Origin of the sequence: Streptomyces varsoviensis, assembly GCF_000718635.1 — a bacterium.
Taxonomy (GTDB): Bacteria; Actinomycetota; Actinomycetes; order Streptomycetales; family Streptomycetaceae; genus Streptomyces; species Streptomyces varsoviensis.
This window is the reverse complement of sequence record NZ_JOBF01000017.1, coordinates 56,915-111,739: the sequence shown is the minus strand read 5'-3', so window position 1 is coordinate 111,739 and position 54,825 is coordinate 56,915. Positions and strand designations below refer to the sequence as shown.

Here is a 54,825-nt window from a genome sequence, read left to right as displayed (position 1 = left end):
AAGCGGCGTTCCGGCGTCGTGCTCGCATCCTGGCGATCCGTTTGCAGACGAAGGGGATCTGGATCGGGCACTTGGACTTGTTCCCCTTCTTTTTCTTGGGGACGAAGTACGCCTGGAGAAGGGCCAGGGGGAACTCGTCCACTCTGGTGGGCGGCTGGCCCTCGGGGGTCTTCTCGTCCCGGTAGGCGTGGACGAGCCAGCAGATCTCGGGGCCGTAGCGCAGGCCGCCCTTGAAGATGCTCCGGACGTCGTCGGCCGGATTGACGTCCTTCGGCCACACGTTGTAGTGGACGCCTTGGGCGATGGTTTCCTTGTCCTTCTCGGAGGTGGCCGTCAGCCCCTTGTCCTTGGCGAAGAGGATGTCCGTCACCATCCTGCCGAAGATTTCGGTGAGCGCCTCGTCGGCCCCTTCGCCGTACGTTTCGTACGCCTCTTGCAGACCTTTGGTGTTCGCTGAATGGGCGTGCATGAACTCGTGCGCGAGGAGATGCCGGTAGGCCGGTTTGTCGTTCTTCTTGTCGATGACGAGGGAGAGGTCGTCATCGACGGGGACGCTGTTCACCTCTTTGCGGACACAGACCACACCATTGCGGCTGACGGCGGGGTACTTGTCGTAGGTCTTCCGCGCGGTCCCGGGGTCTTTCACGCAGTCGTCGAAGTGTTTCTTCAACGTGTCCTGTGCCGCCGCCTTCTCGTCCGCCAGGTCCTTCACGAACTTCTCCGCGGTGATCTTCTGGTAGATCGTCTCGAATTGGTTCGCATGGCTCGCGTGGTAGTTCCTCTTGTCCGTGAGGGCGCACATGTGGACGACGTTGTCCTTGGACAGTCTGTGCAGCTTGTTCTGCCAGTCGGGCAGCAGTTTCACGTCCAGCGAGACGTGCTTCTGCTTAAGGGCGGCGAACAGCGCGGTGTAGGCGGCCCGCAGGCGGTCCAGATCGGCCGGCCCCGCGTCCTTGATCTTGGCCACGGCGCCGGCCACCAGGTCCCAGTACCAACTGGGGCGGGCTTCCGGGTGCCAGATCTCCAGCGTCTTGTCCGCGGGCCTGAGCGCGAGATTTGGCGCGGTGTACTCCCGAAGGTCGGCCCAGCCGACCTTCATCTTATAGACCGGCTGGCCGTCCTTGTCCTCGACCAGTTTCTCGATCTGTTTGCCGGTCTTTCCCTGACGCAGTTCCTCACCCACTCTGCGCCCGGACCCCGGAATGATCGTCTTCTCGATCTTGTGCTTCATCGCCACTCTCCTTGCGCGTTTTTCGGAGGCGGGTGGGCGCTGTCCGGCGCCATGGAGACCTCGGCGGCGGTTTCCGGGGCCGGGACGAAGATGTGGAGGGGGCCGCTGCCGCGGGAGCGGCGCCAGGCGGAGGTCACGGAGGCCGTCGGGCCGAGGTGGAGCGTCGCGCGGTAGCGGAAGCAGGCGGGGAAGGGGCGGGAGCGGGGGAAGACCATCCAGCGGCGGGGCTCCGCGGTGTCCGTGGCGCGCCAGGTGAAGGTGGCAGCCGGGAGGCCGTCCGGGCGGCCGGCGGCGTCCGTGGTCTCCAGTTCGGTGGTCACCCATTGGTCGGCGCGCGGGTTCCACAGCAGCCTGAGAGGGAAAAGGTCCAGGTGGGGCAGCATGCCGGCGGAGATGTCGACGGCGATGTCGTTGGCGAGCCGGCCGTCCGCCTCCGGGTCGATGGCGATGTCGTCCGTCGGGGTGTCGTTGCGGACGACGCGGTACGCGGTGTCGGTCTCGGCGCGCGGGCGGAGCCGGACCTGGCGTTTGACGAAGGTCTTGTCCGGTTCCCAGCCCGGCGGCGGGTTGGTGACCTCGTGGGCGGCCAGCCGGCGTGTGGTGTAGGTCCAGGCCGGGAGCGGTTCGGCCGGGTCGGTGGGCTGGGGGAATTCGCGTCCCTGCCATTGGAGGGCGCCGGATCGGTCCGGGTAGCCGCAGCGGACGGAGACCGCGGCGATGGCGGGGTTGTCGCGCGGGAGGACGGGGCGGAAGACCCGTTGCAGGGTCTTTTCGCCGTCTTCCGGATAGTTGACGAAGAAGTACGTGGCGGGCGCGGCTCGCAGGGCGTCGGTCTCGGCCGTGAACCGGGTGGCGACTGTCAGGGGGCGTAGGTAGGTGAAGGCGCTTCCGATCCGGTCCGCCATGCTCCCCGACGGGTTCTCCGGGACGAGCCGCCAGGGGCTGCCCCACGGGTTGGGCGGGCCGTCGCAGTCGTTGGCCAGGGCCGTGGGCCGGTTCTCCGGGGCGTTCAGTACGGCCGTCCGGGCCGCGTCGAGGAATCGGGCCGCCACGCATCCGCTGTGGTTGAGCAGGCGGTCGAGGAAGGCCGGGTCGCTCGGGGTGGTGGCGTCCAGGGTGCAGTCCACGGCGAGTTCGCCGGCCGCGCGCAGTTGGGCCACGGCCTCCCTGATGCCCGCGAGCGTGAGGTGCCCCGCGGCGTCGCGGGTGTGGCGGCCCAGCGCCGCGCGGATGGCGGACCAGGAGCCGTCCAGGGTGAAGGTCTGGACGGGCGCGGCGAACTGGATGCCGATGGTCCGGTTCACCGTCACCGGCTCGTGTCTGTCCCAGATCGCGGCGCGGAAGTGCACCGTGTGCCCCTGGCCCATGAGCGTGGTGTAGGAACGCCGGTCCAGCACCGAGAGGGGGCCGGTGGTCGCGCCCTGTTTCTCGCAGTACCAGACGTCCGAGCCGGCCAGGCGACGGTGGACGGGCTCCGCTCGCGCCACGATGTTGGAGAGCGTGGTGTGGGTGTACTGGAAGGTCAGGGGGCGGTAGTCCTCGCGCGACCAGTAGAGCTGCTGCCAGTACGGGTTGGAGCTGTCCGACCCGGAGTTCTCGTAGAGCTGGCTGATGGCCTTGTCCACGGCGTCCGGGGGCAGTCCGTTCATCAGGGAGAAGCGCACTTCTCCCGCCACGTCGCTGCCGTCCGCGGCGGCTTTCCGCGCCCAGCGGGTGAAGGAGAAGTCGTACGTTCCTTGGTCCCGGCCCAGGTAGAGGCGTTCCGGCAGCCAGTAGAAGGTGGGCGGCTGGTGGCCGGCCCGGGCCGCGTTCGTGACGTCGGGGTAGAAGACGATGCGGTGGCCGTCGACATCGCATGTCCGGGTGCCGGCGAGTTCCGTGGGCCCGAGGGGCTCGGTCACTTCTGCCGTTCCCGGAACCGAAAGGTCACGTTCTGGCTGCTCTTGGGCAGGATCGGGGCGCGCAGGGGGCCGCTGCTGATCGTGGGCCGCTTGGAGACCCACTCGGAGCCGTCCGACCAGTCGTACACGGTCACCTTGTACTGGTAGCGGTGGCTCGGCGACGGTGCCGGGCAGAGAGTCCAGGACCGGGGCTGCCTGAGGTTGGCGGCGTCGGCGTAGAAGCGGGCCTCTTCGCCGATGGGCTGGTTCTTCTCGTCGACCGCCTGGACGGTGAGTTCCGCTTCCTGGTTCTCCTTGAGCACTCCCCGGAAGTGGACGGAGACCGCCATGATGGTGTTGGACTGGGCCCTGACCTCCACGATGCTGTCGTTCAGCGGAGTGCCGTTTTCGCCCTTGTCGAGTTGCAGCATTCCCTCGGGCACCGTGATGCGCCGGATGTGGAACTCGTCGTACGGATCGGGTTCGTTGAAGTGGATCGCGCGCTTGACGAACGTACGGTCCGGTTTCCAGCCCGCCGGCGGATTCTCCACCTCGTGTTCGGCTTTCTGGAAGACCGTGTACGTCCAGTTCTCCAGCTCGGTCGAGGAGTTCGGGGCGGTGAAGACGTGGTTCTTCCAGAGGAGGGCCCCGCTCTTGTCGGGGTAGCCGATCTGCACGGACAGGGAGTGGAACAGTTTTGTCTGCCAACTGGCGATCGGGGCCGTGGTGCGGGCCAGCTCCTTGGGCCAGTCGTCCAGGTTGACGGACGGAAAGTACTTCCCCTCCGCGTTCTCCTCCGTGGCCATCGCGTGCAGCAGCCCCTGCAAGGAACTGGAGACGACGGTCTGCTGCACGTGGGAGAACTGCATCGTCTCCTCGTACGCCAGGTCCAGCTCGGTCTCGTCGATCCGCTTCTTCAGCGCGAAGGCCACGCCCCACGGGCTGGCTCCGGCGCCGGAGGAGGACGCCTCGGCCGCGGTCTCGTCCACCGGGGCCGGGTCGAAGATGATCCGCTGCGCTTCCTGTGTGAAGCGGTCGAGGACCAGATCGGACTTGTCCCGCAGATACTTGGCGATATCCGCCGAGCCGGGGAAACTGCCGATCGGCGAGATCTCCACCGAGATTTTGCCCTTGAGGTCCGTGTTGTTGAGCTGGTACCTGATATCGGCGCTCGTCCACAGGTAGTGGGCGTTGGCATGGGCGCTGAAGTGATCGTAGATCTTCTTCCATTCCCCCTTGACGGACAGCTTGATCTTCGGCGTCCACATCTGGAGGTCCATGACGAGACTGGCGTAGATGACGGTGCTCGCGCCCTTGAACGTGTCGTACAGGATCGCCGCGGGCCCCCTGCCCAGCAGGGCGGTGAAGGCGTGCTCCGATGTCGGGTCCATGGACGCGGCGCCCGCGCCCTGGAGGACCCAGTACCAGTCGCCGATGCCCTCGTCCTTCTTGGTCGGCCCCTTCACGATTTTCTCGCGGTTGCCCTTGCCCAGCATTCCGGAGGTGCGGAACTCGAATTTCTTCGTCTTCTTGTCCTGGACGAAGTGGCGCAGCCCGGTCTGGGTGAACTTCAGATCGGAGATGTTCGCCGTGCTGGCGAGCAGCGTCACGGGGCGGAACATCGGCTCCCGCCCCTGAGGGTTCCACAGTCCGTTGTTGCTGCTGGTCGAGGTGATCTTCTCGATGAGTTTCTTCTGCAGCCGCTCCATGGCCGCCGCGGGGATGCTGCCCGTCGTGGTCAGGCCGAGGACTCCGCCGACGGTGGGCTTGGCCGTGCCCGCCCCGCCGGCGAACCGGAGCAGGCTGAACTTGTAGTCGCCCTTCTCGCCGCCGTGCCGGGCGATCCGCAACTGGTCGGGAACCCAGTAATAGACGGGGTTCTTGCCCTCTCGCATCAGCTCGTAGTTGTTGGCGTCCGGGTAGAACAGCGCCCGGTACCCGTCCTCGCTGTCGATCGGCTGATGGCCGCCGGCCATGGTGGGGCCAATGGGGTCCGTCATCGTTTCGCTCCCGATGCCTAGGTCGGCCTAGGTGTGCGGTCCCCCACAGAGTTCGCGGTGGAGAGGGCCTGGATCGGCCGCTCATCACCCGCTGAACGCGCTCATTGAGCGTGGCATCCGCCAGAAACGCCCGCAACCGGATCATTCACGATCGGAGCACTCGCCACCGGGTCATTCACCACCAGATCGTTCACTTGTAGCGTCGCTTCGCTGTCGCAGCCGACGCGGATGTCTCGGTCGACGCGGATGTCTCGGTCGACGCGGATGTCTCGGTCGACGCGGCCGACGGCACCGCTTCCGCTTCCGCTCCCGCGGGCTGGCGGCCGTAGCCGGATGTCATGCGCCATAGGCCCGCGGCGCGGTAGTAGACACCGTTCACGAGTTGCAGCAGGACCATCGTGACGGGCCAGAGCAGGCCGCCGAGGCCGGGGACGACGTCGACCGGCAGTGTGTACGAGATGACGATGCGGGCTATGGCGTCGGCGAGGAGGGCGATGCCCCAGATGGCCGTGGAGATCCGCCATATGCGCCGGAAGGCCGGCTCGTCGGCCCATAGGGTCTCCCAAGGGGTGCCGTCGGAACGGAAGCGGCCTTCCAGCAAGGGGCGGGCGCCCAGGTAGGCCAGGGGGCGCCGGGCCCGTATCGAGCCGAGGAAGCACAGGCCGGCGGCGGCCGTCACCCAGCCGTCCCTGGCCAGCATGAACCGTGTGCCGCCGCTGATCAGCGAGACCGCGAGCCCCAGCAGCATCACCACCGCCATGAAGGCCGCCACCCCCTCCAGCCGGCGATCCCGCAGCCAGTACACCCCCGCGGTCGCCACGGGCAGCACCGCGCCGGCCAGGAGCGCGGCGAACGTACTCGCGCCGAGCCCGCGCAGCACGTAGAAGAGGGCGATGGGCGCGCCCACGTCGACGATCAGTTGGGGCAGCAGGCGACGGCGGGCGCCGGGGCGTCCGGCGCGGGCGGCGGTCACGGCTCCCGCCTTGTGGCGAGCCGGGCCAGGGTGGTCAGTTCCCGGACGCACTGGGGGAGGGAGAGGCGGGGCGGGCGGGCCATGCGGACGATCGCGGCGTCGATCGCGGACTTCAGGGTGAGGGCCATCAGGCCCGTGTCGAACTGCCGGAATTCCCCGCTTTCCTGGCCTGCGCGCAAGATCGGCTCCAGCGCGTCGACGTTGGCGCGCGCCGTGACCTCCGTGCCGTGGCGCAGCACGCCTTCCGCGTCCCGCTCGTTCCGACAGATCTCGGCCATCGCCCGCACCGAGGACGGGTTGCGGGCGGCCCACTCCACCTGGGCTTCGATGCGGGCCGTGAGCGCCCCGAGCGCCGACGTCTCGCCCGCGACGCGTTGCGAGATCGCCTGCTGGGCGCGTAACCCCACCTCTTCCAGTACGGCGTCCATCAGCTCCCCCTTGGTACCGAAGTGGTAGGAGATCAGCCGAGTGCTGGAGATCCCCGCCCGTTCCTTGATCCGCGCGAACGTCGTCTGCCCGTGGCCGCTCTCGGCCAGCGTCTCGATGGCCGCCGCCACGATCTGCGCCCGCCGGGCGCTCGCGGCGAGCGACCGCTCGGACGCCCCGGCCGACGGTCCTCCTGCCTCGTTCCTTCCATCTGTTTCTGTTACTCGCATGAGTAATTCATTCCTCAGCCGAGTAACGTTCAAACCCACGGAAGCCGGTACGGGCACGGGCCCCGCTCCTCCGTACGGAGCGCGGCGGACGGAGAGCGGAGGGCGAGGGGGGTGGAGGGCGGAGGGCGGAGCGCGCGGGGGGGCGAGCCGTCAGCCGAGCTGGTAGTCGAACCAGATGCGGTGCGTGCCGTCGGCGTCAATGGCTATGCCGCCGGTGCCGGCGATTCCCGCCAGTTCACCCGTGCCGCTCGTAGGGACGATAGTGAAGAACTCGGCGTTGCGGTCGCTGCCCGATGTCGTCGACGAGTGCGCGAAGTTGAAGGCGCCGCGCCGACCGTGCAGCGAGCCCTCGAACGACTCCATGGCGACGTAGGTGCCCACGCCGGCCTCCTGGTCGAACGCGGCCGTGAACAAGGTCACCGAGCGCCCGACGACCTCTCCCTCGAAGCTCTTCTCTATCGTCGCCACGCCGACCGGCGTGCCGGTGGGCGCCGTCGGCTCAGGCTCGGACTCCGGCTTCAGTTTCAGCTCGGCCGGGACGAACGATTTGACGGTGAAGGTTCCTCTAGCTTTCATACGCCGACCGTACCGAGGGGGTCTGACAACGGGAGGTTCGACGAGGAGGGGGGACGACGCTCCCCCGCTCCCCCGCTTCCCCGCGCCGGTGAGGTCACCTGGCTGCGTCTCCCCGGTGGCGACGGGTTCGCGCGGCTTTTATATCTGGCGTTATGAGCGATGCAGACGATGGGCGGATCTATCACCCGGGCGAGATCGTGCCTCGGTCGGGGATCTACGAGTGCGACTGCGGACAGGGGCACGAGTACAGCACTGATGTGAAAGGGCACCGGTTTCCGCCGCCACATCAAACGTGCGGCGGAAGCGGATGGCAGCTCAAGAGGCCCGCACACCCGGACGCCTGACCTCGACGGCGGCGGCCGGGAAATTCGGCGCGCCCAGGGTCTTCGGCGCGCCCAGGATTTTCGGCGCGCCCAGGATTTTCAGCGCGGCCGGGGTATTCGGCATGGGCGGGATATCCGGCACGGGCGGGGCGCGATGGATCGCAGCAGCAGCAGTAGCAGCAGCAGTACTTCCGGAAGGACCCAGAATCGATGGTGAACGCTTCTTCCGCCGCCCGGCCCGTAGCCCCGGCGCCTTTGGGTGGCGGCTGGTCGAGGGACCGGCTCGCGCGCTACTTCGTGGACACGTGGGATACGTACGAAACCCTCTTTCGCGGAGTCGCCGACTCGAAGGAGGCGTTCGGCGTCCGCGTGCATCCGTTCAGGCTGCCTCTCGTCTTCTATCTCGGGCACACCGCGTCGTTCTACATCCAGAAGCTCAAACTGGTCGGGATGGTGGACGGGGGCGGGGTCTGCGAACTCGACGAGCGGATGGAGCAGGGGGTCTCCCCCGAGGACCCCGACGAATTGGCCCGGCTCACCGAGTGGCCCGACCCGAATGATGTGTGGTCCTACCGGAAGACGGTCCGCGACATCGTGTTGCGGACGATCGAGACCGTACCGCTGCCGGCGGTTCTCGCCCCGACCTCGCCGCTGCGGGCCCTGCTCATGGGCATCGAGCACGAGAACATTCACCTGCACACGTCCCTCCCCCTCATTCGTCTGTTGCCGCCCAGGCTGAAAGGCACGCCCCAGGGCTGGCCCGCCATGGGAACGCAACGGGACGGAGGCGCGGTGGTGGCGGAGCCCGGCAGGGATTACGTGCTCTGCCGGGGCGGTTCGGTCGTGTTCGGGGACGATCAGCCGGAAACCGGCCGGTTCCGGTGGGACAACGAATACGGCCGCCGCGCGGCGACGGTCGACCCCTTCGAGGTCGCGCCGCACCCGGTGACCAACGGCCAGTTCCTGGAATTCGTCAGAGCCGGCGGCTATGAAGAGCCCGGCCTGTGGACGACGCACGGTGCGCGGCTGTATCTGGAGCGGGTGAGCGGAGGCCACCCCCATTCCTGGCTGCCGGGGGCCGGTCCCGGCGGCTACCGGTATCGCGGCATCTTCGAGGACACGGAAATGCCGTGGGACTGGCCGGTGGAGGTCAGCAGGCACGAGGCCGTGGCCTACGCGAACTGGGCCGGCGCCTCACTCATCTCCGAGGAACAGTTCCACGCCCTCCTGGACCAGGAATTCGGCGGAGTGAGCCGGGTGGCGGCCATGCTCGACAAATTCGACGTGGGCCTTCGCCGTGGCAGCCCGCGCCCGGTGCGCGGTCAGGGCGCGTTCCTCGGCCGTAGCGGAATCGACTTCGTCGGGAACGTCGCGCTGTGGCTGGAGGACGATTTCACAGCGTTGGAGCGGGGCTCCGATGACGCCGAGAGCTCCTTCCGCGTCGACCCGCTGTATCCGGATTTCTCGGAACCGTGGTTCGGCCCAGAGACCGGCATGCTCACCGGCGCCAGTTACGCGGCGCGCGGCCACATGGCCGATGTCGGCGTCATGCGGGATTTCATGCAGAACCACATGGACCAGCTCGCCGGCATTCTCCTCACCAGGCCCGCCCGATGACCGCGCAAGGGCCCATACGCCGGACCCGTACGTACGAGCCGTACGGACCGGCGCCCCGCCCTCACCTGATCCAGCCCCGTAGGCACATGCGGCAAGTCCACCTCATGCGCGCGGCCCAGGAGTTGGGCATCGAGGTGCACGACCGCATGGCCGAACTCGGTATCGACCTGGTGGTCTACCGGCATGGCACGAAGTCCATACCCGTGCTGGAGGGGCGCTATGACGATCAGCTCCGCGCCCGGGATTTCTTCCTCACCGAGGACAAACACGCCACCAAACAACTGCTGCGCCGGGCCGGGTTCACCACGCCGAAGGGTTGCGCCTTCGCCTTCGACTGCGGCCCGGAGGACACGGCCGAGGGCATGGACGAGGGCATATACGGAGAAGAAGCCGAGAAATTGGCGGAGGAAGCCGAGGAAGCCGAGGAAGCCAAGGGCCCCGAGAACCCCGAAGACCCCGAGGACGGTAAGGACGGTGAGGACGGTGAGAGCTCGTACGGCCGCGCGCTCGCCTTCGCCGCCGGAGCCCTCGCCGAACTCGACGGGGACCCGGTGGTCGTCAAACCACGGGCCGGAATGCACGGCGACGCCGTCCGTATGGGGCTCGACAGCGCCGAGGCCGTCGCCGCCCACATGAACACGTGGCGGCACCGTTTCCGTGACTGGATCGTCGAAGAGCGGGTAGACGGGCGCGATCTGCGTATCCAGCTCATCGGCGGCGAACTCGTCGCCGCCTGCGTGCGCGAGCCCGCCTCCGTAATCGGTGATGGGCAGACCCCGCTCGCCGAACTCATCAAAAAGCACGACGCCGAAATACGTGCCCTCAATCCGAGCAACCGCCTCACCGTCGACTCCGAGACAGAAGCCCTCCTCCACCGCCAAGGGCTCGAACCGGGGGACGCACCGGCGGCGGGCCGCGTGGTCCGGCTCAAGAACACCGCGAACCTGGCGAAGGGCGGTCGCGCCGTCGACGTTTCGGACTCCCTGCACCCGGGATTCCACGCGTGGGCGTCCGCCATTTCCCAGCTCTTCGCTACGGACATCCTCGCCATCGACGCGATATGCGCCGCCCCGCACAGGCCGCCCGAGGGCAACGCCGCCATTCTGGAGATCAACACCGCGCCCGAATGGGTCCACCACACGTTCTCCGAACACCGTACGCACGACATCGCGGCGCGCGTCCTGCGCCACTGGTTCGGTCTGTGAAGGACACATCGCGAGCCACCGACCGGCCCGTCGTCCCCGTCCCCTCCCCGTCACCTATCCGTTCATGGTGTCGAGGGCCGGCCAAGGAGGGCCCTGGCGCAGCGAGCGCAGAAGTTCCGCGCCGAATCGCCTCCCGTTCGGGAACTGGTCGCCCAGTTCCCACCGCCACGCGGCGACCATCGCGATGACGAGTTGTCGGCATTCGGCCAGCAGCTCTTGGTCGACGCTGGGGTAGTGCGCGCAGACCGCCTCGGGAACATGGGCGAGATCGAACTCGACGGGTCCACGGCAGCACGTCTCAAGGTCGATGAACAACGGTCCGTTCCTCGTGCTGAGGACATTGCCGGGATGCGGCTCGCCATGGAGCAACTGCTCCACGGCGCCGCGCTCCTCGATCGCCCGGCGCAGGCCCGCCAGCCTGCCGCCGAGGAACACGCGGTCCGCCTCGGCCAGTTCCGGCGAGCGCCCCGGGTCGGCGACCACTTCTTGCGCCTCCGCGATCCGGTCCGTGAACCTCGGGCCCGGCACATCGACCTCGCGCATGCCGGCGTGCAACTGCTCCAGCGCCTTGGCGTAGTCGACCGGCGAGACGCGAGGGCTCACGGGCTCGTAGTAGGTCCACAGCGTCACGGCGAAGCCATCACGCGCGTACGTACGCGGGTCCGCCCGAACCTCCAAGGGACACACCGGGCACCCGGCCCCGGCTAGCCGCCGCGCCAACTCGACTTCGAACCGTGCGGCGCTCTCCTCTCCCCCAGGGGCCACCCGGGCGAAGACATCGCACGGCGTCAGCCGCAGGGCCAGCTTGTTCGAGTTGTGGAGAACGACAGCGTCGTCGGCCGGCAGGTCGAGCGACACGGCGATCGAAGTCGCGGCCGCGATCGCACGCGTAACGTCGGTGATCTCCATCCTCGGATCTTGTCAGAGGGTGCCGCTACGGTGCGTTCATGGCGAATTTCGTGCTGGTCGCGGGTGCACGGCTCGGGAAGTGGGCGTGGGACGAGGTGGTGCCGCCCCTGCGCGCGGCCGGCCACGGCGTTCATCCGGTGACGCTGTCCGGCCTCGCGGAGAAACGGGGCATACGGGCGGGTCAGCGGCCGGCCGCGTGAGCTGGCGCGCGTCCTTCTCGCCGAGGCCGGAGGGTGACCGCTGGACCCGCGCGCCCGCCGCCTGCCCCCGCCGGGGGCCTGCGGGGGGCCTGCGGGGGGCGGGCAGAGGGCGGGGCGCCGCCGCGGAAATTCGTTTCGGGCATGACGGGAGGTGCCTCTACCGTGGCGCGGTGATGACTGACGTGATCGTTCTCAATGGTGGTTCCAGCTCGGGGAAGTCCGGGATCGCCCGGTGTCTGCAAGCGGTCCTGCCGGATGCGTGGCTGGCGCTCGGGACCGACACGCTGATCGCCGCGTTGCCGGGGCCCCTGCTGGAGGCGGACGCCGGGATCGCGTTCGCTCCGGACGGAGGGGTGGTCGTCGGTCCGGAGTTCCGGAGGCTGGAGGAGGCGTGGATCGAGGGGGTCGCCGCGATGGCCCGTACGGGAGCCCGGGTCATCGTCGACGAGGTATTCCTCGGCGGAGCCGAGTCGCAGCAGCGGTGGCAGAAGGCCCTGCGTGAGCTGCGGGTCCTGTGGGTCGGCGTCCGGTGCGAGAGCGCGGTGGCCGCGGGGCGCGAGGTCGCGCGAGGCGATCGGATGGCGGGGATGGCCGCACAGCAGGCGGAAATGGTCCACCAAGGCGTCGTCTACGACCTGGAGGTGGACACCACACGTACCGAGTCGATGGAGTGCGCCCGGGCCATCGCCGCGCGGGTCGCGTAGCGGGGCGCGCAACCGACGGCCTGATCGGCCGCCTTCCCCCCGTGGCCGGCCGGCTTCCCCTCCCGTGACCGGCCGCCTTCCCCCCCCCGTGCCCGGCCGCGGCCGGGCCGCCGCGCCCCCCGCGCACGGGTCGCCAAGGCCCCCACAGGTCGCCACGGCCACCCGCGCGCCGATGGCTACGATGGGGCTACGCGACCGTCACGCTCGTGTCCTCCGGGGGCCACCCGACGGCCGTGATCGCCGTCAGCAATACCACCGCGTCCTCCAGCGCCACCAGCCCGTGCCGCTCCTGCCGGATGCCGTGCAGCGCGCCCGCCGCCAGTTCCCGGTCCCCGGAATCCGCCGTCAGCCGCACCCGGCCCCGTAGCACCTGGAGGCTCGCGGAGGGCGGCGCGTTGTGGTCGTCCAGTACGGCACCCGAAGCCAGCGCGATGACGCTCTGCCGCAATGGGCCGTCGTGCACGACCAAACGGGCACTGCGCCCGTGCTCGGCGGACCGCGCCGCGGCCAAGTGTTCATCGGCCAGGGAATTCAGATCCTCCACCGGATTTCTCCCATTACCAGATGGCGAGTAGCACTGCCCCACCACCGTAACTCCCGCTCCCCCGCCACGACCGTCCCATTGCGCCGAACGGCGCCGGTCGGCTGCGGCCGACCGGCGCCGTTCACCACCGCGCGGTGCCGGCCCTCCCGGCCAGGCCGTTTCGGCCCGTCAGATGACCTTCTTCTCCTCGGTGACCATCACGGCCACCGAGTCCCTGTCGATGAAGCGTGTTTCGTCGGGGTTGACCAGCGTCCGGTAGTTCTCGGAGGCGAAGAAGGCATCGTGGTCCTCCCAGTTCTCGAACCAGATTTCCGTCAGGCCGTCGTAGGCCCGGCGCGGGTAGTTCACGGCGGGGACGGGGTGGGACACGGTGTATTTGCGCACGTAGCGTTCCGCCTCCGGGATGGAGGTGAACAGCGGCGCGTGCCGGTCCCGGTGGTACTCGACGAAACGCTCGTACGACATTCCCTCGACACGGTTGATCATGAAGATGAGCTTCAGCATGGAGTTAACCTAAAAGCTCACATCAATGTCAGGGGCAAGTGGCCCAGGATCATGAGGGGGGTTCGGCATGCGGATCGGTGACTTGTCCGCCCGCACGGGAGCCAGCCGTCGGTCGCTGCGCTACTACGAAGAGCAGGGCCTGCTCGTCAGCTCCCGCTCGCCCAGCGGACAGCGCCACTACGAAGACGAGCACGTCCAGCGGGTGCGCCTCGTACAGGCGTTTCTGGCGGCGGGCATGTCCAGCGGCACCATCGCCGAGATGGCCCCCTGCATGGCCGAGCCGAACGTGGACCGGGCGCGGCAGGCTCTGGAGATCATGGGCCGCGAGCGGGCCCGGCTGTCCGAGGCCATCGACGGCCTCGCCGCCGCCAGGGACGCGCTGGACGGCCTCATCGAGGACAACCACGCGTACCTGGCACGGTCGGGCGAGGACGGTTCGTGACCAGTCGGGGCCCCTTTTTACGTTTTACGGGGGCCCCGGCCAGGCGGCCCCGGCCCCCTAACCGGCCCCCTGCCCTGCCAGCGCGTCCAGGGCGTCGGCGACCGGAGTGGGGTCCAGAGGCCCGACGTGTGACGCCTCCGGGAAATCGCGTACGCGGAACCTGTTGCCGGGTGTGGCCGCGTCGGCCTCCGCGATCATCCTGTCCTGGAGCGCGGTGGCGATCGTACGGTCCCTGCCGAAACGCAGATACGTGCGCGGAACGCGGCCCCAGGTGTCGGCCCGGCCGACCGCCCGGCCCGCATAAGCGGCGACGGGCTCGTCGGTCTGCATACCGGCCAATGTCCGGCGGAAGTCGGCATCGGGATAGTCCGCGCAGATCATCTCCTTCAGGAGGGCCAACTCACCGCTGACGCCCGTACGGAAGTTCAGCCGCAGCACCCCGAGCCGGTCCGGGTCGCCCACCGTCAGCTCCACCGGGCTGACGGCGTTCGCGTTCTCGGGCGCCGCCGTGCAGGCGTCCGCCGTGGGCAGGACGCGGCTGGGACAGAACGCCGCCATGTAGCAGATGTGTTGAAGCAGGTGCGGCACGGCGTCGGCGACCCGGCTGACCGATACGCCACCCAGGCTGTGCCCCACCAGCACCACCGGGCCGTTCCGTGCGGCCTGCCGCACGATGCCCGTCACGCGCGCCTCGTAGTCGTCCAGCCCGAGGCCCTTCAGCGGGGAGGGCTCGACCGCCATTGCCGCGAGGTCCTGCCGCTGGTACGACCCCGCCACGAAAGCCTCCGCGCCGTGCCACGGTTGGTCCACCATGATGACGCGGTGGCCGCGCAGCCCCAGTTCCCGCGCGACCGGCATCCAGAACGCGCCGGCGCTGTGAGTACCGTGCACCAGCACGTAAGTGACGGCCCCGCGCCGCGGGGCCGCCGCGGCCTGCGAGGCCCCGATTCCGGTGGCCAGCGCCATGCCGCCCGCCGCGAGCCCCAGGCCACGCAGCGCCGACCGCCGGGTGGCGCCTTTTGGTTCTTCGTTCGTGTCATCCATCATGAACACAACACTATGGACGGCCCGTTCGCCCCACCAGCCTTCCAGCGTCCCCTGACACGCGACCGGGCCGCGCGCTTCCGGGCTGTCGCCTCCCGTTACGGCAAGAGAGACCATGTCTTCGACGGCACAGTCACCCGTGGCCTTCGGCTCGGGCCGTCTTGAGGAGCGTGAGAAGCATGCTCAATGAAAAGGTCTGGCGTAAGTCGAGTTATAGCGGTGGCGACGGCGGCCAATGCGTCGAGTGGGCATCGGCCGTCGTTCCGACGCGCGGCGTCGTTTTCGTCCGCGACAGCAAGGAACCGTACGGTCCCGTCCTCACCGTCTCCCCCACCGCGTGGGCTTCGTTCATCGCCTTCGCGGCCCGCGAGCGTACGCGCTGAAGCCGGCCCCTCCTTATGAGGCGCCGGCTTCGGCCGTGAAGGAGTATCAGGTCTCAGAGCGAGTGGCGGCTGGTTCCAACGTCACGTAGTCATCGACCGCCCGGCGGTAACTGACGTGCCCCGTCGTCCGCGTATGGCGGCGCATCCACTCCTCGATCCACTCCACACCCACGGAACGGATCACCTCCCCGCAGTCCTCCCCCTCACCGACGAGGCACGTGGCGCTGTACTCCGGGCGCACGCTCAGATCCTGCTCGAACGTCCACGCCACGTGCCCGTCCCGGGTTACGCGCCCCATGACGCCCCCTCTCCGGTGCCGTCCGACACGTCCTCCGCACCCAGCCGCACCGCCGTGTCCGGCGCCCCCGCCTCGGCCTGGTGCCGCACGCCAAGCTCCTCCGGAGGGTCCGTGAAAACGAGGAGCGCCCCGTTGACGCCCCTTTCCGCGATCATTCGGGCCAGCTCCGCCCGCGCTGCGCTCTTCATGTGGTCATTCGCCTCAGTCCATGCCGCACCCGTTCGGTCAACTCCCGCGTCGGTTCCGCGTATTGACGCGGCACCCAATCCGGAGCCAAGCGCCAGAAGCCGCCTGCGCGGACTAGTTCGTACAACGCTTCAAGGTCATCCCCTTGAGCCCGCGGCTCGGGGACTTGTTCGATCACGTCAGCGCCTTTCGTCGCCACGTCCTGCTTGTTTCCCCCCTAGCTTCGACGTCCGCGAGTAGCCTCAAAAGGGCATACCCCATTCCAACGGGTCTGGAATAAAGCGGAGTTGAACACGTGAACGAGCCCATTGGTCAAGACGTCGGGCCGACCAACAGCGCCGAGTACTTCGGGATGGAAGCCAAGGCGCTCCGCGATGCGCTGGGGCTCTCGCAGGAAGCGTTCGCAGATGTGCTCCACTACAAACAGGCCCAGATCAGCAAGGTCGAGAGCGGAGCCGTGCTCGCATCGGACGCCTTCGCGAAGGCCATGGACAGAGTGGCCAAGACGCCAGGGGTTTATGCGCGCCTGCGCGAGCGGCTGAGCAGGGGCGGGCACCCCAGTTGGTTCATCCCGTACCTGAATCTGGAGAAGATCGCGACCGCGATCGAGGATTACAGCAACGCACTGATCATGGGCATGTTGCAGACTCCGGAGTACGCCGAAGGCACCTTTAGGGCCGTTCATCCACGCGAGTCTGACGACCAGATCAAGAGGCGGGTCGAAGCCCACTTGCGCCGTCGCGATGTCATGGACCGCGAAACACCGCCCCTGCTGTGGGTGATCCTGCACGAATCAGCCCTACGCACCGTTGTCGGCAACCGAACCATCATGGCGGACCAGCTCAATCACCTCGCCGCCGTCACGGCATGCCCCCACATCACACTTCAAGTTCTGCGGTTCACAGCGGGTGCCCCGGCATCCTCCCTACCGTTTACGCTGCTTACGCCAGATGACGGGGCAACAGTCCTGTACTCGGAAACCAGGGAGCAGGGGCACGTGACCGACTCGACTGCGGCGGTAAGTACCGCCAGGGCGACGTACGAACGCCTACGCGCCGCTGCCATGTCGCCCGACGAGTCTGTGAACCTCTTCCGGGAAATCGCGGAGGAATACACCAGATGAGCAACACCCCCTATCCCAACGCCACTACGTGGGTCAAGAGCACTTACAGCGGTGGCGAAGGCGGCCAGTGCGTTGAGTGGGCCCCGGCCGCCGTGGCAACGAGCGGCGCTGTACCCATCCGTGACAGCAAGGTTCCCCACGGCCCCATCCTCACCGTCTCCCCCGCCGCGTGGGCCTCGTTCGTCGCGTTCGCGGTCCGTAGCGACGGCTGAACCCGCCGCCAGCCCAACCCACCCGCACGCACGGAAGCCGGCACCTCATCGCGAGGTGCCGGCTTCTGTGGGTCCGCTACCCGGGCGGGCGGGGGGCTTTTCCGATCGGAACTGAGCGGACTTCGGCCATTGATGCCACGGGCCCGCGTCGCTCCGCCCCTCCCGCGACCGCCCGGCACGCCCCTTTTCGGCCGGGTCGCCAGGGACGCCGCGCCACGTGGCGGACCATTGGAACTGAAGGTGCTTCACGGTTCAGGTCGCAGCCATCAAGGCATACCTCGCAACATAGGCAATGATCAGAAGGCATATCCGCCTTCGTCGCACCATCGGAACCCCACCGCTCTACACGGCGCCGAGGGCGCCCGCACCGCTCCGCCTCCCAGACTCCCGCCCCGTGAGTTCGCGCCATTACGGAACGGGTTCAACCAGTGACCAGAAGTGATCGGGCGATGTGCGTCCGGCGGGCGGTTGGGCCAGACTCCCGTCCGGTATCTGCACCTACGAGCAAGGGAGTGTTCGAAATGCGGTACATCACTGGGGGAATCGCTCTTGCCGCCGCGCTGGCCGTGACCGGTCTCGCCGGGGCGTCGACCATCGCCAGCGCCGCGCCCGCCAAGTCCATGAGCCTGTACGCGCCGTCGGCGCTGGTGCTCACCGTCGGCGAGGGCGAGCACGCCGCGGACACCACGGTCCGCCGCGCGGTGACGCTGAGCTGCGCCCCGACCCCGAGTGGCACGCACCCGGCCGCGGAGGCCGCCTGTGCCGAACTGCTCGCGGCCGACGGCAAGTTCGACGTGCTGGCCGAACCGGCATCGGACCGATCGTGTCCGCACGTATGGAAGCCCGTCGTCGTCACCGTGGACGGCGTCTGGGAGGGCGCCCGGGTCTCGTACGAGCACACCTTCGCCAACGCGTGCATGAAGGACAACGCACTGAGCACGGTCTACGAGTTCTGACGGAGCGTCTGATCCGGTGACTGGTGTCGGGGCCCGGGTCAGGTGCCGCGCCAGCCGTCAGGCCGGTCATGGCGAGTGGATCATGGCTCACATAGTCGCGGGCGCGGCATCGGTGGCGCAGGAGCCGGCCGATGCCGCGCTCGATGGCGGTGGTGTGCGGTAGCCCGGCTTCCACCCAGGCCGGGGGCGCCCCGGTGGCGGTGCCGGACACGTTCGCAGCCGTGACCAGGACATTCGTCGGCAGGTCGGCAACAGGCCGAGGGGGCACAGCCCAGGCACCGCTTGCGTCCGATGATCCACTGCCCGGCGTCGGCGCCCTGGCCGGCGGGTGCGCGGTGGCGGAGGTGGTGACGGTCCGGGGTCCAGCTCGCAGGCCGAGGGCTCGCCGTTGCGGCCCTCGGCCTCCCGCACCAGACGCCGCAGCAGGCCGCCGAGCCGTTCGAGGACCCCGTCCTCTGACCAGGTCGCCAAGCAGCCTCCGGCGGTCCACCAGTGCGGGAGGCCGCGGGGCAGGTAACGCCAGGGGATGCCGGTGCGGTCCACGCAGCCGTCGCGCCGGGCCCGGCGCTTGTGGACACGGAGTGATCGCCCACGGATGCAAACCACGTGGCACCCCCTGGCCGGTACCGGTGATCGGCGCCAGGGCGGATCATCGGTTGCTCCCCGTCCAAGGTGTTGCGCTGTAGAGCCGAATCGGTGCCTTGGGCTTTCACTCCTTGCACACGCTGTCGGTCTTCCGCAGCCCGGCCGCGAGGCCGCCCTTGGGGCGGTCCAGCAGTTCGCGCCCGTACGGGGTCAGTAGCTCGTCCAGCGTGCGGGGCAACGCATTGATCATCTGCGGACCGATATGTACACCGTCGAACAACTCCTCCACCAGAGGGTCGCGGAATACCGCGCCCGCGACCAGGGTGTACGCGGCGTACGCCAGGCTCGATCTCGGCTCCAACTCGCCGTCGCCCGCGAGCAGCGCCGGGATCTCCGCTCCTCTGAAGACGGATGGAGGCTTCCGCTTGCGCTGACGCCATCTGCCACACCTCGGCAACCACAGGTATCTGGACGTTGCCGCCATCGCGTCTGCTGCATGGGAGACAAGAGCCATATCCTGCTGCAGGAAAGTTGCCAGGGGCCGGTTGCCAGGGGCCGGGGAGGGCAGCACCATGCCAACGATTCTGACGGTGTTCGGTGTGTTGGGGGCGGTCTTTCTCCTCCTGATCGCGGTACTGATGCGTCGGGGAAGTTCTCAAACGGAGAACACCGACGGGCTCCGTATCGAGCAGAGCCGACGGGAGCAAGCAAGGGCCGACCGCTCTTCCTTCAGCTCCTTCGCGGTGCACAATGCCCCGTTCTACAACGGCGATCGGAACCGGAAGTAGGTGCCCACCCCGCCGTCGGCCTTGCCGACGGCATCAGCGTCGCTTGCGGGGCGGGCCCTGGGCCCTTGCGGGTCAGACGCCGGGGCATGGGCGTGGCGACGCCGCGCGATAGTTGGCCGCCGGCAGGAACCGAACTGCCGCAGCGCACGTCTCCCGCACCATGATCTCAAGCGAGCGCCATGAGCACGCGATTTCCTCCAGGCTGGTCTCGCCGTCCGCGGTGAGTGTGGATTCGGCGAAGGCCAACGACTACGACGGCTTCGCCGAGGCGTACACGGCCGCGAATGAGACCAACCTGGTCAATGCCTACTACGAGCGGCCCGCGATGCTGGCCCTCGCTGGAGACGTGGCCGGCCGGCGAATCCTCGACGCCGGCTGCGGCTCGGGGGCCCTGTTCGCCGCGCTGCGCGACCGTGGCGCCATGGTGAGCGGCTTCGACGCGAGTGCCGAGATGCTGCAACTGGCCCGGCGGCGGCTCGGCGACGGCGCGGACCTGCGGGTGGCGGATCTGGGCGGCCCGCTTCCTTACCCTGACGACACATTCGACGATGTGGTCGCGTCCCTGGTGCTGCACTACCTGGAGGACTGGGGGCCGGCGCTGGCCGAGCTGCGACGCGTACTCAAGCCCGGCGGTCGGCTGATCGCTTCCGTCGACCATCCCTTTGCCGTCAACCTCATACACCGTGAGGCCGGCCGCGAGGCCGAGAACGACTACTTCGACACCGCCAACTGGACCGTGGAGTGGACCATAGGCGGCCACACCGCCCTGGTGAGTCGCTGGAACAGGCCGCTGCACGCGATGACCGAGGCTTTCACCGGGGCCGGTTTCCGGATCACGGTCATCAGCGAGCCGGAACCTGATCCCGCCGCCCGCGAGATGTTCCCCGAGGCCATCGCGGCCACGCCGCGCTTCCTGTGCTTCCTGTTCTTCGTCCTGCAGGCCGATTGACTTCCGCTCCCCATCTGAAGCTTGGGGATTCTCATTACGGTCGGCGGAGGCATTTCCGTCGGTTTTGGCAGCGCCACAGCTCCGCCCGGCCTGCTCCCCGAATGCGATGATCACCCTCGTGTCTTCACTGCCCACCATGGAGTGAGAGGGCCAGGAGGCGTGGACGTGTATGAAGCCGTGGACAGCCGCAGGGCCGTGCGAGCGTTCAGCGATGAGCCGGTGCCCAAATATGTCCTCGAACGAGTGCTGGCGGCAGCGACGCGGGCCCCGTCGAGTGGGAACCTGCAGCCGTGGCATGTGTATGTCGTGAGCGGCGAGCCTTTGGCCGAGCTGAAGAGGAGGGCGACGGCCAGGGCACTGGCGGGAGACCCGGGTGATGAGCGGGAGTATCCGATGTACCCGGCCGAATTGGCTCCGCCGTATCTGGACCGCTTTTCCGCCGCCGCCGCTCAGCGATACGAAGCGCTGGGAATCGAGCGTGACGACCCCGCCCGGCCCGTGAAGATCGCCGCCTTGAACTCGGAGGCGTTCGGGGCACCGGTCGTGCTGTTCTGCTACCTCGACCGGATGATGGGGCCGGGGCAGTGGGGAGACGCGGGGATGTACTTGCAGACGGTCATGCTGTTACTGAGGGCGGAAGGGTTGCACAGTTGCCCGCAGGTGATGTGGACGATGTATCGCGAGACCGTCAGTCAGATAGTCGGAGCCGATGACGAACTCGTGCTGTTCTGCGGTGTCTCGGTGGGCTTCGAGGAAGAAGGCGTGCCACGGCTGCGTACCGGGCGGGCGGACATGACCGAAACGGTGAGGTTCATTGGAGCGTGACCCACTGACAGGAGGACGTCGGCACGCTCATGATGCGTGCCCACCGCCCCGCCTAATACTCCAGCTGTAGATCGTGATCTTCATGTTTGGGCTGTGGCTTGCCGTCGGTAGTGACTGGTGCGTGATCGTGCCTGGTGGCGGCGGAGCCAGTCGGGCCAGGCGAGCCGGTGGTCCGCATCCCGGACGGGCCGGACGACGAACGCGATGAACAGGCGGCAGATCTCGTTGCAGGTCAGCGGGGTCAGGTCGTCCGGGGTGGGTCGGTGTGCGTGTTCGTCAGCGCGGACGACTGCGAGGAAGGCGTGGGCCAGCATCGCGAGGGTGACCCAGCGCGCCCATGAGGGGTAGCGGCGGACCTGGTGCTCGTCCAGCCCGGCCAGTCCCTTTCCGGTTTGGAAGGTCTCCTCCACCCGCCATCTGAAGCCTGCGACCTTGATCAGGGTAGTCAGAGACGCACGGAGTCGTGGGTTGCCGCCGTAGACCTCGTCCCCGGTAACCCAGCCGGCGCGGTGTCCGGCGTCCCGGAACCGCTCGATCATCGTGCGGGCCAGGTCCGGCGTGGTCGCGAAGACGGTGTCTGGCCGAACCCGGCTGCCCGGCAGCGGTCCGGGTCGGATGTCCAGGAGCGCGGGATGTACAGCTCCCGGTCCACCGCCGCGTGTCCGCGTATACCGGCGTAGACGAGGTAGACCGCGACCTGGGAGTTCTCGATCCGGCCGGCCGTTCCGGTGTACTGGCGCTGAACCCCGACCGTATGGGTGCCCTTCTTCACGTCGCCGGTCTCGTCGACCACCAGGACCGCGGCGTCGTCATGGAGGTGCTCGACGACGTATTCGCGCACGTCATCACGGACGGCATCGGCATCCCCGACGGCCCGGCACAGCAGATGCTGCATACCGTGCGGGCCGGCCTCCCCGGCCCACTCCGCGATCGTCCAGCAGTTCTTGCGCGGCAAGTCCGACGGCAGACCCAGCACCAGCCGTCCGGCCCGCAGCCGGGGCTCGACCCGGGCAAACCGGCCCGCAATCCGGCCCATGGCGACCTCGAAGACCGCTCGCCACCGACTGGGATCTATGCTGTGACCTGCGGCCACCGTCTCTTCGTCAGTCCACACAACTCACGATGATCAACGGTGGTCGCCCTCTCTCCGCGGCGGCCCCGGTCACTGGCGATCGGGCCGTCACATACGGTTCGCGGCATGGCAGTTGAAAATGTAAAGACCCCCAGACCCCGGGTGCAGCTGGTCATCGGCATCATCCGTCGAGACGATGAGATCCTGCTCGTACGAGAGAGCCTCGGCACCGACGGTGAGATGCTCTGGTCGCTGCCCGGTGGCGGGGTCGAGGACGGCGAGCTTCTGCACGAGGCTCTCCGGCGTGAGCTGCGAGAAGAGACCGGGCTGCTGGTCGGCGACCCGGTGCGGACCGCGTTCCTCATGCACATCGACTCCGAGCAACACCCCTCGGCCTTGGCCGCCGCCTTCGAGATCGACGAGTGGGCAGGGGACCTCACACCGCAGGACGACGACATCGAACAAGCCGCCTTCTTCGCCCTGCCAGACGCCCTGAAACTGCTTGGTGAACTGGACAGCGCAGCACAGCGGGAGCCCATCGTCGGCTACCTGACCGGAACCATCGCGCCGGGGACCACCTGGCTGTACCGCAACCGGGACGCGCAGGAAACGCTCGTCGCCCGCTGGTGATGCAAAACAGCGGCCACAACATGGAGATCACGATCTACAGCTGGAGTACTAAGCGGCTCCGCCGAAGTCCGCTGCTGATCCGCACCTGCGGTACAAACCTGGCCGCCCCTGGTGAATGGGGCCTGGGGCCCCAGGAACTCTTTGATCCCGCACCTCAGTGGAGTTGCTTAGGGCCTTCTCGAAGTCGGGTGTGAGCTTGTGGCAAGATCGCGGGATGCTGCGACTCACCGATTTCATTATCGACTGCCCGGACACGATGAAGCTGGCAGCTTTCTACTCCGAGGTGACGGGCCGTCCGGTCAAGGAAGGCAGCTCCGAGGAGTGGGCCGGCATTCAGTTCGGCGAGATCGAGCTGGCGTTCATCCGGGTGGACGACTACCGCGCTCCGCAGTGGCCCGACAGCGAGCACCCCAAGCAGTTCCACCTCGACTTCGAAGTGGATGAGATCGAGTCCGAGCAGCACCGCGTCCTCGACCTCGGTGCGACGCTAAAGCAGGACTTCATCGGCCCCAACGGCTACGGCTGGCAGGTCTACACCGACCCGATCGGTCACCCCTTCTGCCTGTGCCGCAACAAGGGTGTCATCTGGACCGACCAGGGCCCGATCTGGCCCAAGCGCGGCTAAGCGGCTTGGACGCGGTTCGTTGCTGATTGTCGGATCCGGTCGCGTTGATGGTTCATGGCCTGGTCGACGGCCTTGCCACTGGCGTTGGTGCTGGTCTGGGCGCGTTGCGGGTAATCCTGGTATTTCGCCTGGCGCCAGACCAACTCGATGTCCTTCAACTCCGGGCTGCGCGGTGGCAGGTAGAACAGCCCCACCCCGATCTTGGTCAGCTGCTCGCGGCGGCCCTTGAACGCCTTGGCCGTGTGCGCTGAGGCGTTGTCCAGCACCACGGTGCACGGCCGCGGGCGCGCCCAGACGGGCAACTGCCCATCGAGGCCGTCGGCGGCCAGCCCCAGGGCTGCGGCCCCACCGGGCAGGCCGGCCAGGTCCGCAGACGAACTCCAGCAGCATCCCGGCGTCGTTCTTCCCGCAGGTGGTCTGCAGGAGAAGGTCCGGCGGGTGCCCACGATCTGGGCGCCGAGCACGTCGACCCGGCGGTTCCTGGTGTCCTCGCGGGGCACCACTGCCCGCTGCCCGATGCACGAGTAGGTGTAGCCGGTGGACATGGTCGGGGCGAAGCCGGACTCGTCCAGGAAGATCAGGTCGCGCTCGCCCGCGTCCAGCGGGTCAGATCCCGCCGAGCCAGCAGTTCGCGCAACTCGCAACGCTGCTCGTCGGTCAACTCGATGCGGAGGATGTTCGACATGACCTCCCTCCCACAGGACGCCTACCCAACCAGCAGCCACCTTCACCCGAGCCGCCTAACCGGGCCTGCCGGGGGTGCTCACCACCTCGGACCGTACGCACACGCGCTGCCTCCCCGAGGTGCTGACGGTGACCGTGTAGTCGGCCCAGGGCCGGCCGGGGGCCACGGCCGCCGCGGCCGGGGTCCATCCGAGGGCGGCGAAGGGGACCTCCGCCCGCTGGCCGCGGGTCTTCATGAAGCGGACGCTCTTGATGAGGGTGCCGGTCGCTCCGCCCCGGCCGTCGCATTCCAGTCGGCACAGTGCGTCGCTGGCGAAGGGGGTGGCCAGCGGGGTCACGATGACCCCGCCCGTACGGGCCTGCCGCGGCCATGCCGGGGGGATGGCGCGGACGGCGGCGGTGGAGAGGATGCGGTCGTACGGGGCGCCGGCCGCGTGTCCCTGCTCCCCGTCGGCGCACATCACCAGCGGCTGCGGGGCGTGGCCGAGCCGGTGGAGGGTGGCCGCGGCCCGCGCGGCGAGCCTCGGGTCGATCTCCACGCTGACCACCCGGCCGGCCCGGCGGGTGAGGAGGGCCGTGTTGTAGCCGCTGCCCGTACCGACCTCCAGGACCCGGTCGCCGGGGCGGAGGTCGAGGTGGTGCAGCATGTCGACCACCACGGCCGGGCAGGAGAGGGAGCTGGTGAAGTCGGCGCGGGCGGTGGGGCCGTCCTCGGGCCGTATCCGGCCGTCGGCGATCTGCGTGATCAGCGCCGCGAGCGGCAGGTAGACCGCCTTGAGCCAGGCCCGGGGGCGGTCCGCGCGGTCGATGACGTGGTACAGCCCGTCCGTACGGGGGTGCGCCCACCACACCCGCTCCGGCACGAACTCCTCGCGCGGCACGGCCAGGAACGCCTCCCGCAGCCACGGCTGCCCGCTGAAGTACGCGCCGTCGCCGCGCGCCTCGATGTCGGCCGCACACCGGGCCCGCAAGCCGGCCGCGTCCATCGCTCCGGCCCCCGTCAGCTACTTCTCATCGTCATCGTCGGGCTCTTCAGGACTCGGCTCGGGCACCGGGTTACCAGGGTCGCCCGGACTCGACGAATCGCCGCCGACCTGGCCGTTCTGCTCCCCACGGTCCCTCACACGAGCCCCCTCGACGCTCCGGCGGCGGCCGTGCCAGTGTGCCCGCCCGGGAGCCGTGATCGCCACGCTGCCGGGCCGACTATGCCCGTAACAACCGGCCGCCCCCGGTTCGACGCCCTGGTCGGCGACGACGTGCCCCGCTACGAGCCGCCCCGCGCGGCGGGTGGCTGGGGAGGCCGAATCAAGCCGGGGAAGCCGGCTTGTCGGTGGTCGGATCTAGGATGCGGGGCATGACGCGGTACGTTGACGAGGACTTGCGTGGTGCGGAGTTCCGCGAGTGTGATCTGACCGGGGCGCGCCTGGTCGGCGTTGTCATGCAGGACGCTGTGGTCGACGGGCTCGTCACCAACCTCGTGGTGAACGGTGTCGAGGTCATGGAGTACGTCGAGGCAGAGCTCGACCGGCGTCATCCGGTGCGGGTGCTGATGCGCTCCGAGGACCCGGCCGATCTGCGCGAGGCGTGGCGTCAGTTGCGTGCCGGGTGGGCCGCCGCGGTCGAGCGAATGCGCCGTACGCCCGGCATTGAGCGCCGCAGCGTGAACGGCGAGTGGTCGGCGGTGCAGACGATGCGCCACCTGGTCTTCGTCCACGACTCGTGGTTCCGCCGCTGCTGCCTGGGCTCGACGGAGCTGTTCACGCCGATGGGCCTCGGGACGACCGTCGAGCCCTACCGGGGAGCGCACGGGCTCGACCTCTCGCTCGATCCGAGCTTCGACGACATCGTGAGCGTGCGTGAGGCACAGGCCGCCGAGCTGGAGAGATGGCTCGACGAGGTCACCGCCGTGCGGCTCGCGGCGCGAGCGCCCGTCCCCGACGACGATGTGTGGCCGCCGTACGCCCGGGGCCGCTCGGTGCGGCAGTGCCTCGGCACGGTGCTCAACGAGACCTTCGAGCACCACCGCTTCTGCGTCCGCGACCTCGACCTCATCGAGGCGATCGAGGCACAGGACGCCGAGTAGGGCCGGCCACCGGGACCACTACTCGCGGCGCATCGGGTTTCCGCCCCGTGGTGAAGCGATTCTCAGTCGACCGCCGTGCGGCGCCGCGGTGGTCATTCGCGGCGCCGCACACGCGTCAGCCGACCTTGACGGACGGGTCCAGGACGCCCTCACCGATGCCCGGGACGGCGCACGTGGGGACCTTGTTCTTCTTGACGAGCCGGTAGGCCACCGACTTGACCGAGTCGTCCTTCTTGAACTCCGCGACGATGAGCAGGGTCGCGGCGTGCGGGATCATGTCGGGCCGGATGCGGGCCTTGCCGGGCTCGGAGGTCAGCGCGTGGAACTGGGTGGCCCAGTACTCCGCGGGCGGAGCCTCGGTGCAGTTCTTGTCCGCCTTCAGGGCGACCGCGGGCACGCCCAGCTTCTTCAACTGCTTCTGGAGTCCGGGCAGACCCTCGGCGCGGTTCAGGTCGAGGATCAGGGAGCCGTCGGCCTGCTTGTTCACGGCGTACGCTGGCGTGCTGCCGGAGCCGCTCACGGCCGGCACGACGACCGCCGCGGCCACGGCCGCCACCGCGGCCACGGCGAGCGGGGTACGCCGGCGGCGGGCGGGGACGGACGCGGCGGGCGCGGCAGGGGCGGGGGCGGTGGCCATGGCCGACAGTTGCTCCGCGAGCTGCTTCTTGAATCCGTTCGGCGTGGTCATGAGACAACCTCCAGGGTGCGTTCTGCGCGGGCCGCGCTCGTTGCGGGCCCGGTCGGGTCGGTACGGTCGGTGACGGGTGGGTGTGCGGTGCGCAGTGCGCGCCTGGCGCGGTGCAGACGCACCCGTACGGTCGTGGTGTTGAGGCCGAGGGCCTGTGCGGCCTCGCGCGGGGTGAGGCCGTCGACGGCCACCAGTTCGAGGACCGCGCGCAGCGGTTCGATCAGCTCCGCGTGCCGCTCGGTCAGTTCGCGGGCGGCGCGTTCGGCGTCGATGCGTTCGTCGAGGGCGGCGATGTCCTCCTCGTCCAGCAGCCGCCGCCCGTTGAGCCGGGCGACCGCGTGCTGTTCACGGGCGCTGCCGCGGTAATGCGTGGAGAGGACGTTGCGGGCGATGCCGTACAGCCAGGCGGCGGGGGCCCCGCGCTTGGCGTCGTACTGACCGGCGGCCTCCAGCGCGGCGACGAAGATGTCGGCGGTGAGGTCCGCCGCCACCTGCGGGCAGGCCGTGCGCCGGGTGACGAAGCCGAGGACGGCGTCGAAGTTCTCCTCGTAGAAGAGCGCGAAGCCGGCGGCGTCCGGCCGTGGCGGGGCGGCCCGGCTCGTCGGTCGTCGGGCCGCTGCGGCCCGTTCGGGTATCAGGGGCACCCGTGCCTCCAAGGTGGTTGGTGATCCCCTTACACCCGGTACTTGGCCGAACGGAGGCGAACTGTTTCATCGTTCCACCAGTTTTTTTCGTCGGCTTGCTCGGCGACGGCCGGCGATACGCACCGGAGCCAGGCGGCCACAGGGCCGACACGATGCGCCGTACGCGGCGTACGTGCTCGGGAAACGCACGCGGCGTACGTACTCGGAACGCGCGCGGCGTACGTACTCGGGGAACGCGCGCGGCCCCCGGACAACCCGTCAGTGGGTTGTCCGGGGGCCGCGTCGAGCGGACCGGGACCGGGTGCTAGCCGATCTCGGCCCCGTACTCCTTCAGAGCCTCCGGGACCGGCTGGAAGAAGGTCTCGCCGCCCTGGGAGCAGTCGCCGCTGCCGCCCGAGGTGAGGCCGAGGGCCGACTCGCCGTCGAAGAGGGCGCCGCCGCTGTCACCGGGCTCGGCGCAGACGTCGGTCTGGATCAGGCCGTCGACCTGGCCCTCCTGATAGTTCACGGTGGCGTTGAGCGCCTTGACCGTGCCGTCGTGGACCTGCGTGGTCGAGCCGCTGCGCTTGACCTGCTCGCCCACGGTGGCCTCGGCGGCCTTGGTGATCTTCTGCGTACCGCCGTAGAGGTTCACCTCGCTCGGGTGGTCCGTCTGGCCGGTGTACTTCGCGAGGGAGTAGTCACGGCCGGGGAAGGTCGATGCCTCCGTGGTCGCGATCTCCTGGCCGCCCTGCTGGTCGGACCAGCTCTTGACCGCGTTGCCGCAGTGGCCGGCGGTCAGGAAGTACGGCTGGCCGCCCTTGGTGACGTTGAAGCCGAGGGAGCAGCGCGCGCTGCTGCCCCAGATCGCGTCGCCGCCCGCGATCAGCGGCCTGAACTCACCAGCGCTTCTCTTGAGCGCCGCCTTGTCGCCGAGCGACGAGACGACCTTGCTGACCTTCGACAGCGCGGCGCCCTTGACCGTGCGGTCGGCGGTGACGACGACCTGGTTGGTCTTCGGGTCGGTGGCCCAGGCGGTGCCGGGGACGGCGGCGTCCGCGTCCAGCGTCCTGCGGGCCGATTCCAACTGGGCGAGCGAGTGCTTGACGACCTTCGGCTCGGCCCCGGCCCTGCGGACCTGGTCCGCGGCCTTCTCGTTGAGGACGTTGACGACGAGCTTCTTCGCCTTGGCGTCGTAGTAGGAGCCGGCCGCGTCACCCTTGAGGCCGGCGGAGAGTTCGCCGGCGAGCTTCCCGGCCGACGTGACGGACAGCGTGTCGGGGGTGGGGCCGGGGGCCGCGTTGGCGTTCTGCAGGGTCAGGGACGCGGCCGCGAGTACGGCGACGCCCGCTCCCGCGAGGGCTACGCGCCGCTTGGGCATCCGACGGTGCTTCAACTCTTGACCTCCAGTGGGGGGATGGGCCCGGCTCGTGGGGTAGTGCCCGGGCCCGGAGGGGGTACGACACGGACTCGCCCCCGATCCGGGGTCGCGTCCATGCCAAGTTGCGCCGTCGAGTATCCCGACACGGCGAGGGAGTGCACAAGACCGACTTCCAGTCGCGCGAACAAGGTTTCGTGCGCCCCCGTCACGTACGCCGCAGGAGTAACGCCACGCACGTCGGCCAGGGTCCTACCTACGGAGGGCAGTTGGCTGGTCAGCGCAGGGTGAGACCGAAATCTGTCCGGTAACCGCCGCTCCGTTTCCGAAATGCGAGGCGGCTTACGCCGAGTGAATTACGGGCGCGAGGCCCTGTGTCGGCGCGAGCAGCGGGGGCGGCGCGGCCCCACGCGTCGCCGCGCGCACCCATCTCGGCGCGGGACCCGTGGCGGCGCGGGCCCCTTGCCGGCGCGGGACCCGTGGCAGCACGGCCCGATGGCGGCGCGGCCCCATGGCGGCGCCGGCGCCCATGCCATGGACCGCTCGGGCCGCGCGCGCCGCCTGCACAGAACCGGCCGGGCGGCCCGGGGTCAGGCCACCGCGTGCCGATAGGCCGGGTAGGTGATGTATCCGGCGTCGCCGCCCTGGTAGAAGGTCTCCGTGTCGACCGGCGCGATGGGCAGCCCCGTACGCAGCCGCTCGACCAGATCGGGGTTGGCGAGGAAGGCGCGGCCGAAGCTGATCAGGTCGGCGCCCAGGCCGAGCCAGCGGTCGGCGTCGGCCGGTCCGGCCGGGCGGGGACCGCCGGGCACGGCCGGGTTGACGATCAGGGTGCCGGGCCACGCCTCGCGCAGCCGCAGGAGTACGTCGTCGTCCGCGGTGGCCGTCACATGCACGTACGCCAGGTCGAGGCGGGCCAGCTCCGCGAGCAGGGCGGTGTTCAGCTCGACGGCGTCGTTCTCCCACACGCCCCAGATGCCGCCGCCGCCCGGCGAGAGGCGGATGCCCGTACGGGCGGCCCCCACGGCCTCGACGGTGGCGGTGGCGGCCTCGACCGCGAACCGGACGCGGTTCGCGACCGAGCCCCCGTAGCGGTCGTCGCGCAGATTGGCGTTGGACGACAGGAACTGGGAGATCAGGTAGCCGTTGGCGCCGTGCAGTTCGACCCCGTCGAAGCCCGCGTCGACCGCGCGCCGGGCGGCGTCCGCGTACGAGCGTGCGTGCTCCGGCACCTCGTCGGTCGCCAGCGCCCGGGGCACGGGCATGGGCCGCGGACCGTTCGGGGTGAAGACGCTGCCTTCGCCGGGCACGGCCGACGGCCCGACCGGCTGGAACCCCGTGGTGTCCGGGTGCGAGACCCGGCCGCCGTGCATGAGCTGGGCGAAGATGCGCCCGCCGTTGACGTGCACGGCGTCGGTCACCTGCCGCCACGAGTCCCGCTGTTCGTCGGTGTGCAGACCGGGCGTGCCGGGGTTGGACTGCCCGACGAGGCTGGGCTGGACCCCCTCCGAGACGATCAGGCCGGCCGAGGCCCGCTGCGCGTAGTAGACCGCCATCGCGGGGGTGGCCAGTCCGCCGGCGGCGGCCCTGACGCGGCTCATCGGGGCCATGACGGTCCGGTTGGGCAGGGTGAGCCCGCCGAGCTGGTGGCTGCTGAACAGGGACGGCATCGTTTTCTCCTTCGTGCACCGCACCCCGCTCCTGTGGGGCGCGGGACCACGTTAAAATCTGACATCCATGTCAGTTTCAAGTCGAAGGCGTCGCGGACGCGTGTGAGAGCCCTCACATGGCCGCACCGCGCCGGAGACCGACGGAGGGAGCCGCGCCCATGCGCATCGGAGAGCTGGCGGAACGTACCGGAGTCAGCGTGCGTTCACTGCGCTACTACGAGGAGCAGGGGCTGCTCACCAGCGACCGCAGCGGCGGCGGACACCGGCACTACGCGGCGGCCGACGTCGCTCGCGTCCAGTACATCCAGGGGCTGTACGCGGCCAACCTCTCCAGCCGCACCATCGCCGAGCTCATGCCGTGCGCCGAATCGCCGAGTACGCACAACTCCGACGCGGCCCTTGAGCGGATGGCCCTCGAACGCGACCGGATCACGGCCCAGATCGACGACTTCCTCCGGGCGCGGGACACGCTCGACCGGATGATGGAGGTCACCCGCGCGCACCGGGAGGCGCTGGAGAACGGGACCGCCACTCCACTGGCGGACGGCTCGGGATTTCGGTGCTCGTAGCACCAATCCCGTACGGGCGTACAAGGGTGGCCCGGCGGCGACGCACCTGCCGATGATCAATACGCGGGTTCCGTGACGGACCCCCCCGGCTCTGGCAGCCGCGACGCGCGGCGGCCACAGCTCACCTCGCGCCCCCGTGTGCCCGCGTACCCCCATGCGAAGGAGTTGCCCCGCCATGCATCATCGCCAGCGGCTCGCTGTCGGCACCACCTTGGTCACCGCCCTCATCGCTCCCCTTGCCACCAGCACCGTCCACGCCGATCCCGCCCACCCGCCCGAGTCCGCCACCACCACCGGCACCGGGCCCCGGCACGCCCCCCGCCACCAGCAAGGCCCGGACAGGTTCATCGGCGCCGGCGGCGACTCCGCGGCGCTGGCCGCCCGCCTCCAGCGGCAGGCCAAGGGAAGGAAGATCACCCAGCTCGACGTCGACACCTCCGCCGTCGCCCTCACCGCGGACGGCACCCTCCTCGCCGCCGGCCGGGAACCCGACGTGGCGGACATGCTGCGCCAGTCCAGAGGCCGAAGAATCACCCAAGTCTCCACCGCCGACGGGGTGATGGCGGCGCTGACCGCCACCGGCAGACCGATCGTCGCCGACCCGAAGCGGCGGATCACCGCGCCCGACCTGCTCAGCCAGACACGAGGCCACAAGATCACCCAGATCACCGTCGCCCCCGGCGGGGTCCTGGCGCTGACGAACGACGGCAGACTCCACCTCGCCGGCGAGACCGGATGGACCAAGTGCCTCATGGACCAGGCACGGGGGAAGAAGGTGACCTCGATCGCCGGCGGCCACGGCTTTCTGGCCCTGGCCAAGGGCGGCCACCTCATGGCCTCCGGGGCGCAGTCCGGCGAGATCCTGAAGCAGGCCGAGGGCAAGCGCGTCGTCCGCATCAGCGGCGGCCCCTCCAGTTCGGCGCTGGCCAGCGACGGCACCTACGTCTCCACCAGCCCCAAGGCGAGCAAGTCCCTCCGCAGACAGGCCGCGGGGCGGAAGTTCCGCCATATCGCCACCGCACACCGGGAGTTCCTGGCGGTCACGGGCAAGAGCACGTTCCTCCTCCACTCCCCGTACGGCAAGAAGCGCGCGTGGCGGCTCACCAAGCGCGCCGCGGGCCGACCGGTCGCCCACGTCGCCACCGACGGGCACCGCAGCCTCGCCGTCGTACGGGAAACGGCCGCGCAGCCGTCGGCGGTACGGACGTACGGCGACACGAACCGCACCGCCGAGGCGAAGACGTCGTTCGGGCATCTGCGGGCCCAAGCGCTGGACGGGCACAAGCCGGTGGGCGGCACGGACCTGAAGTTCCGGATCATCGGCCGCACGGCCGCGCGCTTCATCGTCGGCGGACGGCCGCGGACCTCGGCGATCGCCACCACGGCACGGGACGGGGCGGACAAGGGATGGGCGAAGGCCCCCACGCTGCTGGCCGGGGGCCGGCCCGGCGGCTTCAGCATCAAGATCACCTCCATCTCCAGCCCGTCCGCAACGCCGGGCGTGTACTTCATGCACGTGACCGAGGCGTCGGAGCCGGACCAGGTCCGCCTGAAATTCGCCGACATGAAGGCCAACCCGCAGGACGGCCCGGTGAAGCTGCAACTGACGTACCGGGACCGGAACAACCACCGCCACATCCGGTCGATCATGCCGGGCCAGGGCTGGATCAGGTTCGACGGCCAGAACCGGCTGAAGATCCCGATCCATCTCACCGTCAAACAGCTCCGCTGCCCCTATCGCGAACTCAGCAACGGCGGCGTCCTCGCCATCCGCGCCCCCCAGAACGACCGGCTGATCCTCACCAGGGACCCGGCACACAAGCTGCCGGCGCACATGGCCGTCCGTCACGTCAAGGACACCAACGAGTACGTCTTCACCTGGCGCGGCACCCCGAAGCACGGCCCCGCCCGCGTCGCCAAGGCGACCAAGGCGACCAAGGCGACCAAGACAGCAAAGGCGGCCAAGGCGGCCAAGGCGGCCAAGGCGGCCAAGAGGAGGTGAGCCGGTCGGCTCGCTCGTGGCTCGCGCCCGCGGCGGTGCCTACTGCGGCTCGGCCTTGGGCTGAGGGTGGAGCTCGGGCTGAGGGTGGAGTTCGGGCTGAGGGTGGAGCTCGGGCTGAGGCCGGAATTCGGGCTCGGGCGCGGGCTGCGGGTGCGGCTGTAGCTGGGGCTCAAGCTGTGACGGCTCTTGGACCGAGGGCTGCTGCTGAGCCGAGGGCTGCTCCTGGGCCGGTGACTGCTGCTGGGCGCGGGGCGTGGCGCGTTCCAAGAAGCGCAGCAGCTCCACCGGGAAGGGCAGCACCAGCGTGGAGTTCTTCTCGGCCGCTACGGCCACCACGGTCTGCAGCAGCCGCAGTTGGAGCGCCGAGGGCTCGTCCGACATCTCGTGCGCGGCTTCGGCCAGCTTCTTCGACGCCTGCAACTCCGCGTCGGCGTTGATGACGCGCGCCCGCCGCTCCCGGTCGGCCTCGGCCTGCCGGGCCATCGACCGCTTCATGGTCTCCGGGAGGGACACGTCCTTGATCTCCACCCGGTCGATCTGCACGCCCCACCCCACGGCCGGGCTGTCGATCATCAGCTCCAGGCCCTGGTTGAGCTTCTCGCGGTTGGAGAGCAGATCGTCCAGGTCGCTCTTGCCGATGATCGAGCGCAGCGAGGTCTGGGCCATCTGGGAGACGGCGAAGCGGTAGTCCTCGACCTCGACGACGGCGCTGGCCGCGTCGACCACCTTGAAGTACACGACCGCGTCCACGCGGACCGTGACGTTGTCACGGGTGATGCCCTCCTGGGCGGGCACCGGCATCGTGACGATCTGCATGTTCACCTTGCGCAGCCGGTCCACGGCCGGGATCACCATCGTGAACCCGGGCCCGCGCACGGAGTCCCGCAGCCGGCCGAGGCGGAAGACCACGCCCCGCTCGTACTGCTTGACCACACGGGCCGCCGCGAGTGCGTACAGCACACCCGCGGACACGACCGCCGCTCCTGCTGCCACCAGCTCCTCGACCATCACGGCCCCCTAGCCGTCCTGGGCCCCTCCCCGTCGCCACCTCCGGCAGCGGGGAGGGCGGGTGTTATTTCCCACGGTATGCCCGCTACGGGCAGCGGTCGAGTCCCTGACGGCGGGCCCCTGATGGCGGAGCCCCCGGCCGCCGGGCCCGGTCAGCCCGAGATCAGCCGCTCGATCGCGGCGGTGACGTGCTCGGCGTACGGGCGCAGGCGCGGCGCGAGGTCGTCCCAGCGCTCGCGCTCCGCGCCGGGAGGGCCGGAAGCGCCGAGAGGGCCGGGAGTCCCGGGAGGGCCGAGGTAGCCGGCCCGGGCGCGGGACAGCACGGGACGGTGCTCCTCGGGGAGCCGGACGAGCGCCCAGGCAGCGGCGGCGTCCTTGGAACAGATCTCCCCGGTCGCCAGGGTCCGCCAGACGCGGGCGAGCGTCAGGACGGCGTTGCGGGTGTCGTCCGCCAGCTCGGCCAGCAGCTCCGGCACCCCGGCGACGATGCCGCGGCGCAGGTCGTCGTGGGGTACGGCGTCGAGCACGGCGGCCGGGGGCGGCCCGTACAGCGGGGCGTCGCCGAGCAGCACCATGGTGATCAGCGGCGCGAGGTCGGGGCTGTCCCCCGGCTCCGGCGTGTGCCCGCGCTCGTACTCCGTACGCAGCCACTCCCCGTACTGGAACTCGCAGCGCGGCGGGTACCGCCACGGCCGCACCGCGTCCTGGACGACGATCGTCAGCTCGACGGGCCTGGCTTCCGACACCTCGCCGGGCCGGGCGTCCGCCAGCGCGACGGGCCTGGCGTCCGACGCCCCGCCGGGCCGGGCTTCCGCCACCTCGTCGGGCTGGGGGTCCGCCACCTCGTCGGGCCGCCGGGCGTCCCCGCCAACGGCTCCGGAGATCTCCAGCAGCGCGGTCACGAGCGCCCGCCGCTCCCCCTCGGTCGTGCGCCGCCGCAGCACGGCCAGTACGTCGATGTCGCTGCTCGGCCGCAGCCCGTCCAGCACGGCGGAGCCATGGAGGTACGCGCCGGCGACATCCGCGCCGAACACCTGCCGCACCAGCCGTACGACCTCTTCCACCTGCGCTTCCGTCGTCGTCACGGTCCGGATCGTAGGGAGCGGGCGCGGCGGGGGCCAAGGGTTTCCGGCGCGGCACCGCCGCCGTACGGGCACCGCTTAATCTGTTGATCATGACCGATTCCGCAGACGTACGCCGCATCGCCCTCTCCCTGCCGGAGACGGTGGAGAAGGAGGCGTGGTCCATGCCCACCTTCCGCGTCGCCGGCAAGATGTTCGTCACGGTCCCCGACGACGAGACCTCGTTCGCCGTGCGCTGCCCGATGCACGAGCGGCAGGAGCTGATCGCGGCGGAGCCGGAGAAGTTCTGGGTGCCGCCCCACGAGGCCGGCTCCAACTGGGTGCGCGTACGGCTCGCCGCCCTGGAGGACCTCGACGAGCTGCGGGACATCCTCGTCGACTCCTGGAAGCAGGCGGCCCCGCCGCACCTGCTGGACGCCTTCACCGGGGCGGCCTGAGCGTGCGACCCGACCAACTCACGTATCTGAGGCGGGGGTTATGGATCGTCGGCACGACAGCCGTCGTCACCGTCGCCCTGACCGCGTGGTGGCTCTGGGAGGACCGACTCAAGAACCATCGCGATGACGGGCTGGTGTCGAGCCAGGTGCTGGTGAGCCGGGACGGACGTACGCTCACCGCCGCCGTCTCATGGTCCCCCTGCCAGGAGGCGGGGCCCGAGCTGGCGGCACGGGAGTCCTCCGACGCCGTCGCCGTGACGATCAGGACAGGCATTTCCAACCTGTCGCACCCCTGCGAGACCACGAAATATCAACAAGTCGCCGTCACGCTGCGGGAGCCCTTGGGACAGCGGCGGCTCGTCGACGCCTCGACCGGCGGCCGCATCCCCCCTTTCGACGGCGCTTTCCTCCTCACCCCCCGCTACCTCCCCACGGGATACGCGCAGACGGACGCCATGTACCAGGAGGAACCCGGCCCCCGGCCCGGCCTGCCGTACCTGCTGGAGCGCGAGCACGAGCCCGGTCCCGCCTGGACCCGCTACTACCGCGAGGGCTCGGGGCTTCCGTCGCTGGCCATCGCGCAGATCACCGGGAGGGGGCAGCAGGGCGGCGGCGAGGGGAAGGCGGTGTCGGTCGGCGGGCTGTCCGGCCGCTTCTTCGACGGGCCGGGGTCCGAGCACGGCGTGACCTGGTTCGACGGGACCTTCACCTACATGGTGTGCGACTCGGGCGCGCACCTGGCCCCCGGCGAACTGCTGAAGATCGCGGAACGGCTCGGCGGCGGGGAACGGGGCGGAGGCGCGTACGGGCCTGCGGCGCTCCCCCGGTGAGTCGCGTACGCGCGCCTGCCCCCGGCCGGTGTCGCGGCCGGGGGCAGGCGGGACGGGGAAGGCCGTGAAGGTGGGGAAGAAAGGCCGCGCCTTCCCTCGGAACGTGCTCGGGACGTGCTCGGAGCAGGGTCAGAGCCCGGCCGGAACACGATCAGAGCTCGGTCAGAGCTCAGTCAGCACTCGGTCAGAGCTCGGTCAGAAGAGGCTCACGCCGTAGGCGTTCATCGCTTCGACCACCGGCTGGAAGAACGTCGTCCCGCCGGAGGTGCAGTTGCCGCTGCCGCCGGAGGTGAGTCCGTAGGCGGTGGAACCGGAGTAGAGCGAGCCGCCGCTGTCGCCGGGCTCGGCGCAGACGGTGGTCTTGATCAGACCGGAGACGATGTCGCCGCTGCCGTAGTTGACGGTCTGGTTCAGCGCGGTGACCCTGCCGCTGTGGGTGCCGGTGGTGGAGCCGCGCCGGGTGACGTTCTGGCCCACGGTGGGGTCGGCGGCCTTGGTGATGGCCTGGCTGCCTACGGCGCTGGGGTGGGCCAGCGAGGTGTTCGTGTACTGCACGATGCCGTAGTCGTTGCCGGGGAAGCTCGTGCCCGTGGTGGGGCCGATGCTCGTGGTCTTGCTGGAGTTCGCGTAGTAGGGCGGCTTGCCCTCGGTGCAGTGTCCGGCCGTGAGCAGGTAGTACGTGTTGCCCTTGCGCACGTTGAAGCCGAGGGAGCAGCGCCAGCTCGGCGCGTAGATCGCGTCGCCGCCGGAGAGCAGCTTGCGCAGCTTGCCCTTCATGTGCTCGATGCGGATGGCGCCGGCGTTGGCGCCCGCCGCGGACTTGATCTTGGCGATGTCGGCCGCGGTGACGGTCTCGTCGACCGCGACGGTGACGGAGTTGGTCTTGCGGTCCACCGACCAGGCCGTGCCCGCGACGTCGGCGCTCCGCACGGCCGAGTCGACGGAGGAGAGCTGGGCGGCGCTGTACGGCTCGACGGACCGGGCGCCGTCGGCGTGGGCGTTGGTGGAGACCAGCGCCGTCGCGGCCGCGAGGCCGGCGGCCGTGGCGAGCAGGCCGGAACGTCTCACGATGCCGCTGCGGGGGGTGGTGCGCTTGATCCTCACGTTCTTCCTCCCGAGGGGGGTAGGGGGCCCGCCGTGGGGTGGACGGGCCCGTGAGGCGCAGTCAAAGGGCACACCGGATTCCGTTTTCCGCCGTGCCCCTGACAAGCGCTGCTGCGGAGTATCGAGGCGTGCGGACGGCGGACGCAAGGGCGGCTTTCGGACGGCCGTCGGCGGCACAACGGCCATGGCCCCGACGGCACTTGGGCCGCCGGGGCTGGTGCTGACCCCCTCGGGTCGGCGATAGGACGTATCGGCGGGCCGGTCGGTTCCACCCTCGTCTCCCGGCCTGTTCCTCCCCCGTCCCCGGCCTGTTCCGGCACCGCCCTCTCAGCGCCCCGCGGCCGGTTCCGTCAGCGCGTCAGCCGGTTGCGCTCCCCCGCCCGTACCTCGATCGGCAGGGTGTTGCCCGGCGGCGGGAACGGGCAGATGAAGTGGTCGGCGAAGGCGCACGGCGGCAGCAGGGTCCGGTTGAAGTCCACGGTCACCGTTCCGTCCGCGGCCGGGGCCGGCGGGCGCAGGAAGCGGAAGCGGTAGCTGTCGTGGCCGCTCGTGCCGTCGGCGAGTACGGCCCACAGCGAGCCGTCGTCCTCGACCGCGACCTGGAGCGTGTGCTCGGCGCCGTCGACCGTGAAGGCCAGTTCGCCGCCGAGCCCGAGGCCCCGTTCCCGGCCGTCGGCGTTGCCCACGCGTACGGTGCGGCTCGCGTCGTACGGGCGGAACTCCCCCGCCAGCACCCACCGTTCGTCGTAGTCGAAGACGTCGATCCCGGCGAAGGCGCGGCGGTTCTCGGCGTCCGGGTCGAAGACCCGCACGGCCCACAGTCCCTCGCGGCGCAGCACGACGTAGCGCTGTGCGCCGCGGGCGACGCGGGCCGTCCCCGGGCCGTCGTCCGCGCCGAGCCGGACCTCGCCGTCCAGCGGCCGGCCGTCAAAAGTCAGTCCGTCGGCGGCCGTCGCACCGAGCACGATCGTGTCGTCACCGGCCCCCTCGGTCCAGCGCCCCGGCAGGACGGTGCCGTCCAAGGTCTCCAGGCGGCCGTCCACGGCGTCGGCGAGCCAGTGCGTGCCGGTGAGCGCGAGCGGTCCGTACGGCTCGGAGACCGTCGCCACGCGGTTCTCGTGCCAGGTCTTCCACTGCTGCCGCGCGTCGTCGCCGCTGCCGTTCATGCCACCCATGCCGCTCATATCGCTCATGTCGTTCAACCTTTCACAGCCGCTCCGCGCGTGCCACGCGCGGGGGCGGGGGCGTCCGGGTCCTTCGCGTCGGGGTCCTTCGGGTCAGGGGCCGGGGCGTCCGGGGCCGGGGCGGCGGGCGGCCGGGCCAGGCCCAGGTGGTCGCGGAGGGTCGTGCCTTCGTACCGGGTGCGGAACGAGCCGCGCTCCTGGAGCAGCGGCACGACGCGCGCCACGAAGTCGTCGAGCCCGCCGGGCGTGAGGTGCGGAATGAGGATGAAGCCGTCGGCGGCGTCCGTCTGCACGAACTCGTCCAGCTCCGCCGCGACGCTCTCGGGAGTCCCGATGAACGACTGCCGCCCGGTCGTCTCGATCACCGTCTGCCGGATGGAGAGCCCCTTGGCCGCCGCCAGCGCCCGCCATTTCGCGGCGACGGCCAGCGGGTCGCCGATCCGGACCCGGCCCTGGACCAGTTGGCTCTCAGGGTCCGGGTCGATGTCGGGCAGCGGCCCGTCCGGGTCGTACGCGGACAGGTCGCGGCCCCAGACCTGTTCCAGGGCGAGGATCGCGTTCTGCGGCGAGACCTGGAGCCGGCGGATCTCGGCGGCCTTCTCCTGCGCCTCGGCGGCGGTGTCGCCGAGCGCGAACGTCGCACCGGGCATGATCTTGAGGTCCGCCGGGCGCCGGCCGTACGCGCCGAGCCGCCGCTTCACGTCGGCGTAGAACGCGCGGCCCGCCGCCAACGTGCCGTGCCGGGTGAAGACGATGTCGGCGGCGGAGGCCGCGAACTCGCGGCCCTCGTCGGAGTCGCCCGCCTGGATGACCACGGGATGGCCCTGCGGGCCGCGCCGCACGCCGAACTCGCCCGAGATGTCGAAGTGCCGCCCGCTGTGGGCGAACGGGCGCGGGGCGCCGCCGCCATCCCAGGAGTCCCACAGTTCACGGGCTACCGCGACGAACTCGGCGGCTCGGGTGTAGCGGTCAGCCCGGTCGAGGTAGCCGCCGCGCCGGAAGTTCTCGCCGGTGAAGGCGTCGGAGGAGGTGACGACGTTCCAGGCGGCCCGGCCGCCGCTGAGGTGGTCCAGCGTGCCGAGCCGACGGGCCAGTTCGTACGGCTCGTTGAAGGTGGCGTTCACCGTGGCGGCGAGCCCGAGGCGGTCGGTGACGGCGGCGAGGGCGTTCAGCACGGTGATCGACTCGGGGCGGCCGACCACGTCGAGGTCGTGGATACGGCCCTTGTGCTCGCGCAGCCGCAGCCCCTCGGCGAGGAAGAAGAAGTCGAACAGGCCGCGCTCGGCGGTGCGGGCCAGATGCTCGAAGGAGGAGAAGTCGATCTGGCTGCCGGAGCGCGGATCGGCCCAGACGGTCGTGGCGTTGACGCCCGGGAAGTGGGCGGCGAGGTGGATCTGCTTCTTGACCGGCGTGTTCATGCGATGCCTCCGGCGGGTGCGGGCGCGTAGCGGCCGGCGGGGCGCGCCAGGCCGAGGTGGGCGCGGAGCGTGGCGCCGGGATAGAAGGTGCGGAAGACGCCGCGGTGCTGGAGCAGCGCCACCGTGCCGTTGACGAACCGCTCCAGGTCGCCGTCCGGGTCGGCGGGCGTGATGTGGAAGCCGTCCGCGGCCCCGGCCTCGTACCAGTCGCCGATCAGCGCGGCGAGGCCGACGGGGCCGCCCCGGTAGCGCGTGCGCCCGCCGCGGCCGGCCGTGAGTTTCCCCTCGTACGAGGCGGAGTCGGCCGACGCCGCGCGCTCGCCGTCGGTCAGGTCGACGGTCAGCGCGGCCAGGACCGTCAGCGCGTCCGGGTCGCGGCCGTGCGCCGCCGCGCGGCCGCGCAGATCCGCCCGCGCCCCGGCGGCGCCGCTCCGGTTCATGGCCCGTACGTACGCGATGTCGGCGTGCCGGGCCGCGGCCTCGCGCGGCAGCGAAGCGGTGGCGTCCACCGCGATGACCGGCCGGCCCTGGGGCGGCCTCGGCACGATCGCCGGGCCGCGCACGGAGAAGTCGCCGCCCTCGAAGTCGACGTAGTGCAGCTTGTCGCGGTCGATGAAGCGGCCGGTGGCGACGTCCCTGATCTCGGCGTCGTCCTCCCAACTGTCCCAGAGCCGCCCGGCCACGTCGGCGACCTCCGCCGCCTCGCGCCACAGGGCCCGCGCCGGGGCCGCGGGGCGGCGGCCGAAGAGCCGCGCCTCGGCCTCCGTCGTCGACACGTCCACGGTCCAGCCGGCCCGGCCGCGGCTGACCCAGTCGAGGGTCGCGACGGCGCTGGAGACGTGGAACGGCTCGGTGTGCGTGGTGGTGACGGTCGGCACCAAGCCGATCCGTTCCGTCGCGGGCGCGACGCGGGCCAGCACGGCGAGGGCGTCCGGGCCCCGCCGCGTGAAGGAGTCGCCGAGGGTGACGAAGTCGAGCCTGCCGCGCTCGGCGAGGCGGGCGGCGCGGATGTACGGCTCGGCGTCGAGCGCGTCCGCGGCATCGCCGCGGCCGATGGCGGCGGCCAGCCGCAGCGGTCGGGAGGGAGAGGGTAGTACGGACATGGTCGGTGCCTGCCTTCTTTCGGCCTTCGATGGTCCGACTTTCGGTTTTGGGCGGTCCGGCTTTCGGCGGTCCGGTCTTCGGCGGTCCGGCTTTCGGCGGACCGGTCTTCAGCGGTCCGGTCTTCGGCGGTCCGGCTTTCGGTGATCCGGTCTTCGGCGGTCCGGCTTTCGGCGGTCCGGCTTTCGGCGGTCCGGTCTTCGGCGCGTCTCGCGGGTCGGTCAGGCGCTGAGCGGTGCGCGACACGACGCGTCGCGGAGGAAGGTGAGCAGGGCCCGCGCGGTGGCGTCGTTCTGCCGGAAGGCGGGCGCGTTGGTACGGGGCCGGGCGAAGGCGCCGGAGGAGCGGGCGTCGGTGGGGGCGCCGATGGCGAAGCGGCGGGGGTGCGGGCGGCCCGTACGGTCCAGGACGCGCGCGTCCGCGGGGCTGACGGCGAGCAGCCCGGCCGGGGTCGCCGCCGCTCCGTCCGTGTGCAGGCCGCGCAGCAGCGGGTCCCGCGAGCGGGTCACGGACGGCGCGGGCAGCCGGGCCTCGACGAGCGCTCTCGCCTCGACGGCGTGGCCGGGCACGCTCGCGCCGGCCGCCCGGAAGACGCCGCGCTCGGGGTCGGCGGTCACGGTCAGGTCCGCGCCGAGGAAGCGCACGACGCCGGCGCGGGAGAGGGCGAGGAGCCCGCGGAGCCGGGGGCCGGGCGGGCCCGAGGCCACGTAGCTGAAGAAGCCGTGCCACCACGGGCCCAGGTCGCCCAGGCGCGTCAACTGCCCGTAGACGGACAGCAGGGCGAGGAAGACGGCCAGGTCGGGGCTGTGCGCGGGGTCGTGGGCGCGGGCGAGGTCGGCCTCGATGTAGCCGCGCAGGCCGTCCTGGAGGGCGTCCGCGCCGTCGTAGCGCAGGCCCGCGAGGGGGCGGTCGAGCGCGTCGAGGTCGAGCCGGTCGGCGGGGTCGGGCACGGAGGCGGCGACCAGCGCCCGGAGCGCGGGGCCGCCGGGGTCGCAGGCCGCGTACTTCTCCTCGAAGTCCCGCCAGTCGACGGCCGTACGGTGCGGGTGGGCGGTGAACAGCCGGTGGTAGTGGGCGAAGCCCAGCTCCTTCTCGATCAGCGGCCAGACGTCGCGCCGGAAGTCGCGCGGACCGGGGCGGGCGAGGACCGCGTCGACCTGTGCCGGGCCGAAGAAGCGGGGCAGCGGGGGCGCCTCGCCGCGCAGCGGGTAGCCGAGCTTGGAGTGGTACGGGACGCCGCGCCGCGAGCCGACGTGCAGGACGGGTTCGCGCCCGGAGGGGTGGTAGGTCAGCGTGCCGCCGGGGCCGTCGTCCGTATAGCGTCCGCCGCGCCCCTCGGTGAGCAGCACCATCAGGTCGATGAAGGCCAGCCCGAAGCCTCGTACGATGACGGGCTCGCCGGGGCGCAGCCCGGTCAGGTCGCTGTCGGCGGTGAACTCCGGCGGAAGGTAGGTCAGTTGGTGTTCGGCCGCGAAGGACGCGAGGGCGCGCTGTTCGTCGTCGGGTTCGGCGTCGAGGTGGCCGAGGGCGAGGACGACGAGGTCGGCGAGGAGCGGGGTGGGCCCGTCCGCGAGCCATACCTGCTGCCGCCCGTCGCGCGGCCCGGAGACGCGGACGGCGCGGCGGCGGTGTTCGTGGACGGTGATGTGCGGGGGCAGGGCGGCCAGCGCCCGCTCGTACACCCAGCGCAGATACGCGCTCTGGAGCCGCCTGCTGGCGAAGGTCTGTCCGGTCAACCCGGCCAGTTCCGCCGCCGTTTCGGGGTCGAGGTCCACGGTGAGCGCGCCGGTGCGGACGAGGTCGGCCCATTCGGCGAGGGACGGGCCGGGGCGGACCGGGCCCTCGTGCGTGACGGAGTCGTCGCTGAACATCGTGACGTCCTCGGCCATGGAGTTCATCCACAGCAGCCGCGACTGGTCGTGCCGCCAGATCCGGCCGCCGCCGGGCGGATGCGGATCGACGAGGTGGATGTCGAGGCGGGCGCCGTCGAGGAGTTCGGGCGCGTTGGCGGCGATCCGTTCGAGGACTCCGGTGGCGCGCGGCCCGGCGCCGACGATCACGAGGGCGGGTATGAGGGCGCCGCTCGGTCCGTACGCCGAGGAAGGCCCGGAGAGTACGGAGGGCGGGGCGGGGAGGGTTTCGTGGGGCGTGGCTGCGCTGCCCAAAGACATGCGGAGGCTCCGTGGATGCAGAGATCGAGCACGGGATACGCCTTCACACGCGGGCCGCGCCCCTCAGCGCAGCCGTGACAGGAGGCTAAGCCGCCCGTACGGTCCGCTGTCAACCCCGTCCGCACTGTGAGCCGTACGTCTCCTATCAGTTGACGAGGAAACGGATGCCTGCTCCACTTGGGCCATGCATTCACGGCAGCGGCTGGTCACGCGGGACCACATCGACTTCGGTCGGGTGTGGTCGTCCTCCTGTCAGAGCTGACCTCCCGCCCCGGCGCCCGGTCCTGTCCCTGGCTCCGAGCCCGCCCCTCGCGGCGCGGCGGCGGCATACGCGCGTTCCTTCCGCGCCTTCACACGCCTGAGCGGTCTGCTTCCGCTCGCTCCCCTCCCCTCCCCTCCCCTCCCCTCAGCACTGCGCACCGCACACCGGGCCGCGCCGTACGCGCCGCTTCCCCGCGCCCGTACGACCCGACCCGCCTTCCGTCCGGCGCCCGCTTCCCACGCCCGGGTCACACACCACGCACCGCACCCAGAAGGCCCCCGTATGCGTTCCGAAGTCCTGCCCCCGAGCGGGGGCGCCCCGGCCCTGACCGTTCGCCACACCACCGTCGCCGACCCGCTCGCCCGCCCGCTGCTCGACGAGCTGACGCACGAGTACACCGACCGCTACGGCTCCTCTTCCGACCTGTACGGCTACCCGGCCGCCGAATTCGCCCCGCCCGACGGCGCGTTCGTCCTGCTGCTGGAGGGCGGGGCGGCCATCGCGGGCGGCGCGTTCCGCCGGCACGAGTCCGCCGGTCCGCCGACCGCGGAGCTCAAGCGCATCTGGACGCACTCGGCGCACCGCCGCCGCGGGCTGGCCCGGCGCGTGCTGCTCGTGCTGGAGCGGGAGGCCGCCGCGCGCGGCTACGCGCGGCTCTTCCTGACCACCGGCCCCCGCCAGCCGGAGGCCAAGGGGCTTTATCTGGCCGCCGGTTACCGTCCGCTCTTCGACGTGCGCGCGGACCCGGAGACGATCGGCCTGCTGCCGTTCGAGAAGCGCCTCGACGGCTCGGAGCGCCGCGCGCCGTGAGAGCCGCCGCCCGAACCGCGGCAGGGTCCCTGCCGCGCTGACCACCGCAGACGGCCCGTCCGCCGGGCGGCGAGGAGGCCCGTAGGGACACGGGTACGGGCCGGGGCGCGCCCCGGTCGCCACCGCTCGGCCGCCCCCGGTGCGGCCGTATACCCGAAGGCCGCGGTGATCGTCGGCTCCGCCGGCGGGGCCCGTACAGACAGGCTCCGCCCCGTTCCGCCCCTGGCCGCCGGACCGCCGGTGACGGCACGTCACAGCAGGTCAGGGCGGGGCCGCACGGTCGGGGGCGGGACCGGGCGGCCGGGCGTGGCGACTGCGCGCGACCGGAATCACGTCACGTTCGGTACTGAAATCAACTCACCTGGTTATAAATCGACAACCCGTCACACTCTTTGCACCAGATGCGTCACGAAACCCCCGTGCGGCGGCTATCCACTTGGCACATCATCAGCATCATGGACGACCATAGGAAGGCGGACGGTACACACCGCGGGTGAGAGGAGGCGTCCATGGGATCGGTGCGCAAGGCGAGTGCCTGGCTTGGCCTCGTCGACGACAGCGATGAAGAGCGCTACTACGACGACGAGTACGCCGAGGGGACCGACGTCCGGGAGTCCTGGGTGACGAGCCCGCGGGTGCGGGTGGCCGAGGAGGCGGCGGAGGAAGAGGGCACGCGCATCGCTACGGTCACCCCGGAGAGCTTCCGGGACGCCCGCGGCATCGGCGAGCTGTTCCGGGACGGCATTCCGGTGATCGTGAACCTCACGGGCATGGAGCCCACCGACGCCAAGCGCGTGGTGGACTTCGCGGCCGGCCTCACCTTCGGGCTGCGCGGCTCGATCGACCGCGTCGCCAACCGGGTCTTCCTGCTCACGCCCCCCGACTACCAGGTCCTCAGCGGCGAGCCCGGCGGCCGCCGGACCGGCTTCTTCAACCAGAGCTGAGCGCGTTCCTGCCTCCGGCCGCCGACGGCCGGCCGGAAGCGGGGACGGTTCGGCGCGGTCCGTCCGTTCGCCGGAAGGCGCCCTGGTAGCGCGGTCCGTCCGTACAGCGGAGTCCGTCCGTCCGTCGGAAGGCGTCCCGTCACCGGAAGGCGTCGAGCCCGGTGAGCGCCTTTCCCAGCACCAGTTGGTGCATCTCCACGGTGCCCTCGTAGGTGAGCACCGATTCCAGGTTCGTGGCGTGCCGCATGACGGGGTACTCCAGCGAGATCCCGTTCGCGCCGAGGACCGTACGGGCCGTGCGGCAGATGTCGATGGCCTCCCGCACATTGTTGAGCTTCCCGAAGCTGACCTGCTCGGGCCGGAGCGTGCCCGCGTCCATCCGCCGCCCGAGGTGGTGCGCGAGGAGGATGCCCTTGTGCAGTTCCAGCGCCATGTCGGCGAGCTTGGCCTGGGTGAGCTGGAAGCCGCCGATCGGCCGGCCGAACTGCTCGCGCGTGCGCGCGTACTCCAGCGCCGACTCGAAGGCGGCGCGGGCCGCGCCCATCGACCCCCACACGATCCCGTACCGGGCGTGCGAGAGGCAGCTCAGCGGCCCGCGCAACCCGGTGGCCTCGGGCAGCACGGCGTCCGCGGGCAGCCGCACCTCGTCCAGGACCAGCTCGCTGGTGACGGAGGCCCGCAGCGACCACTTGTGCTTGATCTCCGGCGCGGCGAAGCCGGGGGCGTCGGTCGGCACGAGGAAGCCGCGGATGCCGTCGTCCGTGCGGGCCCAGACCACCGCGACGCCCGCCACCGAGCCGTTGGTGATCCACATCTTGCGGCCCGTCAGCACCCAGTCCGAGCCGTCGCGCTTGGCGTACGTGCGCATGCCCGCCGGGTCCGAGCCGTGGTCCGGCTCCGTCAGCCCGAAGCAGCCGATGGTCTCGCCCGCCGCCATCCCCGGCAGCCACCGCCGCTTCTGCTCCTCGGAGCCGAACCGGTGGATCGCGTACATCGCCAGCGAGCCCTGCACGGAGACCAGGGAGCGGACGCCCGAGTCGGCGGCCTCCAGCTCCAGGCAGGCCAGCCCGTACTGGACGGCGCTCGCGCCCGCGCAGCCGTAGCCCTCCAGCGTCATGCCGAGCGCGCCCATGGAGCCCAGCTCGCGGGTGAGTTCGCGGATGCCGGGCAGTTCCCCGCGCTCGTACCAGTCCGCGATGTGCGGCAGCACCCGGTCGGCGGCCCACTGGCGGACGGTGGTCCGTACGGCGAGGTCCTCGGGGGCGAGGAGGTCGTCGACCCCCAGCGGGTCACTCGGATCGAACGGCGGCAAGGAGCGTACGGACATGTCTGCGCCTCCGGCGGTGATCTTCTCGGCTCGCGGCCGACGCTACGACCGGCCGCCGCCCCGCGTCCAGAGGCCCGGTGCGGGCGGGCGGCCACGCGAGGAGGCCGCCGGATCGCGCCGCGTACGGTCCGCGGCCGGGCGAGCAGCCATCGGGATCAGCCTTCGTGATCAGCCGCCGGACTCGGCCGCCCACGGCCCACCCGGATCAGCCGCCCGACTCCGCCCCGCACGGCTCGCCCCTGCGCGCCCCGCTCCCGGGGTCGGCGGCGGGGCCCTGGCCGGGGATCTCGGGGGCCGGGTCGGGGCCCGGGCCGCCCTCGCACTCCATCACGCGCGGCAGCCGCAGCGCGGCGAGCGCGCCGAGGAGCAGCAGCCCGGCGCTGACGATCAGGGTGACGTGCAGGCCGTGCACGAAGGAGTCGCGGGCGGCGTGGCGCAGCGCGGAGCCGGCCGGGCCGCCGAGCCGCCCGGAGACCTCGTACGCCTCGCCGAGCGAGTGGCTCGCGGCGGTCGCGGAGTCGCCGGGGACGTCGGGGGTGTGCTTGACGCCGGGCGCGTACGCGGCGTTCATGACGCTGCCGAGGAGGGCGATGCCGATGCCGCCGCCGAGCTGGTAGGAGGTCTCGCCGATGGCGGCGGCTCCCCCGGCGGAGGCGACGGGGGCCTCGCTGAGCATGGATTCGTAGGCGCCGAAGAGCGTGGTCTCCAGGCCGAAGCCGAGCAGTATGAAGCTGATGACGAGGAGCGCGGGGCGGTCCTGCTGGCCCATGACGGTCAGCGAGAGGACGGCGCCGGCGGTGAGGAGGAAGCCCAGGCCGACCATGGTGCGGGGGCCGAAGCGGTGCAGTATTCGGGAGCCGACCAGGCCCGCGGCCATCGCGGCGAAGGTGAGCGGCAGCAGCCGCAGGCCGGTCGCGAGGGGGGTGAGGCCGAGGACGAGCTGGAGGTACTGGGCGGCTATGAGTTCGAGGCCGACGAGGGCCAGCATGGCGAGCACGATGCAGCCGACGGAGGTGCCGAAGGCGGGCCGGGCGAACATCGTGAGGTCGACGAGCGGATGCCTGCGGCGCCGCTGGCGGCGGACGAACAGGACGAGCAGGGCCGCGCCGAGGAGGACCGGGGCGAGGGTGCCGGCGGTCAGCAGGTCCTCGCCGCTGCCCGCCCGCTTCACCCCGAGGACGACGCCGAACAGGCCGAACGCGGCCATCAGCGCGCCGAGTACGTCCCAGGGTCCGTCGCGGTCGCCGGTGGACTCGGGCAGCAGCCAGCGGCCGATGGGCAGGCTGACGACCATCAGCGGGATATTGATGAGGAAGACCGAGCCCCACCAGAAGTGTTCGAGGAGGAAGCCGCCGAGCAGCGGGCCGACGGCCGCGCCGACGGCGGCGACCGCGCTCCAGACGCCGATGGCGAGCGCCCGTTCGCGGCGGTCGGGGAAGACCTGACGGAGGATCGACAGCGTCGCGGGCATGATCATCGCGCCGCCGACGCCGAGCAGGGCGCGGGCCGCCACCAGCACCTCGGCGCTGGTGGCGAAGGCCGCGAGCGCCGACGCCAGGCCGAAGGCCCCGTAGCCGAGCAGCAGCACGCGGCGGCGGCCGACGCGGTCGCCGAGGGTGCCGAAGAGGATGAGCAGGGAGGCGCAGACCAGCGGGTAGGCGTCGACGATCCACAGCAGCTCGATCGGGCCGGGGCGCAGGTCCTCGGTGACGGCGGGCACGGCGACGTGCAGCACCGTCGAGTCGAGGGCGATCAGCAGCAGGCTGACGCAGAGCACGACGAGGACGGTCCAGCGGTTGGCGCCGCCCCGGCGTGCGCCTCCTCGCCGGGACGGGCCGTCCGCTGTCGGCCTGGCGCCGGCCGTGGTCGTCCCGGACATTCACACACCTCCGTGTCATGCGCTCGCGCTCGGAACGGGCCAAGGGGGACTGTGGACCCGGCGTCGAGGGGCGAGTGAGTCGTCAGAGTACGCGAGTCCTCCGGGGGGCCGTTGGGCACTCCTCCCGATGGGAGACCGATCGCAGCAGATCACCTGGGTCGGCGGCGGCACAGCGCCCCCGCTCCATACCCCGTCCGCCATGACCGATAATCGTGGCGATGACCGGTCTGACTCCCGCGCTGAGCGCGCCCGCGGGCCCCGGCGTGCGGACGGTGACCGACGCGGTGCGCCGGGCCGCGCCCGCGCTGCTGGCCTTCGCGTGCGTGCGGCTGCTCTCGCTCGTGGTCCTCGCGGTATGGAGCCGGGCGGCGGGCAGCAGCCCGCACCAGTTGCTCTCGGCGCGCTGGGACTCGCTCTGGTACGCCCGCGTCGCCGAGCACGGCTACGGCTACACGCTCGACCTGGGCGGCGGCCGGGTCCACTCGGACCTGGCCTTCTTCCCGCTGCTGCCGTGGCTGGAGCGGTCCCTGGCGGCGTGCTCGCCGCTGTCCGCCGCCGACGCGGGGCTGCTCGTCTCGGCGCTCTCCTCGCTCTTCGCGGCCTGGGCCCTCTTCCTCGTCGGGGAGCGGGTGTACGGGCGGCGGGCGGGCATCGCGCTGGCCGCGCTGTGGGCGGCGCTGCCGGTGTCGGTGGTGCAGTCGATGGCGTACTCCGAGTCGCTGTTCACGGCCCTGGCGGCATGGGGCGTGTACGCGGTGCTGTCCGGCCGCTGGGTCTGGGCGGGGTGCTGCGCGCTGCTGGCGGGGGCGACGCGGCCGGTGGGCGCGGCCGTCGTCGCGGCCGTGTGGGTCGCCGCCGCCGTCGCTTTGGCGTCCGGCGGCCGGTGGCGGACGGCCTGGCGGGCCGAGCGGCGGATGCTGCTGGGGGTGGCGCTCGCGCCGCTGGGCTGGCTCGCGTACGTCGTGTGGGTCGGGGCGCGCGAGGGCGAGGCGCTGGGCTATCTGCGGGTGCAGGGCGGCTGGGGCAACGGCTTCGACGGCGGGCTGGCGTTCGCGTCCTTCGTCGGCGGCCGCCTCGCGAGCCCCGGCGGCGCGCTCGCGGGGGCGGGACTGCTCGCCGGGGTGGTGCTGGTGCTCTGGCTGTACGCGCGCGGCGTACGGCAGGGGCAGCCGCTGCCGCTGCTGGTGTACGCGGGCGTCGTCCTGCTGCTGGCGCTGACGGCGAAGGGCTACTTCGGCTCCAAGCCGCGGCTGATGCTGCCCGCGTTCCCGCTGGTGCTGCCGCTCGCGGTGGCGCTGGCCCGGCTGCGGACCCGGTGGGCCGCGGCGGTGCTCGGGGCGGTGGCGCTGGCGTCAGCGCTGTACGGGGCGTTCTGGCTGAACGGGACGGGGCCGCCGTGACCGGCCGGGCCGCCGTGACCGGTGGGACCGGCGGGACCGGCGGGACCGGCGGGACCGGCAGGACCGGCGGGACCGGCAGGACGGGCGGCCAGGGGGGCCGCGCGCCCGGAGCGCGATCACGGCGGGCCGGGAAACGGGCCCGGACATCCCGGCCAATCGGCGATAAACGGCGGTGCGAGAAAAGGATAAAGAGACGGAAGGGCAACGGGCGCGGTCTTCATACCGAATCCTTAGGTGCCCTTTATTTCTCCGAATCGCGCCATCGAAAGACGTGATCGAGACAGCCTCCACATCACATCGTCATCACAAAGAGTCCTGATCGGCCATGCCTTCCTGTCACCCAATGTAACGTCGATTGGGTGCGTACCAATGACGAGCTCGTCCCAGCGGAGGAGCGCCCCGACGATCCGCGACCACGGATGACCCGAACACGCCTCGGCATCTTCGTGGCGACCTTCGTGGTCTACGTCGCGATCGTCGTCGGAGTGCTCACCACATCCTGGCCGGTGCGGTTCGACTGGCAGGTCATGCTGTTCCACCCGTACAAGCAGTGGCCGGAGATCCACACCTTCCTCGACTACTTCGTGGTGCTGGGGCAGCGCGGCCCGACGGCGGTCGCCGTGGCGGCCTGGCTGGGCTGGCGCTCGTACAAGCAGCAGAGCCTGCGCCCGCTGCTGGTGCTGGGCTCCTCGCTGCTGCTGCTCAACGTCACCGTGGGCGCCGCCAAGCTCGGCATGGGCCGGCTCGGACCGCACTACGCGACGGAGATCGGCTCGAACGAGATGTTCGCCGGCGGGGATATATTTCCTTCCGGCCACACCGCCAACGCCGTCGTGACCTGGGGCGTCCTCGCCTATCTGGCCACCACCCCGCTGACCCGCCGGGTCACCTCCGTGATCGTCGCCTCGCTCGCCTTCGGCATCGGCATGACGACCGTCTACCTCGGTACGCACTGGGTCAGCGATGTGACGCTCGGCTGGACCGCGGGGCTCCTCGTGCTCCTCGCCCTGCCCTGGTTCGAGCCACTGATGGCCTACGCCGAGGTGCATCTGATGGCGCTGCTGCGGCGGCTGCGCGACAGCGGTGCGCTCACCCCGGCCCCGGCCGGCGGTCTGACCGTCATCGCCGCGCCGCGGCCCGCCGTGGACGACGAACTGCCGCTGCGCGAACCGGTGGGGGCGGCGGCCAGCCGGCCTGGCGGCGGCCCGGCCCCGGCGGCCGGCCGGGTGCCGGACGCCTGGCCGCACCTGTCGCCCCGGCCGCACACCACCCGTTCCGAGCGGACGCCGGTCACCCCGACCGGCAGCCGCCGCCCGCCGCACGCCGACCGCGCCCCGCGCACGGCGCCGCTGGGCCCCGCGGCCGGACGGGGGCGCACGGCCGGCACCTGACCCCCTGGCACCCGCGGGAAGCGCGGTACGCACAGCCTGCTTCCCGCACCACGACGGCCGACGGCCCCGGCCGCCCTCGTCACAGAGGGCGGTACGGGGCCGTCGGCCGTACGGGCGTGTCGCGGGCTCTCCAGAAGCGCGGGGCGTGGGGTGCGGGCGCGGGGTCCGGAGCGGGGTCAGCCCTTCCAGCAGCGGCGCACCGTGCCGTGCTCGACCTCGAAGTTGAGCCTGCCGCCCTGGTACTCCATGGTGATGATCGCGCCCGGCGGCAGCGCCCGCACCGTGCTCCAGCCGTGCGCGCGGGCCTGCTCCTCGGCCTTGGCCGCGTCGAGGCCGACATACCGCTCGGGGTCGTCCTCGGGCTCGTAGGGGGGCTTGGGAAGAGGTGCCATGGCAGCCACCGTAGGCCGCCGGGCCCGGGGACGGAAGTCCGGCCGGTGCCATGGCCCCATGCGCGCCACGTTCGCCACTCGTCACACTTCTGTCACAGAAAACGGCCTCTGGTTTGCGGCACGCGCGTCACTCGTACGGTGCTTCTCTTGCCGTGTCCAAGACACGCTAACGGCCTCCGGATAAATTCCCCGGCCCTTGCCGCGGAATTATTCGGACCGGTCGGCGCGGGCCCCGCAAAGCACCGGACGCGCGTAGCACACACCGGCCCGCGCTACGGAATTCGAGGGACCCGGCGAAATGCCGGAACGGGCACATGGATTACACGAATCCGCCACACCGCGCCCGTGATCCCCGCACAGGTTTGACGCGGCCCCGGCGCGGTACCCGCTGCCCCGAGGCCACCTATGACAGACACCCCTGAGAAGAAGCGAGACAAGAACGCGGCGGATGGCGAACCGACGCCGCTGGAACTGCTGCGCGCGGCCCGCGAGCAACTGGGCGAGCTGACCGGGCGGACGCCCGAGACGGTCTCCCGGTTCGAGCGGACCGACAGCGGCTGGACGGTGGAGGCCGAGGTCGTGGAGGTCGCCAGGGTGCCGGAGACGATGAGTCTCATGGCGCTCTACGAGGTGACGCTCGACCCCGGCGGCCGGCTCACCGGCTACCGCCGCGTCCGCCGCTACGAACGCTCGCGGTCCGACCGCGACTGACGCCCCGCCCCGGCGGTACCGGCGCCGCGCGCGGCCACGAGCACCAGGAGAGGAAGGCGACATGAGCGCTGACCCCGCCACCCGCCCCCGGACGGACGGAGAGCGAGAGAGCACGTACGTGTACGGCATCGCCGGCGGCGAGCAGGTCGAGTGCCCGGAGCCGCTCACCGGCGTCGGCGACCCGCCGCGACCCGTGCGCGCGCTGCGCGAGGGGCGGCTCACCGCCATCGTCAGCGACTGCCCGGAGCACCTGCGGCCCAAGCGCCGCGACCTGATGGCACACCAGCGGGTACTGGCGCGGATCGGCGAGCGGTCGGCCGTGCTGCCCATGCGGTTCGGCAGCGTCTCCCCCAGCGACGAGGCCGTACGCACCGTGCTGAGCGAACAGGCCGACCGCTACCACGAGCAGTTGGAGCGGCTGACCGGCCGCGTCGAGTACAACGTGAAGGCCGTGCACCGCGAGGAGGCGGTGCTCCGCCTCGTCCTCGCCGACAGCGCCGAGCTGCGCGCCCTCGCCGAGGCCAACCAGGCAGCCGGCGGCGGCACGTACGAGCAGCGGCTGCGCTTCGGCGAACTGGTCGCCGGCGGGGTGCGCGAGCGCGAGGAGCGCGACGCCCGGCTGGTGGAGGAGACGCTGCTGCCGCTCGCCGAGGAGAGCCGGCCCGGCCCGGAGAGCGGCGGCTGGTTCGTGAACATCTCCTTCCTCGTCGAGAAGGGCGAGGGCGCCGAGGAACTGCTGACCGCCGTCGACGAGCTGACCGGGAACCACCCGCACCTGGAGCTGAACGTGCACGGTCCGCTGCCCCCGTACAGCTTCGTCGAGCCGTGAGGGCGGCCGGCGGCGAGCGGAGCACGGGCCTCCGGGACGGGGAGCGAGAGACGGGAAGGACCGGGAGGACCGGGAGGACCGGGAGGACCGGGAGGACCTGGGAGGCCCGGGGAGGACCGGGAGGAGGTACCGCGGTGTCCGAGTCCGAGTCCGAGGACGCGACGACCGGGACGGCCGAGGAGCCGACGGCGGAGGGGCTGACCGCCGAGGGACTGCCCGCCGAGGGGCCGATGGGCGAGGAGCTGCTGTACGCCTACGCCGTCGCGCGGGACGCCGATACCTGCGACGCGGCGCTCGAAGCCGTCGGCGGCGTGTGCGACCGGCCCGTACGGACCGTACGGCATCTGGGGCTCGCGGCACTGGTCAGCCCGGTGCCCGCCGCCGACTTCGACGAGAAGGGGCTGCGCGCGCGGCTGGAGGACCTGCCGTGGCTGAGCGACGTGGCGCGGGCCCATCAGCGGGTCGTGGACGCCGCTTCGCGGGACTGCTGCGTGCTGCCGCTGCGGCTGGCCACCGTCTACCGCGACGAGGCGGGTCTGCGGCGCGCCCTGGCCGCCGAGCGGGAGGAGTTCGGCTCGGCGCTCGACCGGCTGGAGGGCCGGGTCGAGTGGGGCGTCAAGGCGTACGCGGCCGAGGGGGCGCAAGGGATGCAAGAGGCGGAAGGGACGGGAGAGACGAAAGGGGCAGAAGGTGCGGGAGGGCCGGAGGTCGGCACTGGGGGCACTGGCCGCTCGGGCGGCTCAGGCGGCTCAGGCGGCTCGGGCGGCTCGGGCGGCTCCTCCGAGGGTTCCGCCGCTCCCGGCCGCCCCGCCGGTTCTGGCGCCCCCGGCAGCACCGGCAGCACCGGCAGCACCGGGCGGGATTACCTACGGCGGCGCGGTGCGCAGCGGCGGGAGCGCGAGGAGCGGTGGCGGCGCGCGGACGACCGCGCCCGCCTGGTGCACGAGACGCTGGCCGCGCTGGCCGAGGGCGTCCGGCTGCACCCGCCGCAGGACGCCCGGCTCTCCGGCGAGCGGGACCGCAACGTCCTCAACGCCGCGTACCTCGTGCGCCGCGAGCGCAGCTCCGAGTTCACCTCGCGGGTGGGCGAGCTGGCGCAGGCGGCGGACGGCGTGCGGCTGGAGCTGACCGGGCCGTGGGCGCCGTACTCCTTCGTCTCCCGCGACCAGCGGCGGGGCGACGGCGGGGCCGGCGAATGAGGGCCGGCGAGTGAGGGCCGCGTGAGGGAACAGGAACAGCTCGCGCTCGTGGATCTGCTGGACCGGCTGCTGGCGGGCGGGGCCGTGATCGCGGGCGACATCACGCTGCGGATCGCCGACGTCGACCTCGTACGGATCGACTTGCGGGCGCTCATCAGCTCGGTGAACGAGAACGTGCCGTCGCCGTGGGGCAGTTCGGACGGCGGGGG

The 54,825-nt window shown here is 71.1% G+C and carries 56 protein-coding genes and 2 pseudogenes (2 of these 58 only partly in view); 27 read left to right on the top strand and 31 right to left on the bottom strand.

Annotated features, from left to right (window positions below; all coding sequences use genetic code 11):
- The 7 genes from IF55_RS24315 to IF55_RS41230 all read right to left on the bottom strand — a co-directional run.
- On the bottom strand, positions 1-1,231 hold the 5' portion of the coding sequence (locus tag IF55_RS24315; RefSeq protein ID WP_030886646.1) for a hypothetical protein. 2 nt of this gene lie to the left of the window's left edge; only the first 1,231 of its 1,233 coding nucleotides appear in the window; it begins with the start codon at positions 1,229-1,231; its stop codon straddles the left edge of the window (only 1 of its three bases is visible, at position 1).
- Positions 1,228-3,132 (bottom strand): hypothetical protein, encoded by a 1,905-nt coding sequence (locus IF55_RS24310; RefSeq protein ID WP_030886649.1) that lies wholly within the window; start codon positions 3,130-3,132, stop codon positions 1,228-1,230. Before IF55_RS24310 ends, IF55_RS24315 begins: the two co-directional genes overlap by 4 nt.
- Entirely contained in the window at positions 3,129-5,111 is a 1,983-nt protein-coding gene (locus IF55_RS24305) for a hypothetical protein (protein WP_157854458.1), read from the bottom strand. Before IF55_RS24305 ends, IF55_RS24310 begins: the two co-directional genes overlap by 4 nt.
- Positions 5,112-5,301: 190 nt before the next feature.
- Entirely contained in the window at positions 5,302-6,084 is a 783-nt protein-coding gene (locus IF55_RS24300) for a VC0807 family protein (RefSeq protein ID WP_048832391.1), read from the bottom strand.
- The gene (locus IF55_RS24295) at positions 6,081-6,740 is read right to left on the bottom strand and encodes a TetR/AcrR family transcriptional regulator (RefSeq protein WP_030886657.1); all 660 of its coding nucleotides are present in this window, start codon (positions 6,738-6,740) and stop codon (positions 6,081-6,083) included. Before IF55_RS24295 ends, IF55_RS24300 begins: the two co-directional genes overlap by 4 nt.
- A 150-nt stretch (positions 6,741-6,890) precedes the next feature.
- Positions 6,891-7,316: a DUF3224 domain-containing protein gene (locus IF55_RS24290; RefSeq protein WP_030886660.1), complete on the bottom strand. Its 426-nt coding sequence runs from the start codon at positions 7,314-7,316 to the stop codon at positions 6,891-6,893.
- A gap of 315 nt (positions 7,317-7,631) precedes the next feature.
- Positions 7,632-7,763 (bottom strand): hypothetical protein, encoded by a 132-nt coding sequence (locus tag IF55_RS41230; protein WP_281181036.1) that lies wholly within the window; start codon positions 7,761-7,763, stop codon positions 7,632-7,634.
- A gap of 86 nt (positions 7,764-7,849) precedes the next feature.
- Between IF55_RS41230 and IF55_RS24285 the strand changes: the two genes are divergently transcribed.
- Together IF55_RS24285 and IF55_RS24280 are read left to right on the top strand one after the other, a co-directional pair.
- The gene (locus IF55_RS24285) at positions 7,850-9,256 is read left to right on the top strand and encodes an SUMF1/EgtB/PvdO family nonheme iron enzyme (protein WP_078645114.1); all 1,407 of its coding nucleotides are present in this window, start codon (positions 7,850-7,852) and stop codon (positions 9,254-9,256) included.
- A gap of 86 nt (positions 9,257-9,342) precedes the next feature.
- Positions 9,343-10,461, top strand: a complete 1,119-nt coding sequence (locus tag IF55_RS24280; RefSeq protein ID WP_030886666.1) for a hypothetical protein — start codon at positions 9,343-9,345, stop codon at positions 10,459-10,461.
- Between the two features lie 54 nt (positions 10,462-10,515).
- Here the strand turns inward: IF55_RS24280 and IF55_RS24275 are convergent, their stop codons facing one another.
- Positions 10,516-11,370 (bottom strand): phosphotransferase, encoded by an 855-nt coding sequence (locus IF55_RS24275; RefSeq protein WP_030886669.1) that lies wholly within the window; start codon positions 11,368-11,370, stop codon positions 10,516-10,518.
- A 38-nt stretch (positions 11,371-11,408) separates the two neighbouring features.
- On the opposite strand from IF55_RS24275, the pseudogene IF55_RS37600 reads away from it, so the two are divergent.
- Together IF55_RS37600 and cpt are read left to right on the top strand one after the other, a co-directional pair.
- A pseudogene (locus IF55_RS37600) lies at positions 11,409-11,558 on the top strand (alpha/beta hydrolase); the annotation flags it as partial.
- Between the two features lie 185 nt (positions 11,559-11,743).
- Positions 11,744-12,274 (top strand): chloramphenicol phosphotransferase CPT, encoded by a 531-nt coding sequence (cpt, locus tag IF55_RS24270; protein ID WP_030886672.1) that lies wholly within the window; start codon positions 11,744-11,746, stop codon positions 12,272-12,274.
- 187 nt (positions 12,275-12,461) lie between these two features.
- On the opposite strand, the gene IF55_RS24265 is transcribed toward cpt, so the two are convergent.
- Together IF55_RS24265 and IF55_RS24260 are read right to left on the bottom strand one after the other, a co-directional pair.
- Entirely contained in the window at positions 12,462-12,818 is a 357-nt protein-coding gene (locus IF55_RS24265) for a cupin domain-containing protein (protein WP_048832390.1), read from the bottom strand.
- A gap of 168 nt (positions 12,819-12,986) precedes the next feature.
- Positions 12,987-13,322 carry an EthD domain-containing protein gene (locus tag IF55_RS24260; RefSeq protein ID WP_030886676.1) on the bottom strand — a complete coding sequence of 112 codons (336 nt, stop codon included), beginning with the start codon at positions 13,320-13,322 and terminating at the stop codon, positions 12,987-12,989.
- Positions 13,323-13,389: 67 nt separating this feature from the next.
- Here IF55_RS24260 and IF55_RS24255 point away from each other — a divergent pair, with 67 nt between their 5' ends.
- Entirely contained in the window at positions 13,390-13,764 is a 375-nt protein-coding gene (locus tag IF55_RS24255; RefSeq protein WP_030886679.1) for a MerR family transcriptional regulator, read from the top strand.
- 57 nt (positions 13,765-13,821) lie between these two features.
- On the opposite strand, the gene IF55_RS24250 is transcribed toward IF55_RS24255, so the two are convergent.
- Entirely contained in the window at positions 13,822-14,817 is a 996-nt protein-coding gene (locus tag IF55_RS24250; RefSeq protein ID WP_037966101.1) for an alpha/beta fold hydrolase, read from the bottom strand.
- A 170-nt stretch (positions 14,818-14,987) separates the two neighbouring features.
- On the opposite strand from IF55_RS24250, the gene IF55_RS24245 reads away from it, so the two are divergent.
- On the top strand, positions 14,988-15,191 hold the full coding sequence (locus IF55_RS24245) for a DUF397 domain-containing protein (protein WP_030886685.1): 204 nt from the start codon (positions 14,988-14,990) through the stop codon (positions 15,189-15,191).
- A gap of 46 nt (positions 15,192-15,237) precedes the next feature.
- Here the strand turns inward: IF55_RS24245 and IF55_RS24240 are convergent, their stop codons facing one another.
- Together IF55_RS24240 and IF55_RS24235 are read right to left on the bottom strand one after the other, a co-directional pair.
- Entirely contained in the window at positions 15,238-15,489 is a 252-nt protein-coding gene (locus tag IF55_RS24240) for a DUF7848 domain-containing protein (RefSeq protein WP_037966104.1), read from the bottom strand.
- Positions 15,477-15,677 carry a hypothetical protein gene (locus IF55_RS24235; protein WP_030886690.1) on the bottom strand — a complete coding sequence of 67 codons (201 nt, stop codon included), beginning with the start codon at positions 15,675-15,677 and terminating at the stop codon, positions 15,477-15,479. The genes IF55_RS24240 and IF55_RS24235 overlap by 13 nt, the downstream gene beginning before the upstream one ends.
- A 293-nt stretch (positions 15,678-15,970) precedes the next feature.
- Between IF55_RS24235 and IF55_RS24230 the strand changes: the two genes are divergently transcribed.
- The 3 genes from IF55_RS24230 (at position 15,971) to IF55_RS24220 (ending at position 17,966) form a co-directional block, all read left to right on the top strand.
- Positions 15,971-16,798, top strand: a complete 828-nt coding sequence (locus IF55_RS24230; protein WP_048832389.1) for a helix-turn-helix domain-containing protein — start codon at positions 15,971-15,973, stop codon at positions 16,796-16,798.
- Positions 16,795-17,010, top strand: coding sequence for a DUF397 domain-containing protein (locus tag IF55_RS24225; RefSeq protein WP_030886696.1), 216 nt, complete (start codon positions 16,795-16,797; stop codon positions 17,008-17,010). Before IF55_RS24230 ends, IF55_RS24225 begins: the two co-directional genes overlap by 4 nt.
- A 521-nt stretch (positions 17,011-17,531) precedes the next feature.
- Complete coding sequence (locus IF55_RS24220; RefSeq protein ID WP_030886699.1) at positions 17,532-17,966, top strand: SSI family serine proteinase inhibitor; 435 nt, start codon at positions 17,532-17,534, stop codon at positions 17,964-17,966.
- 709 nt (positions 17,967-18,675) lie between these two features.
- On the opposite strand, the gene IF55_RS39515 is transcribed toward IF55_RS24220, so the two are convergent.
- Positions 18,676-19,125 (bottom strand): hypothetical protein, encoded by a 450-nt coding sequence (locus IF55_RS39515; protein WP_157854460.1) that lies wholly within the window; start codon positions 19,123-19,125, stop codon positions 18,676-18,678.
- Between IF55_RS39515 and IF55_RS24210 the strand changes: the two genes are divergently transcribed.
- The 3 genes from IF55_RS24210 to IF55_RS24200 all read left to right on the top strand — a co-directional run bounded on the left by IF55_RS24210 (position 19,124) and on the right by IF55_RS24200 (position 21,113).
- Positions 19,124-19,339 carry a hypothetical protein gene (locus IF55_RS24210; protein ID WP_063764032.1) on the top strand — a complete coding sequence of 72 codons (216 nt, stop codon included), beginning with the start codon at positions 19,124-19,126 and terminating at the stop codon, positions 19,337-19,339. The genes IF55_RS39515 and IF55_RS24210 overlap by 2 nt on opposite strands.
- 160 nt (positions 19,340-19,499) lie before the next feature.
- Entirely contained in the window at positions 19,500-20,288 is a 789-nt protein-coding gene (locus tag IF55_RS24205) for a class I SAM-dependent methyltransferase (RefSeq protein ID WP_030886708.1), read from the top strand.
- A 159-nt stretch (positions 20,289-20,447) separates the two neighbouring features.
- The gene (locus tag IF55_RS24200) at positions 20,448-21,113 is read left to right on the top strand and encodes a nitroreductase (protein ID WP_030886711.1); all 666 of its coding nucleotides are present in this window, start codon (positions 20,448-20,450) and stop codon (positions 21,111-21,113) included.
- 275 nt (positions 21,114-21,388) lie between these two features.
- On the opposite strand, the pseudogene IF55_RS24195 reads toward IF55_RS24200, so the two are convergent.
- A pseudogene (locus tag IF55_RS24195) lies at positions 21,389-22,149 on the bottom strand (IS701 family transposase); the annotation flags it as partial.
- A 162-nt stretch (positions 22,150-22,311) separates the two neighbouring features.
- On the opposite strand from IF55_RS24195, the gene IF55_RS24190 reads away from it, so the two are divergent.
- Both IF55_RS24190 and IF55_RS24185 read left to right on the top strand, forming a co-directional pair.
- A complete protein-coding gene (locus IF55_RS24190) occupies positions 22,312-22,815 on the top strand; it encodes an NUDIX hydrolase (RefSeq protein ID WP_030886714.1) in 504 nt (167 codons plus the stop codon).
- 214 nt (positions 22,816-23,029) lie between these two features.
- A complete protein-coding gene (locus IF55_RS24185) occupies positions 23,030-23,440 on the top strand; it encodes a VOC family protein (protein ID WP_030886717.1) in 411 nt (136 codons plus the stop codon).
- Here the strand turns inward: IF55_RS24185 and IF55_RS36070 are convergent.
- Together IF55_RS36070 and IF55_RS24175 are read right to left on the bottom strand one after the other, a co-directional pair.
- The gene (locus IF55_RS36070; RefSeq protein WP_157854462.1) at positions 23,437-23,985 is read right to left on the bottom strand and encodes a transposase; all 549 of its coding nucleotides are present in this window, start codon (positions 23,983-23,985) and stop codon (positions 23,437-23,439) included. The genes IF55_RS24185 and IF55_RS36070 overlap by 4 nt on opposite strands.
- A 195-nt stretch (positions 23,986-24,180) precedes the next feature.
- Positions 24,181-25,110, bottom strand: a complete 930-nt coding sequence (locus IF55_RS24175; RefSeq protein WP_048832387.1) for an rRNA adenine N-6-methyltransferase family protein — start codon at positions 25,108-25,110, stop codon at positions 24,181-24,183.
- A gap of 368 nt (positions 25,111-25,478) precedes the next feature.
- Between IF55_RS24175 and IF55_RS24170 the strand changes: the two genes are divergently transcribed.
- On the top strand, positions 25,479-26,207 hold the full coding sequence (locus IF55_RS24170) for a DinB family protein (RefSeq protein ID WP_048832386.1): 729 nt from the start codon (positions 25,479-25,481) through the stop codon (positions 26,205-26,207).
- Between the two features lie 115 nt (positions 26,208-26,322).
- Here IF55_RS24170 and IF55_RS24165 read toward each other — a convergent pair whose 3' ends face one another.
- From IF55_RS24165 to IF55_RS24150, 4 genes are all read right to left on the bottom strand, one after another.
- Positions 26,323-26,895, bottom strand: a complete 573-nt coding sequence (locus tag IF55_RS24165) for a hypothetical protein (protein ID WP_030886727.1) — start codon at positions 26,893-26,895, stop codon at positions 26,323-26,325.
- The gene (locus IF55_RS24160) at positions 26,892-27,539 is read right to left on the bottom strand and encodes an RNA polymerase sigma factor (protein ID WP_245661374.1); all 648 of its coding nucleotides are present in this window, start codon (positions 27,537-27,539) and stop codon (positions 26,892-26,894) included. Before IF55_RS24160 ends, IF55_RS24165 begins: the two co-directional genes overlap by 4 nt.
- A 304-nt stretch (positions 27,540-27,843) precedes the next feature.
- A complete protein-coding gene (locus IF55_RS24155) occupies positions 27,844-28,914 on the bottom strand; it encodes a S1 family peptidase (protein ID WP_030886733.1) in 1,071 nt (356 codons plus the stop codon).
- Between the two features lie 572 nt (positions 28,915-29,486).
- Positions 29,487-30,566 (bottom strand): alkene reductase, encoded by a 1,080-nt coding sequence (locus tag IF55_RS24150; protein WP_030886738.1) that lies wholly within the window; start codon positions 30,564-30,566, stop codon positions 29,487-29,489.
- A gap of 158 nt (positions 30,567-30,724) precedes the next feature.
- Here IF55_RS24150 and IF55_RS24145 point away from each other — a divergent pair, with 158 nt between their 5' ends.
- Entirely contained in the window at positions 30,725-31,135 is a 411-nt protein-coding gene (locus IF55_RS24145; RefSeq protein WP_037966106.1) for a MerR family transcriptional regulator, read from the top strand.
- A 175-nt stretch (positions 31,136-31,310) separates the two neighbouring features.
- Entirely contained in the window at positions 31,311-33,137 is a 1,827-nt protein-coding gene (locus IF55_RS24140) for a PQQ-binding-like beta-propeller repeat protein (RefSeq protein WP_030886743.1), read from the top strand.
- Positions 33,138-33,176: 39 nt separating this feature from the next.
- Here IF55_RS24140 and IF55_RS24135 read toward each other — a convergent pair whose 3' ends face one another.
- Both IF55_RS24135 and IF55_RS24130 read right to left on the bottom strand, forming a co-directional pair.
- Complete coding sequence (locus IF55_RS24135) at positions 33,177-34,145, bottom strand: SPFH domain-containing protein (protein WP_030886746.1); 969 nt, start codon at positions 34,143-34,145, stop codon at positions 33,177-33,179.
- A 152-nt stretch (positions 34,146-34,297) separates the two neighbouring features.
- Positions 34,298-35,230, bottom strand: a complete 933-nt coding sequence (locus tag IF55_RS24130) for an aminoglycoside adenylyltransferase domain-containing protein (RefSeq protein WP_037966109.1) — start codon at positions 35,228-35,230, stop codon at positions 34,298-34,300.
- Positions 35,231-35,319: 89 nt separating this feature from the next.
- On the opposite strand from IF55_RS24130, the gene IF55_RS24125 reads away from it, so the two are divergent.
- The gene (locus tag IF55_RS24125) at positions 35,320-35,664 is read left to right on the top strand and encodes an MmcQ/YjbR family DNA-binding protein (protein ID WP_030886751.1); all 345 of its coding nucleotides are present in this window, start codon (positions 35,320-35,322) and stop codon (positions 35,662-35,664) included.
- Between the two features lie 2 nt (positions 35,665-35,666).
- Positions 35,667-36,494, top strand: a complete 828-nt coding sequence (locus IF55_RS24120) for a hypothetical protein (protein WP_030886753.1) — start codon at positions 35,667-35,669, stop codon at positions 36,492-36,494.
- A 195-nt stretch (positions 36,495-36,689) separates the two neighbouring features.
- Here the strand turns inward: IF55_RS24120 and IF55_RS24115 are convergent, their stop codons facing one another.
- The 5 genes from IF55_RS24115 to IF55_RS24095 form a co-directional block, all read right to left on the bottom strand.
- Positions 36,690-37,598: a S1 family peptidase gene (locus IF55_RS24115; protein WP_030886755.1), complete on the bottom strand. Its 909-nt coding sequence runs from the start codon at positions 37,596-37,598 to the stop codon at positions 36,690-36,692.
- 350 nt (positions 37,599-37,948) lie between these two features.
- The gene (locus tag IF55_RS24110; protein WP_245661380.1) at positions 37,949-38,782 is read right to left on the bottom strand and encodes a DUF1684 domain-containing protein; all 834 of its coding nucleotides are present in this window, start codon (positions 38,780-38,782) and stop codon (positions 37,949-37,951) included.
- Positions 38,783-38,796: 14 nt separating this feature from the next.
- Positions 38,797-40,200, bottom strand: a complete 1,404-nt coding sequence (locus IF55_RS24105) for an NtaA/DmoA family FMN-dependent monooxygenase (RefSeq protein ID WP_078645107.1) — start codon at positions 40,198-40,200, stop codon at positions 38,797-38,799.
- Entirely contained in the window at positions 40,197-41,303 is a 1,107-nt protein-coding gene (locus IF55_RS24100) for an LLM class flavin-dependent oxidoreductase (RefSeq protein WP_037966113.1), read from the bottom strand. The genes IF55_RS24105 and IF55_RS24100 overlap by 4 nt, the downstream gene beginning before the upstream one ends.
- A gap of 219 nt (positions 41,304-41,522) precedes the next feature.
- Positions 41,523-43,472 carry an FAD/NAD(P)-binding protein gene (locus tag IF55_RS24095; RefSeq protein WP_078645102.1) on the bottom strand — a complete coding sequence of 650 codons (1,950 nt, stop codon included), beginning with the start codon at positions 43,470-43,472 and terminating at the stop codon, positions 41,523-41,525.
- Between the two features lie 544 nt (positions 43,473-44,016).
- Here IF55_RS24095 and IF55_RS24090 point away from each other — a divergent pair.
- Complete coding sequence (locus tag IF55_RS24090) at positions 44,017-44,544, top strand: GNAT family N-acetyltransferase (RefSeq protein WP_030886780.1); 528 nt, start codon at positions 44,017-44,019, stop codon at positions 44,542-44,544.
- Positions 44,545-45,053: 509 nt separating this feature from the next.
- Entirely contained in the window at positions 45,054-45,488 is a 435-nt protein-coding gene (locus IF55_RS24085; protein ID WP_030886782.1) for a cell division protein SepF, read from the top strand.
- Positions 45,489-45,627: 139 nt separating this feature from the next.
- Here the strand turns inward: IF55_RS24085 and IF55_RS24080 are convergent, their stop codons facing one another.
- The gene (locus IF55_RS24080; RefSeq protein ID WP_030886784.1) at positions 45,628-46,815 is read right to left on the bottom strand and encodes an acyl-CoA dehydrogenase family protein; all 1,188 of its coding nucleotides are present in this window, start codon (positions 46,813-46,815) and stop codon (positions 45,628-45,630) included.
- 205 nt (positions 46,816-47,020) lie between these two features.
- The gene (locus tag IF55_RS24075) at positions 47,021-48,694 is read right to left on the bottom strand and encodes an MFS transporter (protein WP_048832384.1); all 1,674 of its coding nucleotides are present in this window, start codon (positions 48,692-48,694) and stop codon (positions 47,021-47,023) included.
- Between the two features lie 218 nt (positions 48,695-48,912).
- Between IF55_RS24075 and IF55_RS24070 the strand changes: the two genes are divergently transcribed.
- Positions 48,913-50,094, top strand: coding sequence for a glycosyltransferase family protein (locus tag IF55_RS24070; protein ID WP_030886791.1), 1,182 nt, complete (start codon positions 48,913-48,915; stop codon positions 50,092-50,094).
- A 359-nt stretch (positions 50,095-50,453) separates the two neighbouring features.
- Entirely contained in the window at positions 50,454-51,485 is a 1,032-nt protein-coding gene (locus tag IF55_RS24065) for a phosphatase PAP2 family protein (RefSeq protein WP_030886795.1), read from the top strand.
- A gap of 176 nt (positions 51,486-51,661) precedes the next feature.
- Here the strand turns inward: IF55_RS24065 and IF55_RS24060 are convergent, their stop codons facing one another.
- Entirely contained in the window at positions 51,662-51,877 is a 216-nt protein-coding gene (locus IF55_RS24060; protein ID WP_030886797.1) for an I78 family peptidase inhibitor, read from the bottom strand.
- Between the two features lie 405 nt (positions 51,878-52,282).
- Here IF55_RS24060 and gvpO point away from each other — a divergent pair, with 405 nt between their 5' ends.
- The 4 genes from gvpO to IF55_RS24040 all read left to right on the top strand — a co-directional run.
- Entirely contained in the window at positions 52,283-52,588 is a 306-nt protein-coding gene (gvpO, locus tag IF55_RS24055) for a gas vesicle protein GvpO (protein WP_030886801.1), read from the top strand.
- A 61-nt stretch (positions 52,589-52,649) separates the two neighbouring features.
- Positions 52,650-53,417 carry a GvpL/GvpF family gas vesicle protein gene (locus IF55_RS24050; RefSeq protein ID WP_048832383.1) on the top strand — a complete coding sequence of 256 codons (768 nt, stop codon included), beginning with the start codon at positions 52,650-52,652 and terminating at the stop codon, positions 53,415-53,417.
- Positions 53,418-53,551: 134 nt separating this feature from the next.
- Positions 53,552-54,616, top strand: a complete 1,065-nt coding sequence (locus IF55_RS40760) for a GvpL/GvpF family gas vesicle protein (protein ID WP_245661372.1) — start codon at positions 53,552-53,554, stop codon at positions 54,614-54,616.
- Between the two features lie 21 nt (positions 54,617-54,637).
- On the top strand, positions 54,638-54,825 hold the 5' portion of the coding sequence (locus IF55_RS24040) for a gas vesicle protein (RefSeq protein ID WP_048832382.1). 28 nt of this gene lie beyond the right edge of the window; only the first 188 of its 216 coding nucleotides appear in the window; its start codon is at positions 54,638-54,640; its stop codon lies beyond the right edge, outside the window.

Bases quoted from the DNA above. Each gene is read 5' to 3' on its own strand.
- IF55_RS24305 (WP_157854458.1), bottom strand. From the start codon at position 5,111: ATGACGGACCCCATTGGCCCCACCATGGCCGGCGGCCATCAGCCGATC.
- IF55_RS24295 (WP_030886657.1), bottom strand. From the start codon at position 6,740: ATGCGAGTAACAGAAACAGATGGAAGGAACGAGGCAGGAGGACCGTCG.
- IF55_RS24290 (WP_030886660.1), bottom strand. From the start codon at position 7,316: ATGAAAGCTAGAGGAACCTTCACCGTCAAATCGTTCGTCCCGGCCGAG.
- IF55_RS41230 (WP_281181036.1), bottom strand. From the start codon at position 7,763: ATGCCGAATACCCCGGCCGCGCTGAAAATCCTGGGCGCGCCGAAAATC.
- IF55_RS24285 (WP_078645114.1), top strand. From the start codon at position 7,850: ATGGTGAACGCTTCTTCCGCCGCCCGGCCCGTAGCCCCGGCGCCTTTG.
- IF55_RS24280 (WP_030886666.1), top strand. From the start codon at position 9,343: ATGCGGCAAGTCCACCTCATGCGCGCGGCCCAGGAGTTGGGCATCGAG.
- IF55_RS24275 (WP_030886669.1), bottom strand. From the start codon at position 11,370: ATGGAGATCACCGACGTTACGCGTGCGATCGCGGCCGCGACTTCGATC.
- cpt (WP_030886672.1), top strand. From the start codon at position 11,744: ATGACTGACGTGATCGTTCTCAATGGTGGTTCCAGCTCGGGGAAGTCC.
- IF55_RS24260 (WP_030886676.1), bottom strand. From the start codon at position 13,322: ATGCTGAAGCTCATCTTCATGATCAACCGTGTCGAGGGAATGTCGTAC.
- IF55_RS24255 (WP_030886679.1), top strand. From the start codon at position 13,390: ATGCGGATCGGTGACTTGTCCGCCCGCACGGGAGCCAGCCGTCGGTCG.
- IF55_RS24245 (WP_030886685.1), top strand. From the start codon at position 14,988: ATGCTCAATGAAAAGGTCTGGCGTAAGTCGAGTTATAGCGGTGGCGAC.
- IF55_RS24240 (WP_037966104.1), bottom strand. From the start codon at position 15,489: ATGGGGCGCGTAACCCGGGACGGGCACGTGGCGTGGACGTTCGAGCAG.
- IF55_RS24235 (WP_030886690.1), bottom strand. From the start codon at position 15,677: ATGAAGAGCGCAGCGCGGGCGGAGCTGGCCCGAATGATCGCGGAAAGG.
- IF55_RS24225 (WP_030886696.1), top strand. From the start codon at position 16,795: ATGAGCAACACCCCCTATCCCAACGCCACTACGTGGGTCAAGAGCACT.
- IF55_RS24220 (WP_030886699.1), top strand. From the start codon at position 17,532: ATGCGGTACATCACTGGGGGAATCGCTCTTGCCGCCGCGCTGGCCGTG.
- IF55_RS24210 (WP_063764032.1), top strand. From the start codon at position 19,124: ATGCCAACGATTCTGACGGTGTTCGGTGTGTTGGGGGCGGTCTTTCTC.
- IF55_RS39515 (WP_157854460.1), bottom strand. From the start codon at position 19,125: ATGGTGCTGCCCTCCCCGGCCCCTGGCAACCGGCCCCTGGCAACTTTC.
- IF55_RS24205 (WP_030886708.1), top strand. From the start codon at position 19,500: ATGATCTCAAGCGAGCGCCATGAGCACGCGATTTCCTCCAGGCTGGTC.
- IF55_RS24190 (WP_030886714.1), top strand. From the start codon at position 22,312: ATGGCAGTTGAAAATGTAAAGACCCCCAGACCCCGGGTGCAGCTGGTC.
- IF55_RS24185 (WP_030886717.1), top strand. From the start codon at position 23,030: ATGCTGCGACTCACCGATTTCATTATCGACTGCCCGGACACGATGAAG.
- IF55_RS36070 (WP_157854462.1), bottom strand. From the start codon at position 23,985: ATGTCCACCGGCTACACCTACTCGTGCATCGGGCAGCGGGCAGTGGTG.
- IF55_RS24175 (WP_048832387.1), bottom strand. From the start codon at position 25,110: ATGGACGCGGCCGGCTTGCGGGCCCGGTGTGCGGCCGACATCGAGGCG.
- IF55_RS24170 (WP_048832386.1), top strand. From the start codon at position 25,479: ATGACGCGGTACGTTGACGAGGACTTGCGTGGTGCGGAGTTCCGCGAG.
- IF55_RS24165 (WP_030886727.1), bottom strand. From the start codon at position 26,895: ATGACCACGCCGAACGGATTCAAGAAGCAGCTCGCGGAGCAACTGTCG.
- IF55_RS24150 (WP_030886738.1), bottom strand. From the start codon at position 30,566: ATGCCGTCCCTGTTCAGCAGCCACCAGCTCGGCGGGCTCACCCTGCCC.
- IF55_RS24145 (WP_037966106.1), top strand. From the start codon at position 30,725: ATGCGCATCGGAGAGCTGGCGGAACGTACCGGAGTCAGCGTGCGTTCA.
- IF55_RS24140 (WP_030886743.1), top strand. From the start codon at position 31,311: ATGCATCATCGCCAGCGGCTCGCTGTCGGCACCACCTTGGTCACCGCC.
- IF55_RS24135 (WP_030886746.1), bottom strand. From the start codon at position 34,145: ATGGTCGAGGAGCTGGTGGCAGCAGGAGCGGCGGTCGTGTCCGCGGGT.
- IF55_RS24125 (WP_030886751.1), top strand. From the start codon at position 35,320: ATGACCGATTCCGCAGACGTACGCCGCATCGCCCTCTCCCTGCCGGAG.
- IF55_RS24110 (WP_245661380.1), bottom strand. From the start codon at position 38,782: ATGAGCGGCATGGGTGGCATGAACGGCAGCGGCGACGACGCGCGGCAG.
- IF55_RS24105 (WP_078645107.1), bottom strand. From the start codon at position 40,200: ATGAACACGCCGGTCAAGAAGCAGATCCACCTCGCCGCCCACTTCCCG.
- IF55_RS24100 (WP_037966113.1), bottom strand. From the start codon at position 41,303: ATGTCCGTACTACCCTCTCCCTCCCGACCGCTGCGGCTGGCCGCCGCC.
- IF55_RS24095 (WP_078645102.1), bottom strand. From the start codon at position 43,472: ATGTCTTTGGGCAGCGCAGCCACGCCCCACGAAACCCTCCCCGCCCCG.
- IF55_RS24090 (WP_030886780.1), top strand. From the start codon at position 44,017: ATGCGTTCCGAAGTCCTGCCCCCGAGCGGGGGCGCCCCGGCCCTGACC.
- IF55_RS24085 (WP_030886782.1), top strand. From the start codon at position 45,054: ATGGGATCGGTGCGCAAGGCGAGTGCCTGGCTTGGCCTCGTCGACGAC.
- IF55_RS24080 (WP_030886784.1), bottom strand. From the start codon at position 46,815: ATGTCCGTACGCTCCTTGCCGCCGTTCGATCCGAGTGACCCGCTGGGG.
- IF55_RS24075 (WP_048832384.1), bottom strand. From the start codon at position 48,694: ATGTCCGGGACGACCACGGCCGGCGCCAGGCCGACAGCGGACGGCCCG.
- IF55_RS24070 (WP_030886791.1), top strand. From the start codon at position 48,913: ATGACCGGTCTGACTCCCGCGCTGAGCGCGCCCGCGGGCCCCGGCGTG.
- IF55_RS24060 (WP_030886797.1), bottom strand. From the start codon at position 51,877: ATGGCACCTCTTCCCAAGCCCCCCTACGAGCCCGAGGACGACCCCGAG.
- gvpO (WP_030886801.1), top strand. From the start codon at position 52,283: ATGACAGACACCCCTGAGAAGAAGCGAGACAAGAACGCGGCGGATGGC.
- IF55_RS24050 (WP_048832383.1), top strand. From the start codon at position 52,650: ATGAGCGCTGACCCCGCCACCCGCCCCCGGACGGACGGAGAGCGAGAG.